The organism is Vibrio hippocampi (assembly GCF_921292975.1).
GTDB classification, from domain to species: domain Bacteria; phylum Pseudomonadota; class Gammaproteobacteria; order Enterobacterales; family Vibrionaceae; genus Vibrio; species Vibrio hippocampi.
This window is the reverse complement of sequence record NZ_CAKLCM010000002.1, coordinates 1,903,160-1,960,830: the sequence shown is the minus strand read 5'-3', so window position 1 is coordinate 1,960,830 and position 57,671 is coordinate 1,903,160. Positions and strand designations below refer to the sequence as shown.

50 protein-coding genes and 1 tRNA gene (2 of these 51 running past the window's edge) are annotated in these 57,671 nt (G+C 45.4%); 38 read left to right on the top strand and 13 right to left on the bottom strand.

Going from position 1 to position 57,671, the window contains the following annotated elements:
* Both L9Q39_RS11185 and L9Q39_RS11180 read right to left on the bottom strand, forming a co-directional pair.
* On the bottom strand, window positions 1–327 hold the 5' end (the start) of the coding sequence (locus tag L9Q39_RS11185) for a GntP family permease (RefSeq protein WP_237485136.1). 939 nt of this gene lie to the left of the window's left edge; only the first 327 of its 1,266 coding nucleotides appear in the window; it begins with the start codon at window positions 325–327; its stop codon lies off the left edge, out of view.
* A 136-nt stretch (window positions 328–463) separates the two neighbouring features.
* The gene (locus L9Q39_RS11180; RefSeq protein WP_237485135.1) at window positions 464–1,618 is read right to left on the bottom strand and encodes a sugar diacid recognition domain-containing protein; all 1,155 of its coding nucleotides are present in this window, start codon (window positions 1,616–1,618) and stop codon (window positions 464–466) included.
* A 96-nt stretch (window positions 1,619–1,714) separates the two neighbouring features.
* Between L9Q39_RS11180 and L9Q39_RS11175 the strand changes: the two genes are divergently transcribed.
* From L9Q39_RS11175 to L9Q39_RS11150, 6 genes are all read left to right on the top strand, one after another.
* Window positions 1,715–2,086: a YacL family protein gene (locus L9Q39_RS11175; RefSeq protein WP_237485134.1), complete on the top strand. Its 372-nt coding sequence runs from the start codon at window positions 1,715–1,717 to the stop codon at window positions 2,084–2,086.
* Window positions 2,087–2,291: 205 nt separating this feature from the next.
* Window positions 2,292–2,630 carry a P-II family nitrogen regulator gene (glnK, locus tag L9Q39_RS11170; RefSeq protein ID WP_237485133.1) on the top strand — a complete coding sequence of 113 codons (339 nt, stop codon included), beginning with the start codon at window positions 2,292–2,294 and terminating at the stop codon, window positions 2,628–2,630.
* 19 nt (window positions 2,631–2,649) lie between these two features.
* Window positions 2,650–3,885, top strand: coding sequence for an ammonium transporter (locus L9Q39_RS11165; RefSeq protein WP_237485132.1), 1,236 nt, complete (start codon window positions 2,650–2,652; stop codon window positions 3,883–3,885).
* A gap of 139 nt (window positions 3,886–4,024) precedes the next feature.
* Entirely contained in the window at window positions 4,025–5,035 is a 1,011-nt protein-coding gene (locus L9Q39_RS11160; protein WP_237485131.1) for a Fe(3+) ABC transporter substrate-binding protein, read from the top strand.
* Window positions 5,036–5,119: 84 nt separating this feature from the next.
* Window positions 5,120–6,745, top strand: a complete 1,626-nt coding sequence (locus tag L9Q39_RS11155) for an ABC transporter permease (RefSeq protein ID WP_237485130.1) — start codon at window positions 5,120–5,122, stop codon at window positions 6,743–6,745.
* Complete coding sequence (locus L9Q39_RS11150; RefSeq protein WP_237485129.1) at window positions 6,745–7,782, top strand: ABC transporter ATP-binding protein; 1,038 nt, start codon at window positions 6,745–6,747, stop codon at window positions 7,780–7,782. The genes L9Q39_RS11155 and L9Q39_RS11150 overlap by 1 nt, the downstream gene beginning before the upstream one ends.
* A gap of 99 nt (window positions 7,783–7,881) precedes the next feature.
* Here L9Q39_RS11150 and L9Q39_RS11145 read toward each other — a convergent pair.
* From L9Q39_RS11145 to rpsU, 5 genes are all read right to left on the bottom strand, one after another.
* Window positions 7,882–7,957, bottom strand: a tRNA-Ile gene (locus L9Q39_RS11145).
* A gap of 141 nt (window positions 7,958–8,098) precedes the next feature.
* Window positions 8,099–9,955, bottom strand: a complete 1,857-nt coding sequence (gene rpoD, locus L9Q39_RS11140) for an RNA polymerase sigma factor RpoD (RefSeq protein WP_237485128.1) — start codon at window positions 9,953–9,955, stop codon at window positions 8,099–8,101.
* A 100-nt stretch (window positions 9,956–10,055) separates the two neighbouring features.
* The gene (gene dnaG / locus L9Q39_RS11135; RefSeq protein WP_237485127.1) at window positions 10,056–11,822 is read right to left on the bottom strand and encodes a DNA primase; all 1,767 of its coding nucleotides are present in this window, start codon (window positions 11,820–11,822) and stop codon (window positions 10,056–10,058) included.
* Between the two features lie 83 nt (window positions 11,823–11,905).
* Entirely contained in the window at window positions 11,906–12,349 is a 444-nt protein-coding gene (locus tag L9Q39_RS11130) for a GatB/YqeY domain-containing protein (protein ID WP_237485126.1), read from the bottom strand.
* Window positions 12,350–12,374: 25 nt separating this feature from the next.
* Window positions 12,375–12,590, bottom strand: coding sequence for a 30S ribosomal protein S21 (rpsU, locus tag L9Q39_RS11125; protein ID WP_001145625.1), 216 nt, complete (start codon window positions 12,588–12,590; stop codon window positions 12,375–12,377).
* Between the two features lie 229 nt (window positions 12,591–12,819).
* On the opposite strand from rpsU, the gene tsaD reads away from it, so the two are divergent.
* On the top strand, window positions 12,820–13,842 hold the full coding sequence (gene tsaD / locus L9Q39_RS11120; protein ID WP_237485125.1) for a tRNA (adenosine(37)-N6)-threonylcarbamoyltransferase complex transferase subunit TsaD: 1,023 nt from the start codon (window positions 12,820–12,822) through the stop codon (window positions 13,840–13,842).
* A 74-nt stretch (window positions 13,843–13,916) separates the two neighbouring features.
* Window positions 13,917–14,720, top strand: a complete 804-nt coding sequence (locus L9Q39_RS11115) for an alpha/beta fold hydrolase (RefSeq protein WP_237485564.1) — start codon at window positions 13,917–13,919, stop codon at window positions 14,718–14,720.
* Between the two features lie 10 nt (window positions 14,721–14,730).
* On the opposite strand, the gene plsY is transcribed toward L9Q39_RS11115, so the two are convergent.
* Window positions 14,731–15,324, bottom strand: coding sequence for a glycerol-3-phosphate 1-O-acyltransferase PlsY (plsY, locus tag L9Q39_RS11110; RefSeq protein ID WP_237485124.1), 594 nt, complete (start codon window positions 15,322–15,324; stop codon window positions 14,731–14,733).
* Window positions 15,325–15,501: 177 nt separating this feature from the next.
* Between plsY and folB the strand changes: the two genes are divergently transcribed.
* Genes folB through L9Q39_RS11095 form a run of 3 tightly spaced genes read left to right on the top strand, consistent with a single transcriptional unit; the run spans window position 15,502 to window position 17,164 of the window.
* A complete protein-coding gene (folB, locus tag L9Q39_RS11105; protein ID WP_237485123.1) occupies window positions 15,502–15,861 on the top strand; it encodes a dihydroneopterin aldolase in 360 nt (119 codons plus the stop codon).
* Window positions 15,858–16,358, top strand: a complete 501-nt coding sequence (gene folK / locus L9Q39_RS11100; RefSeq protein ID WP_237485122.1) for a 2-amino-4-hydroxy-6-hydroxymethyldihydropteridine diphosphokinase — start codon at window positions 15,858–15,860, stop codon at window positions 16,356–16,358. Before folB ends, folK begins: the two co-directional genes overlap by 4 nt.
* A 2-nt stretch (window positions 16,359–16,360) precedes the next feature.
* The gene (locus tag L9Q39_RS11095) at window positions 16,361–17,164 is read left to right on the top strand and encodes an undecaprenyl-diphosphate phosphatase (RefSeq protein ID WP_237485121.1); all 804 of its coding nucleotides are present in this window, start codon (window positions 16,361–16,363) and stop codon (window positions 17,162–17,164) included.
* 66 nt (window positions 17,165–17,230) lie between these two features.
* Here the strand turns inward: L9Q39_RS11095 and L9Q39_RS11090 are convergent, their stop codons facing one another.
* A complete protein-coding gene (locus L9Q39_RS11090) occupies window positions 17,231–18,451 on the bottom strand; it encodes a multifunctional CCA addition/repair protein (protein ID WP_237485563.1) in 1,221 nt (406 codons plus the stop codon).
* 86 nt (window positions 18,452–18,537) lie between these two features.
* Between L9Q39_RS11090 and L9Q39_RS11085 the strand changes: the two genes are divergently transcribed.
* Complete coding sequence (locus L9Q39_RS11085; RefSeq protein ID WP_237485120.1) at window positions 18,538–20,283, top strand: ExeA family protein; 1,746 nt, start codon at window positions 18,538–18,540, stop codon at window positions 20,281–20,283.
* Entirely contained in the window at window positions 20,280–20,924 is a 645-nt protein-coding gene (locus L9Q39_RS11080; RefSeq protein WP_237485119.1) for a general secretion pathway protein GspB, read from the top strand. The genes L9Q39_RS11085 and L9Q39_RS11080 overlap by 4 nt, the downstream gene beginning before the upstream one ends.
* Window positions 20,925–21,077: 153 nt before the next feature.
* Here the strand turns inward: L9Q39_RS11080 and L9Q39_RS11075 are convergent, their stop codons facing one another.
* The 4 genes from L9Q39_RS11075 to L9Q39_RS11060 all read right to left on the bottom strand — a co-directional run bounded on the left by L9Q39_RS11075 (window position 21,078) and on the right by L9Q39_RS11060 (window position 27,575).
* Window positions 21,078–22,826, bottom strand: a complete 1,749-nt coding sequence (locus tag L9Q39_RS11075) for a PglL family O-oligosaccharyltransferase (protein WP_237485118.1) — start codon at window positions 22,824–22,826, stop codon at window positions 21,078–21,080.
* Between the two features lie 85 nt (window positions 22,827–22,911).
* Window positions 22,912–25,734, bottom strand: coding sequence for an excinuclease ABC subunit UvrA (uvrA, locus tag L9Q39_RS11070; protein WP_237485117.1), 2,823 nt, complete (start codon window positions 25,732–25,734; stop codon window positions 22,912–22,914).
* Window positions 25,735–25,895: 161 nt separating this feature from the next.
* The gene (gene galU / locus L9Q39_RS11065; protein WP_237485116.1) at window positions 25,896–26,768 is read right to left on the bottom strand and encodes a UTP--glucose-1-phosphate uridylyltransferase GalU; all 873 of its coding nucleotides are present in this window, start codon (window positions 26,766–26,768) and stop codon (window positions 25,896–25,898) included.
* A 162-nt stretch (window positions 26,769–26,930) separates the two neighbouring features.
* On the bottom strand, window positions 26,931–27,575 hold the full coding sequence (locus L9Q39_RS11060; protein WP_237485115.1) for a LuxR C-terminal-related transcriptional regulator: 645 nt from the start codon (window positions 27,573–27,575) through the stop codon (window positions 26,931–26,933).
* Window positions 27,576–27,836: 261 nt separating this feature from the next.
* On the opposite strand from L9Q39_RS11060, the gene L9Q39_RS11055 reads away from it, so the two are divergent.
* The 25 genes from L9Q39_RS11055 to L9Q39_RS10935 all read left to right on the top strand — a co-directional run.
* Complete coding sequence (locus L9Q39_RS11055) at window positions 27,837–28,403, top strand: single-stranded DNA-binding protein (protein ID WP_237485114.1); 567 nt, start codon at window positions 27,837–27,839, stop codon at window positions 28,401–28,403.
* 568 nt (window positions 28,404–28,971) lie between these two features.
* Window positions 28,972–30,963: an RNase E specificity factor CsrD gene (gene csrD, locus L9Q39_RS11050; protein ID WP_237485113.1), complete on the top strand. Its 1,992-nt coding sequence runs from the start codon at window positions 28,972–28,974 to the stop codon at window positions 30,961–30,963.
* Window positions 30,964–30,975: 12 nt separating this feature from the next.
* Window positions 30,976–32,502 carry an MSHA biogenesis protein MshI gene (locus tag L9Q39_RS11045; RefSeq protein ID WP_237485112.1) on the top strand — a complete coding sequence of 509 codons (1,527 nt, stop codon included), beginning with the start codon at window positions 30,976–30,978 and terminating at the stop codon, window positions 32,500–32,502.
* On the top strand, window positions 32,502–33,152 hold the full coding sequence (locus L9Q39_RS11040) for a type 4a pilus biogenesis protein PilO (RefSeq protein WP_237485111.1): 651 nt from the start codon (window positions 32,502–32,504) through the stop codon (window positions 33,150–33,152). Before L9Q39_RS11045 ends, L9Q39_RS11040 begins: the two co-directional genes overlap by 1 nt.
* Complete coding sequence (locus L9Q39_RS11035; protein ID WP_237485110.1) at window positions 33,145–33,471, top strand: MSHA biogenesis protein MshK; 327 nt, start codon at window positions 33,145–33,147, stop codon at window positions 33,469–33,471. Before L9Q39_RS11040 ends, L9Q39_RS11035 begins: the two co-directional genes overlap by 8 nt.
* A gap of 12 nt (window positions 33,472–33,483) precedes the next feature.
* Complete coding sequence (gene mshL / locus L9Q39_RS11030; RefSeq protein ID WP_237485562.1) at window positions 33,484–35,115, top strand: pilus (MSHA type) biogenesis protein MshL; 1,632 nt, start codon at window positions 33,484–33,486, stop codon at window positions 35,113–35,115.
* A gap of 113 nt (window positions 35,116–35,228) precedes the next feature.
* Window positions 35,229–36,074, top strand: coding sequence for an ExeA family protein (locus tag L9Q39_RS11025; RefSeq protein ID WP_237485109.1), 846 nt, complete (start codon window positions 35,229–35,231; stop codon window positions 36,072–36,074).
* Entirely contained in the window at window positions 36,071–37,291 is a 1,221-nt protein-coding gene (locus L9Q39_RS11020; RefSeq protein WP_237485108.1) for a tetratricopeptide repeat protein, read from the top strand. Before L9Q39_RS11025 ends, L9Q39_RS11020 begins: the two co-directional genes overlap by 4 nt.
* Window positions 37,281–39,008: a GspE/PulE family protein gene (locus L9Q39_RS11015; protein ID WP_237485107.1), complete on the top strand. Its 1,728-nt coding sequence runs from the start codon at window positions 37,281–37,283 to the stop codon at window positions 39,006–39,008. The genes L9Q39_RS11020 and L9Q39_RS11015 overlap by 11 nt, the downstream gene beginning before the upstream one ends.
* Window positions 39,009–39,021: 13 nt before the next feature.
* Window positions 39,022–40,245 carry a type II secretion system F family protein gene (locus tag L9Q39_RS11010; RefSeq protein ID WP_237485106.1) on the top strand — a complete coding sequence of 408 codons (1,224 nt, stop codon included), beginning with the start codon at window positions 39,022–39,024 and terminating at the stop codon, window positions 40,243–40,245.
* A 6-nt stretch (window positions 40,246–40,251) separates the two neighbouring features.
* Window positions 40,252–40,713, top strand: coding sequence for a hypothetical protein (locus tag L9Q39_RS11005; protein ID WP_237485105.1), 462 nt, complete (start codon window positions 40,252–40,254; stop codon window positions 40,711–40,713).
* A gap of 107 nt (window positions 40,714–40,820) precedes the next feature.
* Window positions 40,821–41,360 carry a prepilin-type N-terminal cleavage/methylation domain-containing protein gene (locus tag L9Q39_RS11000; protein WP_237485104.1) on the top strand — a complete coding sequence of 180 codons (540 nt, stop codon included), beginning with the start codon at window positions 40,821–40,823 and terminating at the stop codon, window positions 41,358–41,360.
* A 30-nt stretch (window positions 41,361–41,390) separates the two neighbouring features.
* On the top strand, window positions 41,391–41,882 hold the full coding sequence (locus L9Q39_RS10995) for a type II secretion system protein (protein WP_237485103.1): 492 nt from the start codon (window positions 41,391–41,393) through the stop codon (window positions 41,880–41,882).
* Window positions 41,883–42,033: 151 nt separating this feature from the next.
* A complete protein-coding gene (locus L9Q39_RS10990; protein ID WP_237485102.1) occupies window positions 42,034–42,522 on the top strand; it encodes a type II secretion system protein in 489 nt (162 codons plus the stop codon).
* On the top strand, window positions 42,523–43,101 hold the full coding sequence (locus L9Q39_RS10985) for a prepilin-type N-terminal cleavage/methylation domain-containing protein (RefSeq protein ID WP_237485101.1): 579 nt from the start codon (window positions 42,523–42,525) through the stop codon (window positions 43,099–43,101). It begins immediately after the preceding gene.
* Window positions 43,101–43,859 carry a type II secretion system protein gene (locus L9Q39_RS10980; protein WP_237485100.1) on the top strand — a complete coding sequence of 253 codons (759 nt, stop codon included), beginning with the start codon at window positions 43,101–43,103 and terminating at the stop codon, window positions 43,857–43,859. The genes L9Q39_RS10985 and L9Q39_RS10980 overlap by 1 nt, the downstream gene beginning before the upstream one ends.
* Window positions 43,849–44,313 carry an MSHA biogenesis protein MshP gene (locus tag L9Q39_RS10975; protein WP_237485099.1) on the top strand — a complete coding sequence of 155 codons (465 nt, stop codon included), beginning with the start codon at window positions 43,849–43,851 and terminating at the stop codon, window positions 44,311–44,313. Before L9Q39_RS10980 ends, L9Q39_RS10975 begins: the two co-directional genes overlap by 11 nt.
* A 1-nt stretch (window position 44,314) precedes the next feature.
* Window positions 44,315–48,535, top strand: a complete 4,221-nt coding sequence (locus L9Q39_RS10970) for a DUF6701 domain-containing protein (RefSeq protein ID WP_237485098.1) — start codon at window positions 44,315–44,317, stop codon at window positions 48,533–48,535.
* 150 nt (window positions 48,536–48,685) lie between these two features.
* Window positions 48,686–49,729, top strand: coding sequence for a rod shape-determining protein (locus L9Q39_RS10965; RefSeq protein ID WP_237485097.1), 1,044 nt, complete (start codon window positions 48,686–48,688; stop codon window positions 49,727–49,729).
* Between the two features lie 61 nt (window positions 49,730–49,790).
* The gene (gene mreC, locus L9Q39_RS10960) at window positions 49,791–50,654 is read left to right on the top strand and encodes a rod shape-determining protein MreC (RefSeq protein WP_237485096.1); all 864 of its coding nucleotides are present in this window, start codon (window positions 49,791–49,793) and stop codon (window positions 50,652–50,654) included.
* 16 nt (window positions 50,655–50,670) lie between these two features.
* Window positions 50,671–51,159, top strand: a complete 489-nt coding sequence (gene mreD / locus L9Q39_RS10955; RefSeq protein ID WP_237485095.1) for a rod shape-determining protein MreD — start codon at window positions 50,671–50,673, stop codon at window positions 51,157–51,159.
* Between the two features lie 31 nt (window positions 51,160–51,190).
* Window positions 51,191–51,778, top strand: a complete 588-nt coding sequence (locus L9Q39_RS10950) for a Maf family protein (protein WP_237485561.1) — start codon at window positions 51,191–51,193, stop codon at window positions 51,776–51,778.
* A gap of 16 nt (window positions 51,779–51,794) precedes the next feature.
* Window positions 51,795–53,264, top strand: coding sequence for a ribonuclease G (gene rng / locus L9Q39_RS10945; protein WP_237485094.1), 1,470 nt, complete (start codon window positions 51,795–51,797; stop codon window positions 53,262–53,264).
* A gap of 10 nt (window positions 53,265–53,274) precedes the next feature.
* On the top strand, window positions 53,275–57,168 hold the full coding sequence (locus L9Q39_RS10940; protein WP_237485093.1) for a YhdP family protein: 3,894 nt from the start codon (window positions 53,275–53,277) through the stop codon (window positions 57,166–57,168).
* Window positions 57,169–57,172: 4 nt separating this feature from the next.
* A protein-coding gene (locus L9Q39_RS10935) for a carbon-nitrogen hydrolase family protein (RefSeq protein WP_237485092.1) crosses the window boundary here: on the top strand, window positions 57,173–57,671 show its 5' portion. 326 nt of this gene lie beyond the right edge of the window; 499 of the gene's 825 nt are visible here — the first part of the coding sequence; its start codon is at window positions 57,173–57,175; its stop codon lies beyond the right edge, outside the window.

The following is a 57,671-nucleotide window of genomic DNA, read 5'->3' as shown; positions in this document are numbered from 1 at the left end:
CAAAATCATGGTGGCGATAGCCAGTGCCAGCAAAGCGCGAGCTTCGCCGACTTTTTTGATGATGGTTTCTGCTATTGATGTAGCAGCACCCGATTCAATCAGCACACCAGCGAGTACACCAGCAGCAAGGATACGCAACACCGCAGTGACGATACCTTGTGCACCGCCAATCATCAATGACACCGTATCAGTGAGGGAAACACCACCAACGACACCACCGACTAGTGCGCCAATGATCATACCGTATGCAGGTGGTACTTTTTTTAGAATAAGACCGATTGCCACGATGAGAGCGGCTAGGGCACCTAAAGTAGAGACTTCTATCATGTTTATTTTCCGTTAGATTATATTTTTGGCGGGTAGCCAAGCTGAGCATAAACTAACGGTAGAGGGGGGATTATGCTTTATGCAAAATGACAAATTTTTTATTGGAAAATTGATTGATTTTGTGCAAATGCATAACTCAATGTAAGGAAGAGTTACTTTTTAAGGCTAAGTAGAGCTGAATTTTATCATCTAAATTATTGATACTTAATGATGTTATCTGTTCTATCTTTTCAAGACGATACCTAAGGGTATTTCGGTGAATATGCAGTTTTTGACAAGTATGAGCAAGATCGCAATTTTGCTCAAAATAGCACCTTAGGGTCTTTATCAACACGCCTTTGTCATCGACTTGATAGAGTTTTTTAATAGGGGCAGTGAGTTCAGTTAACCGCCAGTGGTCGGCTTTGATCGTTTGAATCAATACCGATAGCTTATGTTCAGAGTAAAACAGCACAGGATGATTGGCGTCTTGATTGTATTCTAGCGTCGCATTGGCTGTTTCAAATGAGCGTGCCAGACCGCTCACTCCTGGGTAATATTCGCCCACTGCGATCTGAACTGAAAATTCACATTCAGTTTTGACTCTTTTCAGAAGCTTTTGAATTCGCTTTCGCTCTTCGTTTCGGTTCCAACTTCCTTGATGAAAAGTGATGGGTTTAAGTACCACGACTTGATTGACCGACATAGACAGCAAGCCAACAATATTATCCCTCTCAGGGTATTCGAGAAGATGGATAAGCTTTTGCAAATGTTCTTGTTGTACATCTTGACCGGATTTCGGTATCACTCTAATGACGGCTGCGATTCGGGGTTGAGACAAGTCAAGGTTGAGTCTCGCAGCTACCGACATCAGTTGGGCCTCTGTTAAACGAGTGCCATGAATGAGTTGCAGTAATAGTTCCTCTCTATGACGTTTATCCCATTGAACCTGTGCCATTAAAGCCGCTTGTTCGACAATCAGCTCTGCCGTCATTTTCACTAACTCACCATAACGTTGAACTTCATCAGGTGGACCGGAAATACCGACAACACCGATTACTTGGTCGGAAAATATAATCGGTAAGTTGATGCCTTGTTTAACCCCCGCGAGTGTTAAGGCAACAGATTCGGTGATTTCGACTGTGCGATTGTTATTGATGGCGAGCAGCGCGCCTTCATGAGGTGTATGGAGACGTGTTGGATCGCTTGAGCCGATAATGACGCCCCGCTCATCCATGACATTGATAGAGTGCTGGATAATTTTCTGAGCGCGTTCGACAATTTGTTTCGCGATGAGGTCGTTCAGTTGCATAGAGATATAAACCGCGACTTGTAGTGGGATAACGATAAGGTACTAAAGTGATTGTAAGGTATAATTGCACAATACGATGCCACTAGGAAAATAATTATGGAGTTTGAGTTCATCAAGAATCACTTTACCGGTGAATACTTAGTCAGGTGTGAGATGGGGCATGAAGTTATCGCTCGTTTATTACAAGAAGAGATCGGTAAAGATGAGCGCACCATGATGGCAATTATTTCTCTACTTGAACAAGCTAAAGTACATTCAAGTCGCGAAATGACTTGGCAAGGTAAGGAAATTTCTTTTTCTATATTGGAGTCAGAGGTGGTGGTTTACGAAAACACCTTAGGTTTTGATATGTTAAATGACAACAGTGAAGATTTTTCAGTTTATGAGAGTGAAAGCAAAGGTGAATGTGGACTTGAGGACTTTTACTCTGTTGCACAACAATGGCGCCGCTTTGTTTCCAATCGTTAATCCTCCCTGGTTCTCTTTTGCACTTAATTAGTGCCATCTAATCAACTTGCATTGTTTTTGTGAGTGTGATGCTCCATTTTGGTGCGATGTGTTAGCAATTATGTAACATATATAATCAAATTCCTTTTGTATCAATGGTTTAAAAAGTTGGCACGCACCTTGGATAGTCTATAAGGGAAACAGTTATATAGGCGAAGGGGATGCCATGAAACTTATTAATGCAATCATTAAACCATTCAAACTTGATGATGTGAGAGAAGCTCTTGCTGATGTCGGTATTGAGGGAATGACAGTTTCTGAGGTCAAAGGATTTGGCCGTCAGAAAGGACACACTGAATTATATCGTGGTGCTGAATACCAAGTAGACTTTCTTCCGAAAGTAAAACTTGAAATCGCAACACATGCAGACAACGTAGACCGAGTGATTGAGGCGATTTCAAACGCGGCTCAAACAGGAAAAATCGGTGACGGCAAAATTTTTGTGTATGACCTAAGCCAAGCGGTACGTATCCGTACTGGTGAAATGGACGCAGAAGCACTTTAAGGGACTGGAGATTTAAATTATGGAACTCGATTTAGCACTGACAGTAAGCGAACTTCGCTATGCGCTAGACACTTTTTACTTTCTAATTTCGGGCGCACTGGTTATGTGGATGGCTGCAGGTTTTGCAATGCTGGAAGCGGGCTTAGTTCGAACTAAAAACACAACTGAAATCTTAACGAAAAACTTCTGCCTATACGCGATTGCGTGCACCATGTACTTAGTCGTGGGCTACAACATCATGTATGTTGATAATGCAGAAGCAGGTTGGTTACCTTCATTCGGCGCGCTAATCGGCACGCAAGCAGAAGGCGCAGACCACTCTCTAGAGTCAGACTTCTTCTTCCAAGTCGTATTCGTGGCAACAGCAATGTCTGTAGTATCAGGTGCCGTCGCTGAGCGTATGAAGCTTTGGTCTTTCCTAATCTTCTCTGTGGTACTAACAGCGTTTATCTACCCAATGGAAGGTTACTGGACTTGGGGCGGCGGTTTCCTATCTGAAGCTGGCTTTAGTGACTTCGCTGGTTCTGGTATCGTTCACATGGCAGGCGCAGCAGCCGCTCTTGCAGGTGTACTAATTCTAGGTGCTCGTAAAGGCAAATATGGTAAGAACGGTGAAATCTACCCGATTCCTGGTTCAAACATGCCTCTAGCAACATTAGGTACATTCATCCTTTGGTTGGGTTGGTTCGGTTTCAACGGCGGTTCTCAGCTAATGGTATCGGATTTTGAAAACGCAACAGCAGTAGGTCAAATCTTCCTAAACACGAACGCAGCAGCAGCAGCTGGTGCCATCGCAGCAATGCTAGTGTGTAAGACAACTTGGGGCAAAGCTGACCTAACTATGATTCTTAACGGTGCGCTTGCAGGTCTTGTTGCTATCACTGCAGACCCACTATCACCATCGCCACTGTACTCAGTTGCAATCGGTGCAGTAGCAGGCGTTCTAGTGGTATTCAGCATCATCGGTCTAGATAAGCTTAAGATTGATGATCCAGTTGGTGCAATCTCTGTACACGGTGTGTGTGGCTTCTTCGGTGTGATGGTTGTTCCACTAAGCAACGGCGACGCATCATTCGGTGCACAGCTTCTAGGTGCAGCAGTTATCTTCGGTTGGGTATTTGCAGCGAGCCTTGTAGTGTGGGCTATCCTGAAAGCAACTATCGGCATCCGTGTATCGGAAGAAGAAGAGCTAGAAGGTATGGACGTACATGATTGTGGTGTTGGTGCTTACCCTGAGTTTGTCAGTGTCAAATAACATAATCAGTTACAATTAGTTATAAAAACCTGTCCTTAGTGGCAGGTTTTTTTATATATGTGACTTGCGCTATAACAAATTGTGAATATAATAATCCAAACGATAAACATTATCATTACAATTAAAAGGTAAGTCACCTATGAAACAATCGCTCATTCTTTCTGCTCTAGCTGCCGTTGTTGCAGCACCGTCATTCGCTGCTGAAGAGGTTAATGTTTACTCTTACCGCCAACCTTTTCTTGTCGAACCTATGTTCAACCAGTTTACTGAAGAGACAGGTATCAAGGTTAATGTTAAGTTTGCTAAAAAAGGCTTAGCAGAAAAATTGCAGCAAGAGGGTGAGTACAGTCCTGCCGATGTGGTATTGACGACAGATATTAGTCGCCTTGCAGAGCTATCAGACAAACAAGTTGTGCAAGCTGTCGAGAGTGATGTTATCAACGCCAATGTCCCTGCTCAATATCGTGATAAAGAGAATGAGTGGTTTGCCCTGACTCTACGTACGCGAAATGTGTATTCATCAAGAGATCGTGTTGGCAAATTGGGTGAATCTTTCACTTATGAAGATCTCGCGGACACTAAGTTCAAGGGTAAGATTTGTACCCGTAGTGGTAAGCACCCTTATAATGTTTCACTGGTCTCTTCGATGATTGCACATCACGGTGAAGCAGAGGCAAAACAGTGGCTTGAAGGGGTGAAAGCCAACCTTGCACGTAAACCGCAAGGCAATGATCGTGGACAAGTGAAAGCGATCAGCGAAGGTCTTTGTGATCTCTCTTTGGGCAATAGCTACTACTTAGGTAAGATGGTTAACGATGAAGAGCAGAAGGCTTGGGCTGATGCGGTTTACATTAACTTCCCTAACCAAGAAACAACCGGCACTCATGTCAACATCAGTGGTATGGCGATGGCAAAATATTCGCCAAACAAAGCGAACGCACTAAAGTTGATGGAGTTCTTGACGGGTGACAAGGCGCAAGAGTTGTACGCAGAAGTGAACTTTGAATACCCAGTGAAAGAGGGTGTTAAGCGTTCTGACTTGGTTGCTTCGTGGGGAGACTTCAAAGCGGATACCATTTCGCTTGATGAAATTGCTACCTATCACACAACGGCAATTAAACTGCTTGATGAAGTGAAGTTTGACCTATAAGTTTAATAAAGAGAGCGAACGCTCTCTTTATTTTGATACTTTCATTGAGTATCAATAAGGTATGTTCTGAACTAAAGTTAATTAATGAAAGAATCTCACGTTGTTTGGAAGACCAGCAGTGGCGCCCTTGCGCTACTGCTGGTTTTGCCTATTTTAGCCATCTTCTATACCGCGCTAGGTGAGACTAGCGATATCTTCTCACATCTGTTGGCAACGGTAATGCCGACCTACATTCTAAATACCGTACTTTTGGTGCTTGGCGTTCTGTTACTTTCTATTGTTCTCGGTGTGCCAGCGGCTTGGTTTATGGCGATGTGTCGTTTACCAGGGGAGAAAGTTTTGCAATGGGCTTTGGTGCTACCTCTTGCGATGCCCGGCTATATTATTGGCTACATTTTTACCGACTGGTTCGATTTTGCTGGACCAGTCCAAGTATGGTTGCGTGAGACGTTTGCGCTACAGGCTGGCGAGTATTGGTTTCCGGATATTCGTACGGTAGGTGGCGCGATTATTGTCCTGTCTCTGGTTTTATATCCTTATGTTTACCTACTTTGTCGTGCCGCTTTTATGGAGCAGAATGTCTCGCTGCTACAGTCAGCCCGATTACTAAAATGCTCGCCGTTTGAGAGCTTTATTCGTATCTCTTTACCTCTAGCAAGACCCGCTATTGCCGTAGGGGCGTCTTTGGTGGCGATGGAAACCATTGGTGACTTTGGAACGGTAAGCTATTTTGCCGTGAGCACGCTCACGACGGCGGTTTACGATACTTGGCTTGGGTATTCAAGTTTGAGTGCAGCGGCAAAAATCTCAGCGATTATGCTGGTCGCAATCGTGTTGTTGTTAGGGGCTGAGCGCTATAGTCGCCGCAAGCAAAAACTGTTTCAGAGTCAGTTTAATAGCCATGAAGATTTTCGATATCAGCTATCTGGCGTTAAAAAGTGGTTCGCTCTAATATGGTGTTGGGGCTTAGTCTTGGTGGCATTTATATTACCCTTGGGGCAATTGCTCATTTATGCCTATACCTATTTTGCTCAAAGCTGGACTGAAGCTTTTAAAACCTACGCCCTAAACAGCCTACAAGTATCAATCACAGCGGCTCTACTGGGCGTGCTGGTGGCTCTGATTGTCAATTTTTATCGCCGCTTGAATCACAGTGTTTCGAGTACGTTGTTCATGAGAGTATCTTCACTGGGCTATGCCGTGCCGGGCACCGTGTTGGCGATTGGTATCATGGTGCCTGTTCTTTTTATGGATCATGCGGTCAATGATTTTGCCAAGTGGATGGAGTGGCAACGCCCAGGACTGATTTTTTCTGGCTCCATGTTTGCGCTTATCTTTGCAATGGTGGTGCGTTTTTCTGCGGTTGCTATCGGGAGTGTCGAAACCAGTCTAAGTAAAGTTTCACCTTCCTTAGACATGGCATCAAGAACGCTGGGTTGCAAAAAGAATCAGATGTTTATCCGAGTTCACTTACCTCTTATTAAGCGTGGAGTCTTGATTGCGGCGCTATTGGTATTTATTGAATCAATGAAAGAGCTCAATGCAGCACTGCTGCTTAGACCGTTCAACTTTGAGACTCTGGCGACCTATGTCTACAACTTCGCCTCTGATGAGCATCTAGAGTTAGCAGCGATGCCCGCTGTTTTATTAGTGCTTGTTGGGTTACTTCCTTTAATTATTATTAACCGTTCTTTGGAGCAAGTTCATTAATGACCCGTGCTTTAACCATTGAAAACCTGAGTTGTCAGTATGATTCACAAACCATACTAGAAGCGTTGTCCTTGCAGGTTAATCAGGGCGAAATTGTTTGTCTTCTCGGTGCGAGTGGTTGTGGCAAGACAACCTTACTCAAGGCAATCGCAGGCTTATTGCCCCTGTCTGAAGGTACGCTGAAACTTGGGGATAGAGTGATTGATAATGGCGATGTTTGGACGCCTCCAGAGCAGCGCAATATCGGCATGATCTTCCAAGACTATGCGCTATTCCCGCACCTCACCGTGGCGAAAAATGTCGCCTTTGGTCTGAAGCAATACTCAGCGCATGAAGTTGAGGCTATTGTAAAAGAGATGCTTGCCTTGGTTCACCTCAGTGACTTTGCAGACCGATATCCTCATCAACTCTCCGGGGGACAACAGCAGCGAGTGGCGATAGCCAGAAGCTTAGCCTATAAGCCAGATCTGCTACTGCTTGATGAGCCGTTCTCTAATATCGACACTCAGGTTCGCCATGAATTGATCCAAGAGATCCGCAAAATATTTAAAGCCCAAGGCGTGACCGCTATTTTTGTCACCCATAGCCGTGAAGAAGCGTTTGCGTTTGCGGATAAAATGGCAGTGATGAACAAAGGCGTGATCGAACAATACGGCACCGCTTCGGAGCTTTACTTCTCACCATCGAGTCAGTTTGTGGCTGACTTTCTCGGGGGAGGCAGTTACTTAGAGGCGACTCATAAAAGCTCAGGGACATTTGAGACCAAAATCGGTGATATTACCCTATCGGATGCAATGAAGTTAGAGAGCAATATCGCTTGCCAATTATTGTTAAGACCGCAGCATATCAAATTGTACCAAGCGGAAGAATCTGACTACCAAGTGGTAGAGCAGCAGTTTATGGGCGACCATTGCCGCTATCTTGTTGATGCTGCCGGTATGCGATTATTAGCAACGTCAAATCAAGCATTGGCAGTAGGGGATAACGTGAATCTTGATATTGATAGCCAACATTTGGTGGTGTTTGAGAATCAATAGTTATCGAGGGGTGTTCGAGAGGTTTGTTTATAAGCGTTGGATATTCTGCTGAATAAAAAGAAAAAGCCTGATGAAGACATTCATCAGGCTTTTAAAATTTGGTGGCCCCTCGCAGACTTGAACTGCGGACCAATCGATTATGAGTCGACTGCTCTAACCACTGAGCTAAGGGGCCGTGTAGGTGGATGATTATAGGGGATGCATAAGTGAGTGTCTAGAGACAATCAAGGGTTATTACGCTTGGTTTTTAATCACTTAAACCTGCTTCCACAAAAAAGGTGAGCGTTTGCTCACCTTTTAATCACAATTGACTGTGTTACTCGTCTAGGAAGCTGCGCAGAGTTTCTGAGCGGCTTGGGTGACGAAGTTTACGTAGTGCTTTTGCTTCAATCTGACGGATACGTTCACGAGTGACGTCGAACTGCTTACCTACTTCTTCTAGAGTGTGGTCAGTGTTCATATCGATACCGAAACGCATACGCAGTACTTTCGCTTCACGAGGCGTTAGGCCGGCTAGCACGTCTTTCGTCGCGACTTTTAGGCTGCCCATTGTTGCTGAATCTACAGGGAGTTCCAGCGTGGTATCCTCGATGAAATCACCTAGATGCGAATCTTCGTCGTCACCGATTGGTGTCTCCATAGAGATTGGCTCTTTAGCGATTTTCAGTACTTTACGGATCTTATCTTCAGGCATTTGCATACGCTCTGCCAACTCTTCAGGAAGTGGCTCACGACCCATTTCTTGAAGCATTTGACGAGAGATACGGTTCAGCTTGTTGATCGTTTCGATCATGTGTACTGGAATACGAATCGTACGTGCTTGGTCCGCAATCGAGCGAGTGATTGCCTGACGGATCCACCAAGTTGCATAAGTTGAGAACTTGTAACCACGACGGTATTCAAATTTATCTACCGCTTTCATCAGACCGATGTTACCTTCTTGGATCAGATCCAAGAACTGTAGACCACGGTTGGTGTATTTCTTAGCGATAGAGATAACCAGACGTAAGTTTGCCTCAACCATCTCTTTCTTCGCGCGGCGAGCTTTTGCTTCACCGATAGACATACGACGGCTAATTTCTTTAACGTTTTGTACCGATAGTGACGTTTCATCTTCGATATCTTTCAGTTTAAGAATAGAGCGACGGATATCATCTTCGTAGCGCTTGATCTTTTCAACGTATGGTTTGTCTGACGCCAGCACTTCATCAAGCCAAGCTTCGCTTGATTCATTGCCAGTGAATAGGGCAATAAATGACTTCTTAGGCATTCTTCCGTATTCAACGGTGTTACGCATGATAAGGCGTTCTTGAGTGCGAACACGATCCATAGAGGTACGCAGTTCACCCACTAAGTAGTCGAACTGTTTTGGTGTTAGACGGAACTCACGGAAAACCTCTTGAACCAGCTTATGAGATTTTGCTACTTGTGGGCTGTCATAACCGAATTCATTGACGGCGAGTTGCAGATCTTGATAGGTATTACGAAGCGCACCGAACTTTTCAAGAGCAAGCTCAGGGTCGATACCTACATCTTCTTCTTCGTCGTCCTCATCATCAGATTCGTCTTCGTCTTTATCTTCCGCATCCGCATCTTTTAAATCAGCTTCAGAAAGTTCAGAACCGATATGCGTCGCCGTTGGCGCCGCTGTCTCTTCTTCATTTGGATCAACAAAACCAGAGATGATATCAGTCAGGCGCAGTTCTTCTGCCTGAACTTTATCAAATTGCTCTAGGATGTACGGGATAGTACCCGGGTATTCGGCAACCGAACTTTGTACTTCGTTGATGCCTTCTTCGATACGCTTAGCGATATCAATCTCGCCTTCACGAGTCAGAAGTTCAACGGTACCCATTTCACGCATATACATACGGACAGGGTCAGTCGTGCGACCGATTTCACTTTCTACACTTGAAAGCGCTGCTGCCGCGGCTTCTGCGGCATCTTCATCAGTAATATTGTTATCATCATTCAGAGCAAGGTCATCAGCATCAGGGGCAGTTTCAACCACCTTAATACCCATGTCATTGATCATCTGAATAATATCTTCGACCTGTTCTGAATCTACAATTTCTTCAGGTAGGTGGTCATTAACTTCTGCGTAGGTCAGATAGCCTTGCTCTTTGCCTTTAATTACAAGGAGTTTTAGCTGTGACTGCGGACTTTGCTCCATAGACGATATCCAACTTAAGATCTAGTGAAGGAATTTTAGTATGCGAATTGCAAACCACTCATAATAACAAATTTATTCATTGCTGACTAATTAAATCGGGTTACGCTTTTAGATCTAGCATTAGCGCTAGCAGCTCCCGTTTCTCTTCGACTGATAAGCCGACACTTCTTTCTTTTGCCTGCAGGTTTTCAATTTGCTTTTCGATACACTGGTACAAAATCTTGTCCAATGAATCGGCGAATACATCTTCTTGGTTGTCATCGTCAAGTGGAATCTGCCAACTTGCGAGACGAGACAGAAGGGCCTCATTTTTATTGCCACGCCAATGCTCTAACAATTGGCCTGTAGTTAAATGGGGATGCGATTGAGATTTATCAACCACTTCCACAAATAAACTTAGTCCTGGCAGTGATAGATCTCTCACGGTTGAGAGATCGGGTACTAATTGAGCATAGCTTGGATTTTGTAAAAGTAGAGCCAAGACTTCACGCATGGGCGTGCGTTTTATCTCTTTGTGTGGCGCAATCCGGGTTTCTGGTTGCCCTTGCTTACTAATCAACTGCTGCAGTTGACGTTCGTCCATAAGCCCTAACTTTCTTCCTAGCAGTTCACGTAAGTATAGTCTTAGTGTTCCACCGGGTACTTTCTCAATCAGAGGCACCGCCAGCGTGCTCAGTTTTGCCATTCCTTCTTTACTGCTGGTATCGACCTGCTGCATTAAAGAAGAAAACATAAAGTCAGACAATGACATCGCTTGTTTTACTTGCACTTCAAACGCTTGCTTACCGTTATCTCTAATATAGGAGTCCGGATCTTCTCCATCAGGTAAGAACATAAATTTAAGCTGTCGACCATCACTTAAGTAGGGCAGCGCGTTTTCCATCGCTCGCCATGCTGCTTCACGACCAGCGCGGTCGCCATCGTAGCAGCAAACAACAGTGCTGGTTTGTCTAAAGAGTACTTGTAGATGATCGCCAGTCGTTGAAGTCCCTAGCGAGGCGACGGAATAATCCACGCCGTATTGCGCCAGAGCGACCACATCCATATAACCCTCAACAACGAGAACATGAGGAGGTTCTCGATAGGCTTGTAACACTTCATAGAGACCATAAAGCTCTTTGCCTTTATGGAAAATGGGCGTCTCGGGAGAGTTAAGGTACTTCGGGGTACCGTCACCTAATACTCGCCCGCCAAAACCGATGACACGACCACGTCTATCACGAATGGGGAACATGATACGACCACGAAAACGATCATAGCGATTGCCTTTGTCGTTTTCGATCAGTACACCTGCAGTCACTAGCATGTCTTGGACTTGCTTTTGTTGACCGAAGTTTTTGCGTACATTATCCCATTCGTCAGAAACGTAACCAATACCAAACTTCTGGGCAATTTCGCCGGATAAACCGCGACCTTTAAGGTAGTCGATGGCGACCTTACTAGAAGATTGTTTTAGTTGATCTTGATAATATTTTCCAATCGCGCCCATAAGATCGTAGAGGGATCGTTTTTGTTCGCTGTTGGCGGTAGGACCTTGCTTAAATGATCGTTGACCACCGGATCGTTGTTCTCTCGGTACATCAAGTCCAATTGAAGAAGCGAGCTCTTCAATAGCTTCAACGAAGTCTAATCGCTCATACTCCATGACAAAGTCGATGGAATTACCGTGTACACCACAACCAAAACAGTGATAGAACTGCTTCTCTTGACTGACACTAAATGAGGGGGTCTTTTCGTTATGGAAAGGGCAGCAAGCGCCGTAGTTCTTGCCTTGTTTTTTAAGTTTTACGCGTGCGTCAATAACGTCGACAATATCGAGTCGAGCGAGCAGGTCATCAATAAAGCTACGAGGGATGATTCCGGACATAAAACCTATTTACAAGAAGAAGATACAAACAAGCCGTGCACTCCATAGGATAGCACGGCTTGCTGCAATTTATTGTCGGGAAATTAAGCCAGTTTAGCGCGAACTAAACCACTTACTTTACCCATATCTGCACGACCTTGAATCTGAGGTTTGAGCACACCCATTACCTTACCCATGTCTTGCATGCCCGCTGCTTCTGATTCTGCGATAGCACTTTCTACAAGCGCTGACACTTCTTCATCAGTCAGTGGTTGAGGCATAAAATCCTCAAGTACGATAATTTCTGCTTTCTCAACATCGGCAAGGTCTTGACGACCTGCTGATTCATATTGCGTTACAGAGTCGCGACGTTGTTTAACTAATTTCGTCAATACGGCAAGGATTTGGTCGTCGTCCAGAGTGATCCGTTCGTCAACTTCACGTTGCTTAATTGCGGCAAGAGCTAAACGAATAGTGCCAAGGCGCAATTTGTCCTTGGCTTTCATCGCTAATTTTTGCTCTTCTTTGAGTGTATCAATGAGAGCCATAACGTAATCCTATTGGACTCAGTTATTAGTACAGGCGAACGCGACGAGCGTTTTCGCGAGCTAGCTTCTTAGCGTGACGCTTTTGAGCTGCTGCTTTAGCGCGTTTGCGAACTGTAGTTGGTTTTTCATAGTGCTCACGACGACGCACTTCAGAAAGGATACCTGCTTTTTCGCAAGAGCGCTTGAAACGACGTAGTGCAACGTCGAACGGTTCGTTTTCACGTACTTTAACTACTGGCATATGCCTTTCACCTCAGGGGTTAACTATTCATTAATGCTGGCGTCTGTTGCTCTGTCCAAGAAATTCTTAGTTTGAGCGGTAAACCAGCTAGATCAAAAATGGTGCGGAATTTTAATCCGATCCTAGGGGCTTTGTAAAGTACTTTGTCGTATATCTCTTGTGCAAAATTTGTTTGCTGACCGATGACAAGGTAATATGACGCCAATTTCCGCTAGCATTGAGAACATTTATGCGAATTTTAGGTATTGAAACTTCTTGTGATGAGACAGGGATTGCCATCTACGATGATGAGAAAGGGCTACTTTCGCATCAACTCTACAGCCAAGTCAAGCTGCATGCTGACTATGGGGGAGTCGTCCCTGAATTAGCATCGAGAGATCATGTAAAGAAAACGATCCCTTTGATCAAACAAGCTCTAAAGCAAGCAGATCTTACCCCTAAGGATATTGATGGTGTGGCTTATACCGCTGGTCCAGGTCTTGTTGGCGCGTTGCTCGTTGGAACAACGATTGGTCGCAGCCTTGCTTACGCATGGGATGTACCCGCGGTGCCGGTTCACCATATGGAAGGTCATCTGTTAGCGCCTATGCTGGAAGATAACCCGCCGCCATTCCCGTTTGTTGCCCTTTTGGTCTCTGGTGGTCATAGCATGATCGTTGAAGTGAAAGGGATCGGTGAGTATCAGATCCTTGGCGAGTCTATTGACGATGCTGCGGGCGAAGCGTTTGATAAAACGGCTAAGTTGATGGGATTAGATTATCCGGGTGGACCGTTGTTGTCTAAATTAGCGGATAAAGGGACGCCAGGACGATTCAAATTTCCTCGCCCAATGACCGATAGACCTGGTCTTGATATGAGTTTTTCAGGATTAAAAACCTTTGCTGCCAATACCATTGCCGCTAACGATGATAGCGAACAAACTCGTGCCGACATTGCTTATGCGTTCCAAGAAGCGGTGTGTGACACCCTAGCCATCAAATGTAAACGTGCCTTACAGCAAACAGGCATGAAGCGAATCGTGATTGCGGGCGGTGTGAGTGCAAATAAATTTTTGCGTCAGCAATTAGAGCAGTTGGCCGATAAAGTGGGTGGCGAAGTTTACTACCCGCGAACGGAGTTCTGTACCGACAATGGAGCCATGATTGCTTACGCTGGCATGCAGCGTTTGAAAAATGGTGAATCGGCTTCAATGGCTGTGGAAGCCACACCTCGCTGGCCGATCGATCAGTTAAAGCCTATCGCAGGCGAATGATATTTCGCGATCAAATGATATTTCACGATCAAATGGTATTTCATGGTCAATAGATGGAGCGAAGTCGCAATATGATGAAGCAGTTTGTGGTTGATGGTCAGACAATGGCATATCAAGACATTGGGCAAGGTGAGGTGCTCCTTCTTGGTCACCACTATTTGTGGGATGGTCAGATGTGGCAGAAGCAAGTTGCCGAATTAAGCCGTCATTATCGCTGTATAATACCTGACTTCTGGAGTCATGGTCAGTCTCAGGCAGCCCCCCAAGCGATGTGTAATCTGAGTGATTATGCTCAGCACATTGTGGCTCTAATGGATGAGTTGAGCATTGAGTCGTTCTCTATCATTGGCGCCGGTGCGGCAGGGATGTGGGGTTGTGAAGTGGTGACTTTGGTTCCTCAAAGGGTGAAGAAATTGGCACTCGTCAATACCTTCGTTGGTTTAGAACCAGAGGTCGCACACCGCAAATACACGGCAATGCTGAACAGCGCGATTGAAGAGAGACAACTTAGCCCTCAAATGATCGATACTTTGGCAACACTGTATTTTGCGCAGTCAGCGCTAGAGAGTCATCCAGAGTTAATCACCAGCTTTAAGCAATACTTATCTCAGATAGAAGGGCAGGGTGCTGTAGAACTCGCGAAGATCGGCAAGATGATCATTGGTCGCCGCGATCTTTGTGAAATCGTAGAAGCATTCGCCTTACCGACGATGATCTCAGTGGGCAGTGAAGATAAGATCAGACCTGGGCTTGAATCTTACCTAATGAATGATCTGATCTCTGGCAGTGCGTTACAGCTTATTCCAAATGCTGGACACATGAGTATGTTAGAAACCCCTGAGCTATTAACACAGCAGTTGGTCGAGTTTTTAGATTAAGTTTGTAGAATTAGGCTTTTTTACTACCGAGCTTCGGCTCGGTACCATTAAACAGTCGGCGAATATTCTGATTGTGCCTGAAGATGATTAAGCAGCTAAGCATCGCTACTGGTAAGGTAAACACCGGTTTAAACATCCAAGTGTAAAACGGTGCAGCCATAACAGTGATTAACGCTGCCAGCGATGAATAGCGCGTTGTCAGTGCCACGACTAGCCAAGTACTCATGACCATACCTGTCAAATCCCACCCAATAGGCGCTATTGCACCGAGCGCGGTTGCGACGCCTTTCCCACCTTTAAAATGAAAAAATAGCGGATACATGTGCCCTAAACAGGCGGATATGGCGATAATGCCGAGAATTACCGGTTCAATATCAAGAAAGTAGGCGCTCCAAACCGGAATCGTTCCTTTGAGCATGTCACAAAGCAGAACGGCTGCCGCAGCCCCTTTGTTGCCGACTCTTAGTACATTGGTTGCGCCGGGGTTTTGTGAGCCAACGGTTCTGGGATCAGGAAGCTTCAATAGTCGGCAGATCAGCACTGCACTCGACACTGAGCCGAGCAAGTAGGCAATGATGATGATGGCCAGAGCTATTGGGGTCATTGCATTCCTTTACGCAAGAAATAAATTATTGAGACTGATATCATATACCTAAGTGACCTCTATGCCCAACGACTTGAACAGAAATATGGGGTGACGAATACAATTGGCAAATAGTACGGTGTTTATTGTTCAAGAGGTATCCGACCTCTTACAAATAGCTTGAATAAAGGAGAACTCATGGCTTTGGATAAGGTGTTTATTGAACAACTGGAAGTAATCACAACAATAGGTGTTTATGACTGGGAGCAAGAGATCAAACAGAAGCTGATTCTGGATATTGAAATGGCGCATGATAATGCTCCAGCGGGTTGCAGTGATGATGTTGTTGATGCACTTGATTATTCTAAAGTGAGTGACGCGGTACTGAACCACATTGAAAATGGTCGTTTTTTATTGGTCGAACGCGTTGCCGAAGAAGTGGCTGCATTGATTCAAAATCAATTCTCAGTGCCATGGGTAAAAATCCGTCTTGCTAAACCAGGTGCGGTGGCACAAGCAAAAGCAGTCGGTGTTGTGATTGAACGAGGTCAGCAATGACTATCGCCTATATTGGCATAGGTTCCAATGTAGAACGTGACAAGCACATCACTGCGGCTTGTATCGAGTTAGCAAAAGTCAGTGACGATCTCCAATGCTCGCCCGTTTACGCTTGCGCGCCCTTTGGCTTTCAAGGTGATGATTTTTATAATCTGGTGGTCAAAATTGACACCCAGATGTCACTACAAAAGCTAAATAGTGTTTTAAAGGAGATTGAGGTTAAGTGGGGCAGATCTATTGAGGCTGAAAAGTTTCAAGACCGAACTTTGGACCTAGATATCTTATTATTTGGAAACATGATCTCACAAATTAAACCCATTGTTCCCAGACCTGATATCTTCAAATATTCTTTTGTCATACAACCTCTGTATGATCTTGCTCCCAATCTTGTCATTCCTCAAGATGGTCGGACGGTAGAGCAGATTCTTAATGCCGTTTCAGAGCCTGTTGCGTTAACAAAAATAAATTTTAATTTTCATTCGGTGAGTATTGATTAACCATGAGTTATTTTGAAGCCTTTATTTTAGCCTTGATTCAAGGCATTACAGAGTTTTTACCTATTTCTAGCTCGGCTCATTTGATTTTACCTTCTGCAGTATTGGGATGGGAAGATCAAGGCTTGGCATTTGATGTTGCGGTGCATGTGGGCACCTTAGCGGCTGTTGTCATCTATTTCCGCAAAGAAGTGGTCACACTGTTTTCTGCGTTGCTTGCCTCGATTTTTAAGGGTGAGCGCAGTAAAGAGTCTAAGTTGGCATGGATGATTGTTTTAGCCACGATCCCAGCCTGTGTGTTTGGACTACTGATGAAAGATTTCATCGAGGAATTTCTGCGTAGTGCCTATGTGATCGCCACCACGACGATCGTCTTTGGTTTATTGCTTTGGTGGGTGGATAAGAACGCTAAACTTGTAGATGATGAGTATCAAGCAGGTTGGAAGAAGTCACTGACGATTGGTATTGCTCAAGCATTAGCGATGATTCCGGGTACCTCGCGCAGTGGTGCGACGATTACCGCAGCGCTTTACCTCGGTTTTACTCGTGAGGCGGCGGCACGTTTTTCCTTCTTGATGTCTATCCCTATCATTACGCTGGCGGGGGGTTATTTGTCGATGAAGTTGGCAACGGGAACCGAGACCGTTCACCTTGGTTTCTTATTTACCGGCATTATCGTCTCCTTCTTTAGTGCTTACCTGTGTATTCACTTCTTCTTGAAGATGATTTCGCGTATGGGCATGATGCCATTTGTGATTTATCGTTTGCTGCTTGGCTTCGGTCTTTTGGCGTTTCTTGCGATGAGCTAATTCAAAAAGCGCGCTTTGTCAGTCATCTTTAACGGTGACAAAGCGCGCTTTTGTCTTTTCTCTTTCCTATCTATTCAGAGCGTTACCCACCGCTGACGCGCGACGCTTATCCAGCTCTTGTTTAATCTCTTGTCCCTTAAAACCATCCGCTAAAACTTGCTGAACATCGACACTGCAAGCGGCTTTATACGCCAATTCAACCATCGTTTTTTGATGGTACTCTTGCTGCTCGAGACCTAAGCGACCTCTATGGTCAGCTTCACAGCAGAGTAGTACTTGTTCTAGTCTTTCCGGTTTGCGCCAAACATCAAGGTTGGAGAATAGTTTGATAAAGGTTGTTGCCTTAAGCTCTCCGGCACGATGAATATTGGTGTGTTGTGCGCACACCGCGAGTGCCAAGTCTCGATGATCGTTCGGGATTCGGATACGTTCACATAGGGCTTTGATCAGCTTCAGTCCGGTTTGACAGTGCAATTTATGGCTTGGCCATTCTTCCTCCGGGGTGACACCTTTGCCAAGGTCATGGACTTGTGCGGCGAAGCGAATGGTTGTCAGCGGTGATAATTTTGCTGCCTGAGCTGACACCATGAGAGTATGAATACCAGTATCGACTTCTGGGTGCCACTTCTCTGGTTGAGGCACACCGAATAGGGCATCTATTTCAGGCAACACAACAGCCAGTGCGCCACAATCTCTCAGCACCTGCAAAAATACCTCTGGGTTAGCTGTGCTTAATGATTTATGCCATTCTTGCCACACTCGTTCTGCGGTTAAAAAATCCAGTTCTCCCGCTTCCACCATTTGACGCATTAGATGCAGTGTTTCTTCTGCGACCTTAAAGTTAAGGTGAGCGAGTTTGGCAGCAAAACGGGCAACACGCAGGATGCGTAGTGGATCTTCGCTGAATGCGGGTGAGACATGCCTTAGCACTCTTTGTTCAAGATCTCTCTGCCCATGATAAGGGTCGATAATCTCCCCTTGCTCGTTTTGTGCCATGGCGTTAATGGTGAGATCTCTTCGAAGCAGATCTTGTTCTAGCGTGACGTCCGGAGAGCTAAAGCACTCAAAGCCGGTGTAGCCTTTTCCTGATTTTCTTTCTGTTCTCGCCAAGGCATGTTCTTGCTTTGTTTTAGGGTGTAGAAAAACAGGGAAGTCTTTTCCAACCGCTTGAAAACCAAGGCTAAGCATTTCATTTGGGGATGAGCCTACAACAACGTAGTCGTTGTCGTACACCTCAAGGTTCAGTAAATGATCACGCACTGCACCACCAACCAGATAGACTTGCAAAATATCTCCCCTTTTTTCCACTTTGTCATTGGCATTATCAAAGGGCAATGGTACGTTGCTTTCAGTTATTATGTAAGGTCGGATTCATGTATAAGGATTTTTTCGGTTTTCGCGAAGAACCATTTTCAATTGTTCCAAGTTCACGCTACCTATTTTTGAGCCAAAGGCACAGGGAAGCGATGCAGCATCTGCAGGCTGGTTTAGGGCAGGGCGGTGGCTTTGCTATGCTAACCGGTGAAGTAGGGACAGGGAAAACCACCGTCGCCAAGGCGATGTTAGCGTCATTAACTGACAAAACTGCCTCGGCACTGATATTGAATCCCACTTTCTCTAGCAAAGATCTGTTAGAGGCAATATGTGATGAGTTCGCGATAGAGTACCCAGAAAATGCATCGCTGAAACGGTTAAGCCAAGGCATTTATCGTTATTTACAACACAATGACCAACAAGGTATCAATACCTTGGTTGTGATTGATGAAGCTCAGCATCTATCCGCCGATGTTCTCGAGCAATTGAGGTTACTGACCAATCTAGAAACCGATGAACGCAAGTTGCTAAAAGTACTGCTAATTGGACAGCCTGAGCTACAAGACAAACTGCGCACGACCCAGTTGAGGCAACTCGCGCAGCGTATTACTGGGCGATACCATTTATTGCCGCTCACTGAAGGTGAAACCCGTCAATATATTGAATTTCGCCTATCCAAAGCGGGAGGAGAGCTTAAGCTGTTTACCTCCTCGGGCATATCAGTTATCAGTCATGCCAGTCAGGGCGTTCCTCGCTTAATCAACCTGATGGCGGATAAATGTCTTTACTATGCCTACCATTCTGGTGAAAAACAGGTGTCAAAAACACTGGCGCATCAAGCCTGCAATGACATTATCGCCTATCAAGCTCCTGGGGTTGGGAATCACATTGAAGTCGCTAGTATCGCGGTAAAAAAAGGTTACTCTCCTTACCTGATAGCGGGTGTTGCTGGGGTATTAGTTGCGGGTTTAGTTTATTGGCAGGGTGACAACCTACTTAATCACTTTAAGACGCAATCCGATAGTCAGGTAAAAGTGAATCAAGAGTCTCAGCAAGTTATTGAGCCTAATGAGGTTCGTCTATCCAATAAAGCTATTGAATCTAATAAAACAGAGGCGACCGCAAACCTTCCTTTGAGTATTGAACAAGATAGCTTTTCTGAACAGGATCGCTTTCCTGAACCAGAAGTCGCAACTCAAGCTCAGCTTGAGTTGAAACAGTATTTATCAGCAGTGACAGATAAAATTGCGGCGATACAAGAGCTGTATGCGGTATGGGGGTATCAGGCTGGTGTCCTCGATGGCTTATGTGAATCTAAAAGCAATCAGTTATTCCAGTGTCAAAAAGAACTGGGTACGTTTGAACAACTTGTCGCGGGGGATGTTCCAGTGGTGCTCTCTTTGCTGATCGACAACCAAATGTCTTATGTGACCTTATATCAAGTCAACGACGATAAAGCTCAGGTACTAAATGGCGAGCAGCGGATTGTATTGCCTGTGTCTCAGTTGCAACAGTATTGGAGTGGCGAGTATTACCGTATATGGCAGCGTGAACTGACCGAAACCCTGCGTATGAACCAAACAGGTGAGCAAGTTAGAAAGCTTGATGAGAAGCTATCGATTGTCTTGGGTGAGCCTGTATCGGACCGTTATGTATTTGATGAAACACTGAAGAACAAAGTTGAGCTATTTCAGCGTTGGCAAAAAATGACCGTGGATGGCATTGCTGGAAGAAACACGTTAAAACGACTGGATCTTATGACCCAACATCAAGCACCATCATTGAAAGGGGAGTCAGTCCAATGAATCAACGCACGGCGACAACCTTCACTCTCGGCCTCATCAGTTTAATGGTCAATAGTCATGTGTTAGCGGATGTCACTTCACAAGATAAGCAAGTGTATGAGCTTCTAGCTTATCCCAACTTTACCTCGTTGAAAGTGTTACCAAAACAAAGTGCCAATAGCTCGACCAAGCCTGTTGAACTGGCAACTGAGTCGATAACTTCCGATGCACCGTTAGTGGTCAATACACAATCAAGCGTACCTCAGGTTTCTAAACCAGAGGTAAGCCAACCAACCACTCGCAACGACAATTTAAATCTAGAGCAGTTGGACCTCAGCGGTCTTGATCCGGAGATCGCTCGTAAGGTAGCTTCTGCGTTTAATAATATTGATGCTGAGCAATCTTTATCGGAGTCTTCGGACTATATCGATCTTGAGGTTAATCAATCACGTTATCGTGGCCGCTTGCCTGCGATGAACTTGGAAACCCATATGTATGCTTCGGATTCACAAAGGCGTTGGATCAAGATCAATGGTGAAGAGTTACGCGAGGGAGATCGTTTTAACGGCATGATTTTAATGAAAATAGAACCACAGCAGATCGTTATTCGTTTTGACAATGATTTAATCCGTATTCCTGCACTTTATGAATGGCAGGGTTGATCGGCTCGAATGCTAAGCCTTATTTTAAAACACCTCATACGAAGAACTTGACTCAGCGATGAGGTAAATTATTAAGAGGCAAATAGTTAAGAAGCAAATTGCTAAGAGGTAAATAGGGCGACTCTGTTGAGTCGCCCTATTTTTATTTTGTTATTACTCTGGTTTGAGCACACTGCCAGCTTGAGAACCCTTGACCGAGAATACGTGGTTTGGAAACAGGTAATAGGCTTCACTTTCAACTTGTCGCATCTGACTGTAGGCATTTTGGCTTTGGTAAGCGTTGAGTAGCCCTTGGTACAGTTCAGGCTTTGGTTGGCGTGCAATCGCTTTGCTAGCCCAATTGATGTAATCGATAATTCGCTGTGAGTTTTGCTCTGACAATCCAAGATCTAACTTGGCATGATTGACGGCATACATATAGTTGCCGTTTAGATTCAGTAGAGGATTATTACTATCGATTAGGGCAGTGGCGTCGATTTCTTGCTGCTTGTACTGGTCGATACGATATTGGCCGTATAGATGAGTACTCACAGCGACAACGAGCATTGTGGGTACAATAAAGGCAAAAGCACGGACACTGTGGGTGGTCACTCTTGATATATTGATGCGAGATGATCGAGGAGTACGCTGATCAATCCAATAGAGCAACACGATAAAAGTGATCCAATGAATCATGGAGTGATAAAAAGGTTGCTCCAACATGGCGTGAAGGAAAATAGGCAATATTAACGCCAGTATGGCTAAACGAGTCTGTTTTTTAGCGTAGTAGATGCGGGTCAATACCAGACCCGCCGCCAACAAGAGTCCAAGTATAGGAATGATCCCACCTTCGATCCCCCAAAGTAGCACTTCATTGTGCGGGTGGCTTACTCCTTCAAGCGCGGCTGGGTATTGAGGGTTCAGGTGATGTTGTCTCGCACTGTAGACAACGTACTCAGACTCAAATTGCCCTAAGCCATACCCAGTTAGGGGTTTTTCAATAAACATATCCAAAGCTTGAGGGTAGAGGGTGGTACGAAAATCGTTCACCTGTGTCTTGGTTGTGATGAGATTTTGGCTGCCAGCGTTACTTAGACCTATTAATAACCCAATAGCCAAGCCGCATAGCGTTGAAAATACCCAACCACGAAATCGTTTCCGAGTGGAGTGGCGATAAAGGTAGGGAATCAGCATGACACCGCCCATTGCCGCAGACAGCCATCCGGTGCGCGAGGCGATAATGACAATCAGTGGAATAATAATGACAGGTGTGAGGTATAAGGTGATCGCACTGGCTGCTTTACGATTGTATTTATGTGAGAGACGCGCCAATAGATAGCCAGAGATAATAAACCCAGTCGCTAGCATGCTCGACATAGTATTAGGGTGTTGAAATGCACCCTCAGGTCGAACGGCAGTATTGGCGTCAATCGGCGTTATGATGAGGTATTGCCCATAACCAATCACGGCTTCGATTAAAGCGGCGATCAACACTAACCAAAGTAAACGTTGTTTTTGTTTATTAGAAAAGAGAAATTGTTGCAATAGTACAAAGAGCAGCAAACCAAGCAGCAAACCGATCATTCGTGGTGTGAGCGAATAAAAATTGGCATCGCCATAAAAGCTGGGTATGAGCAGTAATACGCATGAGGCAGACAAGCCAAGGGTAAGTTTGTTATAGCGAAAGTATCGATTACGGGCGATTTGATACAACCCAATGCCAAGCACTACGCCAAACACTAACCATACTGCGTTATTAAATAACAAGCTCAGTCCGGTGCCTGTAGCAAGAAAGTGTGGAGAAAACAGATGGACTGCTACTAGATACAAGGCAACCATCGCCACCAAAAACTTACGATTTAGCGGTGGACGAGCTAGGGGACTGCGCTCCAATTGGGTGCCATTAGTGAAGGTAATCGCCATGGTGTGTGGGTGAACTCCAAAAAAACAATGAGCAGACGTATTGTCTGCTCAGTATATTGCCTTAAATTTCTCACATATCCTAGGGTTATAGCATAGGTTTGAGGAAGCGCGCAGTATGTGAACCTTTGACATTAGCGACGTCTTCCGGGGTTCCTTCGGCAATGATTTCCCCGCCGCCTTGACCGCCTTCTGGACCAAGATCAATAACCCAGTCCGCCGTTTTAATGACATCGAGATTGTGCTCGATCACAACCACGGTATTGCCATGATCTCGTAAGCGGTGCAAAACGGTCAGTAGCAATTCGATATCATGGAAGTGCAGACCCGTTGTCGGCTCATCAAGAATATATAAGGTTTTCCCAGTATCGCGCTTGGAGAGTTCTTTAGCGAGTTTCACTCGTTGTGCTTCACCACCGGATAAGGTGGTTGCCGCTTGACCGAGGCGAATATAAGACAGTCCCACATCCATCAGTGTTTGCAGTTTTCTTGCAATGACTGGCACAGGATCAAAAAATTCTCGTGCATCTTCGACCGTCATCTGGAGAACTTCATCAATGGTTTTACCCTTGTAACGAACTTCTAAGGTTTCACGGTTATAGCGCTTGCCTTTACAGATATCACAAGGAACATAGACATCAGGTAGGAAGTGCATTTCTACTTTGATGACCCCGTCTCCTTGGCAAGCCTCACAGCGACCGCCTCGTACGTTAAAACTGAAACGTCCTGGCTTATAACCACGAGAGCGAGATTCTTGGGTGCCAGAGAACAATTCACGAATAGGGGTAAAAATGCCGGTATAGGTCGCAGGGTTTGATCTCGGCGTGCGTCCGATAGGACTTTGGTCGATATCAATTACCTTATCGAAGTGCTGTAACCCATCGATTTTTTTATATGGAGAGGGCTCTGCGGTTGTCGCGCCATTTAGTTGGGTGTGAGCAATCTTAAAGAAGGTATCGTTAATTAAGGTTGATTTACCAGACCCAGATACTCCAGTGATACAACTAAAGAGGCCAACTGGAATCGTTAGATCCACAGCCTTTAGGTTGTTACCGGTGGCGCCAGTTAACTTGACCAGCTTTTTGTTATCAACGGGGGTGCGTTTTTCTGGTATCGCAATTTTACGCTTACCCGAAAGGTATTGACCAGTCAGTGAGGCATCACTGGCAATGATATCTTGCACCGTACCCTCGGCAATTACCTCGCCACCATGGACACCAGCACCAGGACCAATATCGATCACATGGTCTGCCATACGAATGGCATCTTCATCATGTTCCACCACCAGAACGGTATTACCAAGATCTCTTAGGTGAGTGAGCGTACTCAGCAGACGCTCATTGTCTCTTTGGTGCAGACCGATCGATGGTTCATCTAACACATACATGACACCAACTAACCCAGCGCCAATTTGACTCGCCAAACGGATACGCTGAGCTTCGCCACCGGACAGCGTTTCGGCACTGCGAGAGAGGTTGAGGTAGTTAAGACCGACATTCACTAAGAAGTGCAGACGGTCATTGATCTCTTTCATTACCTTATCGGCGATTTGCGCCTTTTGTCCTTCGAGCTTAAGGGAGTGGAAGAAACTCATCGCATCGCTGATGCTCATTTCCACAATAGAGGGGAGCGGCGTGTCGGCGATAAATACGTTTCTGGCTTCTTCTTTTAGGCGAGTGCCGCCACACGAACTGCAAGATTTGGTCGAAATATATTTGGTTAATTCTTCACGAACTGAATTGGACTCTGTATCACGATAACGTCGCTCAAGATTATTGAGGATCCCCTCAAACGGGTGACGTTTAACGCGCAGATCGCCACGATCATTGACGTAGTTAAATTCAATCTCGGTACGTCCCGAACCTTTGAGAATAACCTCTTGGATTTTTTTGCTCAAAGAATTGAAGGGTTGGTAAATATCAAATTTATAATGCTCAGCTAACGAGTTGAGCATTTGGAAGTAGTAGAAGTTTTTCTGATCCCAACCACGAATAGCGCCATCAGCCAGACTTAAATTTGCGTCGACAATCACTCTGTCAGGGTCAAAATATTGCTGTACACCCAAACCGTCACAAGTATGGCAAGCCCCTGCTGGGTTATTAAATGAAAACAGACGGGGTTCCAACTCTTGAATGCTATAACCGCAATAAGGACAAGCAAAGTTGGCAGAGAAAATAATATCTTCTTGTTCGTTGTCGTCCATCCAAGCGACGTTAACAATTCCGCCAGACAACTCTAAGGCTGTCTCAAACGATTCAGCCAAGCGTTGTTGTAGATTGTCTCTTACCTTGAAGCGATCAACCACTACCTCAATAGTGTGCTTTTTGTGTAGCTCAAGCGGCGGTGGATCGGACAAATCACAGGTTTCTCCATCAATACGAGCGCGGATAAAGCCCTGTGCAGCGAGGTTTTCTAAAGTTTTTACATGCTCACCCTTACGCTCTTTAACAATAGGCGCAAGCAGCATCATTTTTGAGCCTTCTGGAAGCTCCAAGACTTTATCAACCATCTGGCTAACCGTCTGTGCAGTCAGCGCAACCTTATGTTCGGGACAGCGAGGCTCACCCACACGAGCATACAGCAGACGCAAATAGTCATAGACTTCAGTGATAGTACCGACCGTAGATCGCGGGTTATGAGATGTGGATTTTTGCTCGATAGAGATGGCAGGAGAGAGACCTTCGATATGGTCAACATCGGGCTTTTCCATCAAGGACAAAAACTGACGAGCATAGGCTGATAGGGATTCAACATAACGGCGTTGCCCTTCCGCATACAAGGTGTCAAAAGCGAGCGATGATTTTCCTGATCCAGATAAGCCTGTGATAACAATTAATTTATCACGAGGAATAGTAAGGTTTACGTTTTTTAGGTTATGGGTTCGGGCTCCCCTAACTTCAATCTGATCCATAACAGGCACTCTTGTAATACTAAGTCTGACAAGTATTACATAGTGTGAGATATGTGCAAAGAAATACTGGATAAAAAAACAGTGACCCTAGGTCACTGTTTTTTTTTAGTCACTGGCTTTTGAACAATCAGAAACCAGTTTGAGTCTTGGCTTGGATGAGCTTATGATGCCTTTTTTGTGGCAAACTTTCCAAGTTCAGACTTTTTCTCGTCTTTAAGGTAGAGGTTTTCAAAGCAGTAGTTAGTCGCTTCGATATAGCCCTCAACACTACCGCAGTCAAAACGTTGGCCTTTGAATTTGTACGCCAGAACACAGCCTGATTTTGCTTGTTTTAGCAGTGCATCAGTGATCTGAATCTCACCACCTTTACCTGGTTCGGTCTGTTCAATCAACTCAAAGATATCTGGAGTCAGGATATAGCGACCGATGATAGCAAGGTTACTTGGCGCAGTGCCTTTTTCCGGTTTTTCCACCATGTCGTCGACGCGGAAGATATCGTCTTTAATCGCTTCACCAGAGATCACACCGTACTTGTGCGTCTCATCTTCAGGGACTTCTTGAACGGCAACAATGGAGCAGCGGAACTGCTTATACAGTGATACCATCTGCGCCAGAACGCCTTCTTGCTCATTTACACACAAGTCATCCGCCAAAACAACGGCAAAAGGATTGTCACCCACCAACTCACGGCCCGTTAGAATGGCGTGACCTAGACCTTTCATCTCTCTTTGACGAATGTAAGTGAACTGAGCACTATCAATGACGTTACGGATATCCACCAGTAACTCTTCTTTGTTCGTACCGTTGATCTGATGTTCTAGCTCATAGTTTTTATCGAAGTGATCCATAATCGAGTGTTTACCACGACCCGTTACGATACACATGCCATCCATACCGGCTTGAATCGCTTCTTCGACGCCATACTCAATGAGTGGTTTATTGACCACAGGCATCATCTCTTTTGGCATAGATTTAGTGGCTGGCAGGAAGCGTGTTCCATAACCTGCCGCTGGAAATAGGCATTTTTTAATCATGCTGTAACCCTTTTATTAATTTTTTATTCCATTGTACTGCCTAACCGTTATCACCTAGCTAACTTGCTAAATAGCCTAGATTTTAATCAGGCTATCTAACCCATGTTACAAATACAATGCAGTACAAGATTAGTTGCGCACAGTCTAAACTATAAGACACGACTATAACAGGTTCTGGTTCGCCCAAGCGATTGCTTGCACACGACTTTTGACGGAAAGCTTCTTAAAAATTTGATAAAGGTGCGATTTCACGGTCGATTCACTGATGCACAGTTGCTCAGCGATTTGTAAGTTAGTAGCCCCCGATTTTAAGATCGATAGTATCTCTATCTGTCGACCACTTAGGCTTATTAGGGTTTGAGGGAGGATGGATTTCGCCATATGTCGGTAGTGATAAAGAAGTTGGCGGCAGACTTCATTAGGTAAGCGAAGCTCTCCATTGATGACATCATCGAGTCCTTGCGCTGTCTCTTCTTGACTCTGACTACGGTAGAATAATCCCTTGGAATGACCGAACCGGAGCAGCAATTCCGTCGTCAACTGATGGGGCACGTTAATGATAATGGTCTCGAAATCATTGTTTATTAATGGCAACTCCTCGACTTGCTGAAATAACTCTAATGCCTCCTCATAGTCAAACAGTAGGATTCGATTTTGAAAGCGATTTAGCGCCTCCAATAGATCTTGAGGTTCTATCGAGGTGATAGGAGAGGCACAGAGTTGCGATAATCTACTGATCAAAGGGTGGCTAGAGTGTTTGTTTATCGTGATGTGCTGAATGATTCTTTGGTAATTTACTTTTCTCATCGGGTTTCCTTTCGGTGATTTTCAGAGTGATAGTGAGAAAAATAAGATTGATTGGCTAGTCAGAGTTTTAATAATTGGAATGGGATTAAATGCTATTAAGTAATTGATAAGTCGATATTTAACATAGACTGTGGAGTTATCGGTCAATAAGGATTATTAGATGAAAAAAACGAGCTCACTCACAGAACAGCTATTGAGCTTGTGCAAGTTCGTGGTATCCTACGTGGCTAAATTTAAGCGAGTGTAGTTACGGAGCAAAACATGGCAAGCCGTGGAGTAAACAAAGTCATTCTAGTGGGTAACTTAGGTAACGACCCAGAAATTCGTTACATGCCAAACGGTAGTGCCGTGGCGAACATTACCATTGCGACTTCTGAATCTTGGCGTGATAAAGCGACAGGTGAACAGCGTGAGAAAACAGAGTGGCACCGTGTTGCACTGTTTGGTAAGTTGGCTGAAGTTGCTGGCGAGTATCTAAGAAAAGGCTCACAAGTTTACGTTGAAGGTCAATTGCAGACTCGTAAGTGGCAAGATCAGAGTGGTCAAGACCGTTATACGACAGAAGTTGTGGTTCAAGGCTTTAATGGCGTGATGCAAATGCTAGGTGGTCGTCAAGGCGGTGGTGCACCGATGCAGCAAGGCGGTATGAACCAAGGTGGCATGAACCAAGGCGGTATGCAGCAACAGCAACAACAAGGTTGGGGTCAACCTCAACAGCCAGTGCAACAGCCAACTCAGCAGCAAGCAGCTGCACAGCAACCTACACAACAGCCTAAGCCTCAATACAATGAGCCACCAATGGATTTCGATGACGATATTCCGTTCTAAATTGAGTTCATTTACAACGAGTTAATTTAGCCGTTGACGAATTTGATAAACCCAGCTTTCAGAGCTGGGTTTTTTATTGTCTTGTGGCAGAGCATGTCTTGGTGCCAGCGCGTGTTTTTATGACAGTGCGAAACGCGAACAACGCAGTGAGATTGAATGCGATTTGTGATCACCTCTTGATACACAATTCCTCTATTCGTCGCATAAAGTGATGAAACATTACTGTTCGTATGAGATTTTTGCTATTGTGTTGAATTATAAGTATTTTTATTGAAATATTTATAAAATTAGCCGTAGCGTGTTACGGAACTGTGCTATTTTTTCTTTAGTGGGATGGAAAAACAGTGCTTTACCCTAAATTTCAGGGTGTTAACAGGTTTTCTGTTTTTATGTGAGCGCTTATGGTTTCTGACGTAACATTAATTGTTAAGTTTGTCATAAAGCTCTATCATAGGACCAATAACTATAATGATTGTTATAAATTAAAGCTACCATCAGTTTTCCTCTTCCATAACCCTATATATCGTCAATTTAAGTCGTTATTGCTTAAAAAGGATTTGAGCATTTTATGAGACAAACACCTACGCTAAAACTCAGTACTCGTTTAGTGGCATTTGTCACCGTGATAGTGATGAGTGCTGTGTTTATTTTGTTTGTCGGCGGTACCTTGTCGATCAAAAAAATGGGTAATGAATATCTCAATCAGCACTTATCGAGCATTACTCATATTATTGATAAAGAGTTAGAAGATCCGGATGCCGCTTACCTGATGCAGCGCTGGATGCCAAAAATGCTGCAAGCGAGCAATATCCTTGAAATGGAACTCTCTTCGCCCGCGGGTGTGATTTATCGATATAAGAACACCGCACCACTGATTGATTCTCATCTTGCATACAGTAATACCTATCGATTGGAGCGCAATGAGGGCTATCAAGTCGAGTTTCTGGTCCGCCCCCCGTATTTAGATTTGCGATATTCGTTTGGTGCTTTGGGGTCTGTCACCCTTGCCGTTGCGTTGATTGTTTTCTGCTTAGTGCGTGGTGTGAAGTGGTTGAAGCTGCAACTGATTGGCTCCGAACTGTTAGAAGAACGTGGGCGGATGATCCTCGGTGGTCGAGTAGAGCAATATGCCAAAGGTGATGTCAGGGAGTGGCCATATACGGCTAGTGAGGCGCTGGATATTCTCATTGAGGAGTTACAAGATGCTCGTCAGGAGCGCAGCCGCTTTGACACCTTTATCCGTTCACAAACCTTTCTTGATCCATTGACCGGCAGTGCCAACCGCGTTTTGTTTGATAGTAAACTGGAATCCGCATTGCAAGAAAGTGGTGCTAATGGCGCTGTGTTGCTGTTTAGAATCGAAGATTGGGACCAAGTACAAGAACAGGTCAGTAAAACCGTTTCTGATGAGTTTTTGGTTGAAGTCAGTGAGATTCTTTCCAACGTGACCCAGCGCTATCCCGATGTGATCTTCTCTCGTTACTACGAATCCGATTTCGCAATATTCATTCCTCATCAAGGCATTAAAGAGGTCGACCACATTGCGACCCAAGCGATTCGCATGTTAGAAAAAGTGATCACGCCTAGGCAGCTTGATGAAAATAACTGGTTCCATATCGGCGTCAGCATGTACAGTGAAGGCGAGCCTCACGGGCGTATTATGTCGGAAGCGGAAACCGCATTAAAAAGTGCTCAGTTACAGAAAGCAAATGGTTGGAATCGCTTTAGCAAGCAAGCTTCGCAAATGGGTGATAGAGGCAGTGTTCGTTGGCGAACCTTATTTGATCATGCCTTACAGCCAGATAATATTCTTATCTTTTCCCAGCCTTGTTATTGGCATGAAAAGGGCAAAGACCTGAAAACCTTGCACCGAGAGGTGTTTGCTCGGATTGAAGATCCCGAGCGTGGTATTATTAAGGCATCTCGTTTCCATTCGGCATTGATTCAGGTCGGATATCAGGCTCATTGTGATAAAGCGGTATTGAGCAAGGTATTTAAAGAGATAAAGCACTCTTCTGACATTCTACCTGTGTCGATCAATCTCTATGTCGAACCTTTTGCCAACAAAAATTACTTCAAGTGGTTTCGAGATGAGTTGATGCAACTCCCAACATCTGTCAGAACTCTTCTCTCATTTGAGTTTCCAGAAGCAAGATTGGTACAACATCTGGACTATATCCGTCCTGTGGTTAGAATGCTATCTGGTTTGGGCTGCGTTGTGATTGTTGGACAAGCGGGGCGCTCAATTGTAAGTACCCACTACATCAAAGATCTTAATATTGATTATTTGAAGTTGCATCGTAGCTTGATTAGAAAAATTGATCAGCGCGATGAGAACCAATTGTTTGTTCGTAGTATCGTGGGTGCCTGTGGCGACTCTCCTACTGAGGTGATAGCCGTTGGTGTTGAAACCAAGAAAGAGTGGTATACCTTACTGGACCTTGGCGTCAATGGTGGACAAGGTCGTTATTTTGCTCCTGAGAAACAACTGATGCCAAAACCCAAAGTCAAACCAACCATGATAAAGCCCGGTAGAAGAAACCGTTGGCGTAAGTCTTAATGCGGTAATGTTATGATGTTTAAAACTTTATTAGCACGATTTAACCCCAAAATTAGCGCCAAGACACCGTATGTTGTCGTTATTCAATCGGATAGCGTTTATCTATCGGAGTTGGGGCAAAGTGAAGTCGTACGTGTTGATGTTACTGCGAGAAATTGGGCGCTGAGCGTCGAACAAATTCTCAAGCAAATCAAAGAGAGTAGTCGTGCCATTCAGATAGTGTTGGGCAGTCAAATGTATCAAAACTATCAAATAGACACCCCCAAGCTGCCAAAACCTGAGTGGCCACAAGCGCTGCCTTACCTATTAAGAGAGGTCATCAGTGAGCGCGTCACGGATATTGTGGCGGATGCGATCGAATTACCGTCACAAAATAAAACCTCGGCCTATGTAGTAAAAAAAGTGGATGTGCTTTCCATAGCCAGTTTAATTGAAAAAGCGGGTCACACGTTACACTCCATCATCCCTGAAGAGATGATTTGGGGTCAGGCACTGCCCGATGAAAACAATGTCGTCTTGCTACAGAGAGGGCGGTTTGAAAACTATCGTGTCAGTGCTTTTATGGAGCAGCGCCCTATCTTCCAGCGTATGATTCGTGGCGTCTCAGGTCCGGTGATAAAAAGTGATAACTTAGGTCTTGAAGTTGATAGTTTAGCGCTCGAATTACAACGCTCTCTGGATTACCTCTCGTCTCAGTTTAAAACGGGTGGCGTTCATATTCTGCGTTGCTGTTGTGACGAAGAACCTGAGCCAGAATTGGCCAAAGCCTTGTCCGATCGCTTAAGTGTACAAGTGATACCGCTGATTGAAGAAAGAACTGGCGGAAACGGTGAGTTATTAGCACGCTTGGCATCAGGTCTATCTCAATCATTAGATGTTAATCTTTACCCTGCCTATCTTAAACCGCAAAAAGAGCGATTTCCTTTAGAGAGTATGCTTGCTCTTTGGGGTATTTCTGCGGCGATATTGCTGGCTGCCTATGGTTATACCCATTATCAAGTGACTCAATTAACGCCCCAATTAACGCTTAACTCGACCCGTTCAGAACAGTTGCGTAATGAACTGATTGAAAGTCAATCAGCACTGGAAAAGCATAAGCCGTCACCGGTGATAGTGGCAGCAGTGGCGCGTTTAAAGCGTGAAATTGCGGCGACAAAAGAGGCGTTACATGCCGTGGACGAATACGATACTGGTCAACAGGTGGGTTACTCAAGTTTAATGAAGGCGCTTGCCAAGCTGGGGCGCAGTGATATCTCTTTGCAGAGTATCTCGTTAAACCAGCAACATATGGATGTGTCTGGTTTAGCCCGTAGTGCCAGTGTGATACCAAACTGGGTCAGTCAATTTAAATCAGAACCCAGTTTGGTTGGTCGTACTTTTGAAAGCCTAAAAATAGGCAGAAATGACCAGGACATTGTGACCTTTGAACTGCAAACCAAGCCGGCAATGGATGGTGCTCGTTCGGCTCTCGATCTCAATACCATTCCGAATCAAGCAGAACCCATTGCCGATTCGTCTGATCGTGTGGAGGAAGAGTAATGAAACAGCAATGGCAAACGTATAGGACCAAATTCTCCGCCACTTCGGTACGCGAAAAATGGCTGATTAGCTTATGTGGTTTAGTGGTGATTATCGCGAGCCTTTTTATCGGTCTATTAGAACCCGAAATACTAAATAAGCAGGCGTTAGATAAACGTCTACAAACGACAAAAAATGCAAACCTAGAGCTAGAAGGGCAACTTTTACTGCTGCGTAGTCAACTGGTTAAAGATCCCAATCAAGCGGTAGAGAAAGAGTACGCGGATTTGATTGAGCAGAGCCAAGCACTCTCTAGCCAGTTATCTGGTATTGTTGATAACCTTATTTCGCCGTCACAGATGGCTGGGTTATTGGAGCAGGTGCTGTCGCAAACTGAGGGACTTAAGTTGGTGGCGTTGGAGTCGCTTCCACCCGAGCCTATCACTGGGACATCCATTGCGAGTGAGTACTCAGGTTATTTTGTTCATCCGGTAAAGATTGAGTTAGTGGGTGGTTACTTTGCGATTGCAGACTATCTAGCGAAGCTAGAAAACATGCCAGTAAAGTATTATTGGCGCAGTTTTGACTACAGTGTGGAAGCGTACCCGCAGGCACGATTAACGTTAGAAATATATACATTAGGGACGCGTAAGGAATTTATTGGTGGCTAGATACAGTTTATTTCTGATGTTACTCATATCGGGGCAAGGCTTGGCGTCGCAAGACCCTACGGCTCCGTTGGGATGGCAACAGCCGGAAAAGCAAGTGAGCAAACCCAAGAAGGCAGTGACTCACCCAGTTCCTAAACTACAAAGTATTGTATGTGAGCAGTCACAAACCTGCTCAGCAGTGCTCAGCGGTAAAGTTGTCACCAAAGGCTCGACCGTTCAAGGATATAAAGTGACAGAAATTAATGACGAATTTGTTTTTCTGCAGCGTGCTAACAAGCAGTGGAAGCTAGGTTTGTTCTCTATGGATGTGAAATATTAAGGCTAATTTATGATGCGTAAGGTAGTAATCAGTGTATGTATCGCCGCATTGGCAGGATGCGCTATGGGGCATAGAGACCCTGTAGAAATTAAACAGAGCCTCAATGAAGCGGTCAATAATGCAAATAACAAAAGCTTAGATGCACTGCCCGCAATGGTAGAAGCGGATTTAATGCCTGAGTTGGGTAGCAGTCACTTGCTGACCAATCAGAATGTAAAGCGCTTTAGAGTGCAAGCGAGCAACGTTAACGCGAAAGCTTTCTTTACCAGTTTGGTGAAAGGCACCGAGTACAGCGTGTCACTGCATCCTGATGTTTCCGGCAATATTACCGCCAACCTTTCTGATGTCACCTTAGATGAGGTGTTAGATAACGTCAGTGATATGTATGGTTATGAGATAGAGAAGAAAGGGCGAATCATTCAAGTGTTTCCAGCGGGTCTGAGAACCGTCTCGATCCCAGTGGATTATCTGCACTTCAAGCGCTCAGGTCGCTCGTTGACATCCATCACTACTGGCACGATCACGACTAACGACTCAAATAGTAATAGTGACTCGAACTCGTCTTCATCAAGCTCTAGTTCAAGCAGCAACAGTAGTAACAGTAGCAGCAACAATAGCGAGAGCGGTGGTACTACGATTGAAACCACCAGTGAGAGTGATTTCTGGCCAGCACTCGAGTTGGCGGTGACCGGGTTAATCGGCAGCGGTGATGGACGCAGTGTCGTCACGACGCCACAAGCGGGCTTGTTAACCCTGCGCGCTTACCCTGATGAAATTCGCCAAGTGAAAGAATTTATTAGCCAATCTCAGGAGCGTCTCCACCGCCAAGTCATACTTGAAACTAAGATCCTTGAAGTCACGCTGAGCGATGGTTACCAGCAGGGCATCAGTTGGAGTGATTTAGGAGGCGCGTTGACGATTGACCGCCTTGCTCCTAGCTCAACGCCAGTGCTGGGTGATATTGGCTCACTGTTGGGTGGTCAAACTAACCTGACCATAAGTAGTGGCGATTTCACCGCTGTTTTGAGTTTCATGGAGACACAAGGCGATGTGAATGTGCTCTCTAGCCCACGCGTCACAGCTGCCAATAATCAAAAGTCGGTGATCAAAGTGGGCACTGATGAATATTTCGTAACGGATGTATCCAGTACGGTTGGATCGGGTGATGATGCCAGTGTTGCATCGGATATCGAGCTGACACCGTTCTTCTCGGGTATCTCATTGGATGTCACGCCACAGATAGATGACAAGGGTAATGTACTGCTGCATGTACACCCCGCTGTGATTGAAGTGACGGAAGAAACTAAAGAGATCCAATTATCGGAAGGTAGCATTATTGTTCCGTTAGCCACCAGTTCGATTCGTGAGTCTGATTCAGTTATTCGTGCGGCTGATGGTGACGTGGTCGTGATTGGCGGTCTGATGAAGTCAGCCAGTACCGATTTAGTGTCGAAAGTCCCATTCTTTGGAGACATACCAGCATTGGGGCACCTGTTTAGAAACACGCAAAAAGTGACACAAAAAACCGAATTGGTGATCTTATTGCGTCCAACAGTTGTTGGCGTAAACACTTGGCAGAAAGAGGTTGAGCGCTCAAGAGATATCCTGAATGAGTGGTTCCCAGAAAACGAAGCTCAGCAGTAACAAGCTTAATAGAAAGACACTTAACAGAGTAAGTAACTCAACACTAAAGTGACTTAACAATAAGTGACTTAACAATAAACAGCTAACAAGGCGCGTCGTCGAGCAGGTAGTTTGTGTATCTTGACCATTTTGGATTAACACAGTTTCCATTTTCACTCACCCCAAATACAGCGATGTTTTTGGGGTTAGCGCCACACTACGAAGCCATTCAAACCGTGGTGGCTGGTGTGGAGTTAGGTGAAGCCGTGCTTAAGGTGACGGGAGAAGTAGGCACGGGCAAAACCATGGTATGCCGTATGCTGATCAATCAGTTAAGCGAAAACTATACCTTGGTCTATTTACCTAATCCGGTGCTGACTGGACAAGAGTTGCGTTTGGCCATTGCTCGAGAGTTAGAGATCGACCTGTCAGACAAAGAGACGTTGCTGGAACATATGCAGCATAAAATGATCCAAGCAAAGCGCGAAGGTCGTCCCGTAGTCGCCTTGATTGATGAAGCTCAAGCCCTGTCTGATGAGGCGTTAGAGACGCTTAGGCTGTTGGGTAATCTTGAAACAGAAAGCAGCAAGCTGATTCATATCGTACTGTTTGGACAACCTGAGTTGGACCAGAGACTTGAGCAACATAATATGCGTCAGCTTAGGCAGCGCATTACCTTTAGTGCCAAGCTCCGAACGATGACTTGCGACGAGACTCAAGCCTATATACAACAAAGGATGGAATGGGCGGGAGCACAGAGCCATATGTTTAAAGCTCAGCATAAAATAGCCATCTGGAAAGCGACCAAAGGGATCCCACGATTAGTGCATCAGATTGCTCACAAATCGTTATTACTCGCGTTTAGCGCCAAGAGTCCAGTGGTCACTAACCAGCAGCTTTATCTTGCGATTCAAGACACTTTTGACGCAAAGAAACCAACATTCAAATACCCAGTGCTTTGGGGGTGGAAACAACAATGAGTGCGATTAATAAAGCGCTAAGCGAATTAAACCAACAGCAAGACCCATCGAAGCTTGCCATCAAAAAAGCGGAGATCCCAACATCGAATCGTACACCGGCATTTGTTTGGGTTGGTGTGGGTTTTGCGATGAGCGTAGCGATGGGAGGTTGGGCGATTTCCCAAGCCGATTCACCGACGATGGCTAACCTTGAACCTAACATCGAGCAATCAACGGTTGCGCCAGTCGTCTCGGTCGCGCCAACAAATCACACTGATGCCGCCATCAAAACCGCGTCTCCAACTGTGAGCACTCAGTCATCTCCTGTTACCGTGTACGCTTTACCAAAGGCGGAGCCGAAAGCAGAACCAAAGCCTGAACCCGCGACTCAAGTGACACCGTCGGTTTCCGTTGCAGTAGCAGCAATTTCACAAGCAGAAGTACAAGTGGGTAAAATAGCAGCAAAACAATCCCAGTCGTCTCAATCGGCGGCTCGCTTAACCCCCCCTCAGTCAGTCAACAATGCAGCGACAGAACCGCGTCAGAACAAGGTAAACCCAGTCGCAGACAAACCGGTACTGATTGCTCAAGTGACCCACAATGACGATAGCATTGGACAAATGATTATTGAGCAGGTAGAACTCAGCCCAGAACAGTTAGCAGAGAAAGCCGTTGCTCGCGCTAAAAAATCCCTTGATAGTAATGACATTGATAGTGCGCTTGCCCACTATGAAGATGCCCTGAGATACACTGCCAGCAACGAACAAGTGCGTCAGCAGTTAGCGGCGCTTTACTACGGTAAAGGACAAATCAATAAAGCCTACCAACTGCTAGAAGATGGTATTAATAGAAACACAGAAGGTGAAGGGCTGCGCATTGCACTGACCAAGCTGTTAATTAAAGAGCAGCAACAAGAAGCAGCCTTAACACCGTTGGTGTATTTACCGAACAACCCAAGTCAAGAGTATCTCTCTTTACGCGCTGGTTTAGCACAACGCAATAAACAGACCGATCTTGCCTATGAAAGTTATCAGCTGTTGACAGTGAAAGACAGGCTGAATGCTCGTTGGTGGATGGGTTTAGCCATTCAACAAGAGCGAAAAATGGAGTTTGCTCAGGCCAAAGAATCTTATCAAAAAGCCCTCAACATGATTGGTATCTCTAGTCAGTCTAAAGCATTTATTCGCGATCGTTTGAAGGTACTCGCGAGCTTGGAGGAGAGCGGCAATGCAAATTAAGCTACGAAAACGACTGGGTGATTTGCTGGTTGAAGAAGCCATTATCAATGAGTCACAGCTGCAACAAGCATTAGCGACACAACGTAATACCGGACGTAAACTCGGAGCAACGCTGATTGATCTCGGTATGTTGAGCGAACAGCAGATGCTGAGTTTCTTGTCTCAGCAATTGAGCTTGCCCCTTATCGACTTAAGCCGTGCCCAAATAGAGACTGAATCTGTGCAATTATTGCCAGAGGTACACGCAAGGCGTTTGCGAGCGTTGGTTATTGGTCGAAAGGATGAAAATACCTTAAGGGTCGCCATGAGTGATCCGGCGGATCTATTCGCTCAAGAGTCTCTGCTGAACCAATTAGGTCAATACTCGATAGAGTTTGTGATTGCACCAGAGCAGCAACTGATTGACGGCTTTGATCGCTACTATCGACGCACCAAAGAGATCGCCTCATTTGCCGAGCAGTTGCAAGCGGAACACCAATCCACCGACTCGTTTGAATTTAGCGCTGATGTGGGTGAGAGTGAAGAAGTTACCGTCGTTAAACTGATCAACTCTATGTTCGAAGATGCGATTCAGGTCGGTGCCTCGGATATTCATATTGAGCCTGATGCCGATGTGTTGCGCCTAAGACAGCGTATTGATGGTGTGTTACACGAGACCTTACTGAATGAGGTCAACATCGCGTCAGCATTGGTACTGCGTCTCAAGTTAATGGCGAACTTGGATATTTCAGAAAAGCGTTTACCTCAAGATGGTCGTTTTAATATTCGAGCAAAAGGTCAATCGGTCGATATTCGTATGTCGACCATGCCAGTAGAGTATGGTGAATCTGTCGTGATGCGTCTGTTGAATCAGTCAAAAGGTGTGCGTCGTTTAGAAGATTCTGGTTTACCGAGTGATCTTCTGGTTAAACTTCGCCGCCAACTGCGTCGACCGCACGGTATGATTTTGGTGACCGGTCCAACGGGTTCAGGTAAAACTACTACGCTATACGGTGCGCTTACCGAGTTAAACAGCCCAGCGAAAAAGATCATTACTGCGGAAGATCCGGTGGAATACCGTCTGCCGCGTATTAACCAAGTTCAGGTTAACTCTAAGATCAATCTAGATTTCTCGTCCATTTTAAGAACGTTCTTGCGCCAAGACCCGGATATTATCCTAGTCGGTGAGATGCGTGACCAAGAGACGGTTGAGATCGGTCTGCGAGCCGCACTGACGGGTCACTTAGTGCTTTCGACATTACACACCAATGATTCGGTAGACAGCGCACTGCGAATGATGGACATGGGCGCGCCGGGTTATCTGGTTGCCAGTGCGGTGCGAGCCGTGGTTGCTCAGCGTTTGGTTAGGCGTATTTGTCCTGATTGTTCCCATGACCATCACCTCGATGATCATACTAAACAGTGGTTGTTATCACGTTTCCCCAATCAGGTCACTCATGGTTTTCAAAAAGGACAAGGCTGTCAAAACTGTAATCTGACAGGATTTCGAGGTCGAATTGGCGTGTTTGAGATGTTGGAACTCGACAGTGCCATGATGGATGCTTTGCGTGCTAATGATGCCGTGCTATTTGCCCAAACCGCACGCGCGAGCACGGAGTATAAACCTCTGGTTGTCTCTGCCATGGAGTTAGCCATGTCCGGAACCGTTAGCTTAGATGAAGTCATGGCATTGGGTGAAGGCGATGCTTCTATCGATATTGAGCCAATCTATATCTAGGTAAGAGAATAGTATGCCAAATTACGTTTATACCGGCCGTGATATCAATGGCAGCGAAGTCTCAGGAACCCTTGAGTCTCCGAATGAAGAGACCGCAGCGGGTATTTTGATCTCGCGTGGTGTCATTCCTATCGAGATCCGCCAAGGTAGCTCAGGTAAATCACTGATTGATAACCTTAATGAATTACTCAAACCCTCAGTGCCCCTTGAGGTCTTAGTGATCTTTTGCCGTCAGCTTTTCAGTCTGACCAAAGCGGGGGTACCGCTGCTGCGCTCCATGAAAGGTTTGACACAAAACTGCACCAACAAAGAGCTCAAAAGCGCTCTTGAGGAAGTCGTGAATGAACTGACTAATGGTCGCAACCTGTCATCATGTATGCAGATGCATTCGCACGTGTTTAGTCCGCTGTTTGTTTCTATGATCGCCGTGGGTGAGAATACCGGTCGCTTAGATCAGGCACTAGAACAGTTGGCCAGTTACTACGAACAAGAGGTGGAAACTCGCAAGCGTATCAAAGCGGCGATGCGCTATCCTATGTTTGTACTGACCTTTATCCTCGGCGCAATGTTTGTACTTAACCTGAAGGTTATTCCTCAGTTTTCCGATATGTTTGCTCGATTTGGTGTCGATCTTCCTTTGCCGACACGTGTCCTGATTGCAACCTCGAATTTCTTTGTCAACTACTGGTTGCTGCTTATTGCCCTCATTATCGGAGGGCTGTTTGCTTTCCGTGCTTGGCTAGCGACTGAAGTGGGGCGAGAAAAGTGGGATAAATTGAAACTTAAGATGCCCATCGTCGGTGGCATATTGAACCGTGCCCAGTTATCACGTTTTTCACGAACCTTTTCTTTGATGCTTAAGGCGGGCGTTCCGCTTAACCAATCTCTTGGACTCTCGGCGGAAGCGATCGATAACAAGTTTTTAGAGAATCGCATTATTGAAATGAAGGGGGCGATTGAGGCTGGCAGTAGCGTCTCTTCAACGGCAGTAAATGCCAATATCTTTACGCCTCTGGTGATCCAGATGATATCGGTTGGTGAAGAGACGGGTCGAATTGATGAGTTGTTGCTAGAGGTGTCAGATTTTTACGATAGAGAGGTCGATTATGACCTCAAAACCTTAACGGCACGCATCGAACCGATATTACTCCTCATCGTTGCCGCGATGGTGTTAGTGCTTGCTTTAGGTATCTTCTTGCCTATGTGGGGCATGCTAGACGCAATGAAGGGAGCGTAAACTGACGTGCAAATTAAGAGCGTCCTGTTTCAAAATAACACGCTGCGTTGGTTGATATGGTTAGGTGTGGTGTTGGCGTTAATCGCAACATTTTTAGGCTGCTTTAACCGCAACCAAGAAAAGATTATGCGTACTAAAGCTGTCGTCATTGCTAAGACGATGCAGCAACGAATTAACCAACTGCATCATCTTTGGTTACTCAATAATCAGCCTAAAGTACTAGAAGTGGACGGACAGAGCGTTGAATTCGATCACCGAGGGTGGATCGTTTTATCAAACAGTGGTCCAAAGAACTGTAACGATTTGTTATCCTTATTGTATAAAGATATTAACAATGGGAAATATAAACTAGTGACTAAATATCAAAATATCAGCTTAAATTCGTATGTTTGCATTTATGAAATGGATCAAATAGCCGACATTAAAATAAATAAAATCAATAATTTAAATATAAATGTTGTCATGTGATAAAAAAATCATAGACGACAGAGTTTGAATGTTTTGTAATCATTATTCTTCCAGTTTATACTCTGAGCAGAAAGTCACACTTTTATTAATAAGAGAGAAAGAAGCCAATGAAGAACAGCAAAGGTTTTACATTAGTTGAGTTAGTTGTAGTGATTGTAGTACTTGGTTTACTTGCTGTTGCGGCATTACCTCGTTTTATTAACGTCACCGATCAAGCCAAAGAGGCGAGCATCGAGGGTGTGGCAGGTGGTTTTGCGACCGCAGTTCTTTCGGCGCGTGCTCAATGGGAAGCGGAAGGTCGTCCAACGAACGATGACGGTGACTATGTCGTTGATTATGATGGTACAGAATTTAGACTGACTAAAAGCACCACTGACAATGGGTTCGTGCGTGAAGGTTACCCAACAGGTTTGCAAGGTATTTCTGGTGGTCAAGGTGAATCTGTCACCGATGCAGGTTGTGTCGATTTGATGGAAGAACTTCTTCAAAACCCACCGTCTGTAACAAATGGTACCGTCAATGACGAGAAATATTTTGCAGAAGCAGAGACATCAACAACCTGTACTTATACACAGCAAGAAGGTAAAGAACACTCTTTCACTTATGATGTGACTACAGGTAGCGTCACCGTTTCTCTGGATAACTAATTAGTTGTATTTTAGAAGGTAGTAAAAAATATGAAAAAACAAGCAGGTTTCACTCTTATCGAGATGGTCGTGGTCATTGTTATCCTAGGTATCCTAGCGGTAACAGCAGCACCGCGTTTCCTAAATCTTCAAGGCGATGCGCGTGAATCTTCACTAGAAGGCTTAAAAGGTGCAATGGCAGGCTCTACAGGTATTGTCTACGGTAAGGCTGCGATTGATGGCGTAGAAACTGATGCATCAGACAAAACAGTTTCGGACGGAACCACAGATGGAAAGATTACGATTGCATATGGTTACCCAACAGCGTCGGATGCAGGAATTATTGCAGCAGTAGATATGGATACAACTAATGAGTGGGATGTATCAGAACCAACAACAGTAGATAATACTCCAGCGATTCGTGTAACGTTGAAAGGAACGACCATTGCTGATGAAGATGCGAAGCGTTGCTACGTAGAGTACGTTGAATCAACAGGCGTAGGCGTAACGCCAACGATCACAGTTCAAGCTGACGGTTGTTAATCAATATTTAAATAAAAAGGTCAGCCTAGGCTGACCTTTTTTAATTGTGTCGCAATCTCGTTGAATTTATTTATCTTTTTTATCATTGTTGATGAGAATAGCAGCAAGTTTAGTATAATTAAAATTATCGTTTCCCTTAGTAGGTGGCATTATGCAGTTTGCCCGCAAACAGAGACATGGATTTACGGTTATTGAGCTGATCGTGGTGATTGTGCTGATCGCTACTGTGTCTGTTATTGCTACCAGCCGCTATTTTGGACGTTCGTCTTACTCCGCCTATACCTATCAAGAAGCGATTACCTCGGTGATTCGCCAGATCCAAGTGAATAGAATGCAGTCTAACCTGTCTGCGAATAATCCCAACTCTAACTATGTTCTCGTGGTCAATTCAGACTGTATCGGCTCTGTGCAAGGCTGTGCTTTAGGGAGTGACGGTGACTACCAACGCAGTGATGTGATTAGAAGCGATAACGCGACGTTTTCCTTGTTAGGCAACCCAAGCTCAAATCAGATTGAATTTGATCTCAAAGGCAACCCAAGTTGGTCCGGCAGTGGTGATATTAAGATTACCATCGAAGCGGAGGGAAGTACTTCGGCGCTATGCATTAATTCCCAAGGTTATATTCAGAAGGATTGCTAGATGAAATGGGGCAAAGGATTTACCTTAATTGAATTGACCGTCGCTATCGTGCTGTTAGCCATCGCAATGCTAACCATCACCACGATGTTAGTCCCTAATATCAGAAATTCCGCTGAACCCCAATACCAAGTGCGTGCCGCTGCGCTTGCAGACAGTATCTTCAATCAAATTTTAACCCGTTCTTTTGATGAAAACAGTGACCATAATGGCGGCTATTATCGATGTGGAGAAAACGGAGCCGATGGCACATTAACCTCTTGTACGACCTTAAGCCAGTTTGGTCCAGACAATAACGAGGCGATCACGGGCTACAATGACGTGGATGACTTTGGTGCCGCCAATGGGATGAGTGCTGTTTATGTGATTGAACCCAGTGTGAATTCCAGTGAGCGGGATCTTGATGAACTGATTAGCGATAACGGGAGTTACCGCAATTTCACGGTGAATATCACGGTGGATTACTTTGTCGACAATGATCAAGGCATTGATCAAACCAACATTATTAAACGCATTCAACTCGAGATTTCCGCTTCACGCTATGGTCCTTATCTCTTTACTGCCTATAAGGGGAACTACTAATGAAACAACGTGGTTTTACCTTGGTAGAAATGATACTAACTGTGGTGATCCTCGGCATCTTGATGGTTGGCAGTGCCGGCTTTTTGCGCTCAGGAACCGAAGGTTTTGTGCAGAGTGTTGAGCGGCAAAAATTGCATACCCAAGCTCAGTTTATTCTAGAGAAGATTTCTCGTGAGATACGCCACGCTATCCCCAATAGCTTTACCATTAGTGATGCTGGGCACTGTATTGAATTTTATCCAATAAAGTATTCCGGCTTTTATCACCTTGAAGATGACACCTTGCCCTACTCGTTATCGTTTTTTTCAGGTCAATCGTCGGTGAAGACTCTAGGTCGTTATGGCGCGAATGATTTTATGGTGATCAACCCGACCTCTGCGGGTGATATCGCCACCAATCAGATCGATATTGCCAACGTCGCTATTGATAGTAACGACTCTATCTCACAAGTGATGTTAACCACGCCATTGACCTCAGAGTCGGTCTCAGCTCGCCACTATATTGCTGACTTTCCCGTTAAGTATTGCTATCTCGCTCCAAGTTCGGCTCAGGCTGATTTCGGTACAATAGTGCGCCGTTCTCCCGCTAGCGACAGTGTCAACCAAGTCACTGTCGCCGATAGCGTGGAGGAACTCGTATTTCAGTATCATTCAGCGACCTTAGTCAGCGGCAGTGTGATTCATTTGGCTCTGTCTCTTGGATATAACACGGAAGTGGCGATCTATGAACAAGATATACAGGTGCTCAATGTCCCATAAACTTTTTCGTCAGCAGAATTGCTTTGGTCAGAAAAATTGCTTTGGTCAACAAAACCACTTTCGCCAACGGGGTAATGCGCTGATTATTTCTATTTTTATTTTGGTTGTTATCGGGATGATGGCGTCGGGCCTGACACGTATTCGTTGGAGCAACCATGATAGCCATGTTCGTACACTCAATGGAACACAAGCTTGGCTCTACGCGCAATCTGCCTCAGAAGAAATGCTTACCAAGCTTTACCCGTTAGGCAGTCAGTCCATCGATAGTGACCAATGCGTTGCGAGTTTTACTTCAAGTTTCAGTGACTCACGTTGTCCGATTATCTCGTCGTCCTGCGAAACGCTTGCTGAGTTGGAGGGGGTTAAATACTACAAAGTGAGCAGTCGCGCACAGTGTGGACAGGGACTGTTTTTGGTCGAAAGGCAACATGAGTTGTGGTTAAAAGGTGAATAGGATGAAGTTATTGATTACCCGAGCTATTTTGCTTTTTGCTACCGCCATATCAATAGCAGTACAGGCCAAAGATTATGACTTGAACCAAAGTAATAATGGTCTATGTAGTGGTGGTAGATTGAATGGTAATACATATTACTGTTCAAGCAGTATTAGTTTAAATGCAGGCGATACCATTTCTTATAGCGGCTCTTTAGATGCGATTACGTTAGACGTCAGTGGCAATATTACCTTTGGCGGGGGGAACATCATAGGAGAAGGTAAATCGGTCTCACTGAAGTCGAGTTGGGGCAATATTTCTATTACCGGTGCTCCGAGCCAAGTGTTTGGTAGTATTACTGCCAGTGCGCATATCACGTTGGAAAATATCGAAACCTCCGCCCCGATTACTACAGGTTGGGGAACAATAAAAATCACCGGTAGCAGCAATCCCGGGGGAGTGAATACGGTCATTGGCGATATAACCAGCAACGGTAGCGTTGAGTTGGAAAACATATCACTAACAGGGAAGATTAATACAGGCAGTTATCTTAATGTTTCTGGAGAGAGCAACCGTATCTATGGTGATATTTCCGCAGCAAGCTATATCAGTATATTGGCAACCGAGAATCTAGTTACTGGTGCTGTATCCGCTGGAAGCTGGGTACAACTGAGTAATATCGATGTTCAGGGTAATGTTACCAGTCTCTATGACTACATCACCATTTCTGGAGCAAATAACGCAGTAGCTGGTTATGTTGAAGCCAACAATAATATTACATTAAACAGTATTCAGGTCGCGGGTGCTGTTACCAGTCATACAGGTACTATGACCATTACTGGCGAAAAGAATGATATTGGAGGTGCGATTACCGCTAATAATAACGTGAAACTGTCTAATGTGAAGGTCAGTGGTGATATTTTAAGCAAAAGTACAACCGTGACCATTGATGGCACTGGCAACAGTGTGATCGGCGATATCACCTCCAATAATGGCATTGATTTGAAAGAGATTAAGGTGTGTGGCTCGGTTAAATCTAGCTATAGCACAGTCTCCATCACAGGTACTGACAATGGCATATATTCAACCGGTGATGCTGTCGGTGCCTTTCATAGTATCTCAATTGATAATACTGAGATTTGTGGTCCAGTATCCACTACCTATGGCAATATTAATCAAACTAATTCACAGTTCTATTGTTCTCTAAATGGAGACTGTGATGATGCCGCCAAAGTTTGCCCCGCTAACAATGAGCAAAGTCCTTGTGATGACAGCTCAGTTCTGTCAGAACTGCCCGATATCTGTTCCTACTTCCCAGAGCCTTTAGCAACTAACCGTTATAACAATCAGGGTGAACTTCATAGTAACGCCAAGATAGAAGTGGAGAAAGGAAACGGAGCTGGTAACTGGCTGTTTTTGCCGAATGAGACTCCGTTATCTTTTAAAGACTTTAGCTTGAAAGATGTTGGAGGTTGTAAGCTTTATGATGGGACGGTAATTTCATGTGCCGCAACGGAGCGAATTCTGTTTGATGGCACCCCACCCGAGCCGGAAAGATTCACTGCCACTGGCGATGACATTGTGGTGCCCGATGCAAGCACTGTGACTATCAGTACGCCCGGAAACTACAAATCTCTGTCATTTGGTCGAAATGGTAGCCGATTAATTTTGGAGTCTGGAGAGTATTGGATCGGTGATATTACGATTCATGAAAATGATGCTCATATTATTGTTGATGGTCCAGTGGTGCTTCATTATAACGAGATCTCAATTGGTGCTGATCGTGTGAGTATTAATACCACTTCATTGGATACCAACCCAGTCACCCCTGACGATCTTACCTTGATTGGTCACGGCAACAAGAGCGGTTTAGACTTTGATGGCGGTAATAGCCATGATGTGACGATCAATGCTAACTGGTATGTCTCTCCAGAAGATCATGGTGGCTTTAAGCTAGACAAAGTGGATCGCTTTCAATACACCGGCGCCATGATTGCCGCGCAAGTAGAGTTTAAGGCTAGCAGCACCAGTTGGATTAAAGCCTATCAGCCGCAAGGATGTGGTGATATCCCTGAACCTGAAGGTTATGAGGTGTTTGTCGAGCCAGAAACGTCACTCGCATTAACCTGTGAAACGGTTCCTGTTCGGGTTGAAGTACATAAGGATGAAGATCTAGATCTGACCTATTTTGGTCATGTCACTCTAACGCTCAATAACGGCTCTTCAATGAATAGTATGGCTGACAGTGGTGTGGCAACCTTTAATCTCGACTCTACTCAGGTAACGGAACTCTCGGTTGGTGCTTATATTACGGTTGATGATACCCAATACTCCAGTGCGAGTGAAACCGTGAAGTTTGTGCCTCAGCGTTATCGAGTGTTGCCTGCTACGATCAATATGGTTGCGGGTGGAGAAGCAGATTTTTCGCTCACACCGCTTGAATGTCACGCTAATGGAACCCCCGTCGCTTCCCCTGAGTTTGTCGGCAATCAGGCTGTAGACCTCGGCTCGGTGAGTTACGCTAAACCAACCATTCCCGTTGCACGACAGACAGCGCAAGTGCTTGGCAGCAATCAGCAATACGTGACGACACCTGATTCAAACACAGTGGATTTACAACTCTCTTTTGATTCGACCGAAAGTGACCCTTCTGCATACAGTAAGGTCAAGTATGATGAAGCGGGCAAGATCACGTTTACTGTTTCTTCCACCGTTTGCTCGTCGGAAGAAGACGATGAGGCGTCCTTGGTAGACGAAGATTGCCGAACTTACGATGGTATTGTCACCGTACAAGCTCGCCCGTGGACTATGGCAATTTGTGATAGTAACAATGCGATGGCGAATGGCACCAGTAATACGAATCCAACCACACAAGCCGAGGGCGCTTACCGGGCGGCAGGACAAGAGTTTGACTTGTCGATTAAACCCATAAAATGGCGAGACGGGTTGGATGCTGGCGATCAGACTCATGATACTTTCTGCACCGATGACTCGTTAGTGACCAAAAACTACTTTGCCAAAGATGCTTGGTCCGATAGCGTGACGCTGAGTCATAAGGTGGTGACTCCGAGCGGAGGAAGTGATGGTCAACTCGGTGGCATCATTACACAGGGTAAAACCGATGGTGTTGTCAACAGTGATTATTTCCTTAACTTTGGACAGTTGACTATCAGCGAGGTGGGGAGTTTTACGATTACTGCTGACTCGACAGGTTCCAACTATGGCGACATTGAGAATGGCATTGTTGATGGCGCTCGAACCTTAGGACGCTTTTATCCGGCTTATTTCACCTTAGAGAGCCTTGAGTGGAATGAACCCGCTAATCAGGGCTATGTGAACTATATGGATCAGCCATTTAGTCAGGTCACCGCGACAGCGTACGCTTATTCGGCTTTAGGTAACAAGCTGAGTAATTACCACCTAAGTGGCTTTGAAGGCAATCGAGTGGAGTTCCCGTCACTGAGTGACTCGCAAGGATATGCCTCCCGCATTGAGAATTGGTACAGTGACGACACTTGGGAAGCCGAAGTGAGTGGTGATACAGAGGTCTCAGTTTGGTCCCCTGTGCTGCAAGGTATTGTGTTTGGTCGCAAACCGGATACTGAAGTCAGACGGACGGTTGCCGATGGTCCTTTCAATACCGATTCAGCGACGCTGATAACGAGTCTTGCTCTGGATATCGCGGCGGGTCCACTTGGCGATCCTGTCACCTATGTTTGGGGCAGTGATGAATATTCCAGCGTGCTGAGTCATCAACCTAAAGTACGTTATGGGCGCATGGCGCTCGCGGATGTGGCGGGTAACGTGAGCAACAGTATTAGCGTGCCGTTGAAAGTAGAGTATTTTGACGGCACAGGATTTGTCACCAATAGCGACGATAGTGCGTCAGAGTTTGATGTGGACAAGCTTTGTTTATTGTCAGGTGTCAGTAGCAACGCCCAGTTTACCCTTTCATCGGGTGAAGCTAAGGTGGCAGATGGTGAGAATAATGCCTTACGAGTATCACGTTCAGGCACCAATACGGACATCGAACAAGTGAGATTATTCTTAAGGCAAGGGGATTCGGCGGCCAGTAATCCGCCAGATATCAATTGTTCGGGTAATCACTTTACCCAACCTTGGCTACAGTTTAATTGGCGGGACGAAGGTGATGAAGATCCCTCCACTTTGGTGACTTTTGGCGCTTACCGCGGTAACGACCGAATAATTTTCCGGGGTGAACCGGGGTTAACTGGGCAATAATGAGCCTTAATTTTAGTGTTAAGTAAGGAAACTGTAAGAAAATGAGGCTTTCATGCAATGTTTCTGCTTCAATGCCTTGCTGATATAGCGTTGCGTTGGTACATTTAGTGCAATTTTTGTCTTCTAATTTTTGCAGGACGAGCGAAGAAAATGTTTAAAAAACTGCGTGGCATGTTTTCAAACGACCTATCTATTGATTTAGGTACTGCCAACACACTAATTTATGTAAAAGGACAGGGTATCGTTCTTGACGAACCTTCTGTAGTAGCAATTCGTCAAGACCGTTCAGGCTCAGCTAAAAGCGTCGCGGCTGTCGGTCATGCTGCGAAGCAAATGCTGGGTCGTACTCCGGGCAACATTTCTGCTATTCGTCCAATGAAAGACGGCGTGATTGCTGACTTCTACGTGACTGAAAAAATGCTTCAGCACTTCATCAAACAAGTTCACGATAACAGCGTGCTTAAACCAAGCCCACGCGTGTTGGTTTGTGTGCCTTGTGGTTCGACTCAAGTGGAGCGCCGAGCGATCAAAGAGTCTGCGCAGGGTGCCGGTGCGCGCGAAGTGTATCTCATCGATGAGCCGATGGCGGCAGCGATTGGTGCTGGTCTTCGTGTCTCTGAGCCAACCGGCTCTATGGTGGTTGATATTGGTGGTGGTACTACTGAAGTTGCGGTGATCTCGCTAAATGGCGTGGTGTATTCCTCTTCGGTTCGTGTCGGCGGTGACCGTTTTGACGAAGCGATCATTAACTATGTTCGTCGTAACTACGGCAGCTTGATCGGTGAAGCAACGGCTGAAAAAATCAAGCATGAGATCGGTTCGGCTTATCCAGGTGATACCGTTGAAGAGATCGAAGTGCGTGGTCGTAACCTAGCGGAAGGTGTCCCTCGTAGCTTTAGTCTAAACTCAAACGAGATCTTAGAAGCGCTACAAGAGCCACTAACGGGTATTGTTTCAGCGGTAATGGTTGCACTTGAACAGTGTCCACCAGAACTGGCTTCTGATATCTCAGAAAACGGCATGGTACTCACTGGTGGTGGCGCACTACTGCGTGATCTTGACCGTCTACTTACGGAAGAAACAGGGATCCCTGTTGTTATCGCTGAAGAACCACTGACTTGTGTTGCTCGTGGTGGCGGTAAAGCATTAGAAATGATCGACATGCACGGCGGTGATCTTTTCACTGAAGAATAATGGTTTCACTCTGGTTTTGGTGTGGCACTAAAACTGGAGTCCACATCAGGATTATCACTACATGAAACCAATATTTGGTCGAGGCCCTTCACTACAACTTAGGTTGTTTCTTGCTGTGACACTATCAGCCGGCCTTATGCTGGCTGATAGTCGTTTAGGCACGTTTTCGCAATTTCGTTATCTGCTCAACAGTGCGGTAGCGCCGATTCAGTATGCTGCCAATCTTCCTCGTTCAATGTTTGATGGTGTTTATGAACGGATAAACTCACGTCAAGAACTGTTTGTGCAAAATACCAATCTTAAACGCGAAGTGTTGCGCCTTAAAAGTGACCTGATTCTATTTGATCAATATCGTGAAGAGAATCAACGCTTACGTGAGCTTCTTGGGTCCTCTTTTATCCGTGATGAGAAAAAGATGGTCACTGAGGTAATGGCCGTCGATACCTCTCCTTATCGCCATCAGGTAGTGATTGATAAAGGTAAGATTGACGGTGTCTATGAAGGACAACCGGTGATCAATGAGAAAGGGATTGTTGGTCAGATCACCTTTGTTGGCGCTCATAATAGTCGAGTGATGCTGTTAACCGATTCAAACAGCGCGATTCCGGTACAAGTGATTCGTAATGACATTCGCGTCATTGCCTCTGGTAATGGCACTATCGATGAAATCCAATTGGAGCACATTCCGACCAGCACCGATATCCAAACCGATGACCTGCTGGTGACATCGGGCCTAGGTGGTATTTACCCTGAGGGATATCCTGTTGCTTACGTCAACGTCGTTGAACGAGACAACCGCCGAGAGTTTGCCAATATTGAGGCGAGACCTGTGGTGGATTTTGATCGATTACGCTATCTGCTACTGATCTGGCCTAGTGATGATAAGCCAGACCAAGAAGTGGACAGTGTCTTGAATGCGGAATAAAGGGTGATAGCCAACAATGAGTAGTCGTGTTTTTAGAAGTCATCTGGTTATTGCCATTACTTTGGTCATTGCACTGGTATTGCAAACCATCCCATGGCCTGGTGTATTGGACTTTGTTCGCCCGTCTTGGTTATTTCTGGTGCTTGGCTATTGGGTATTAGCCCTGCCGCATCGCGTCAATGTCGGAGCGGCTTTGATCGTTGGCTTGATTTGGGACATCCTAATCGGCTCAACCTTAGGCATACGTGGCATGATGATGTCGATCATCATCTATATTGTCGCGTTAAACTTCTTAGTGTTAAGAAATATGGCACTTTGGCAGCAGGCAACCATCATTGCGCTGCTCTCTGTCGTGCTTGAAGTGTTGATATTTTTGGGCGAATACCTAATCAACGATGTCACTTTTAATCCGATGTCACTGTGGAGTGGGTTAGTTAACTGTATACTTTGGCCTTGGATGTTCTTGTTATTGCGTCGAGTGAGAAGGTTGTGGCATGTCAGGTGACATTGTTTCAGGTGATATTGTTTCAGATGACATGATGCGGGAAAAAACCGTGTCTTCAAATATTGTACTGGCGTCTTCATCTCCAAGGCGTCGTGAACTGCTGACTCAACTGGGATACTCATTTACTTCTCTTAGCCCTGATATTGAAGAGCGGCAAGAAGTTGGAGAATCCCCACAACAATATGTCACTCGACTTTCTCAGCAGAAAGCTCAAGAAGGTCACCGTATGGCGGGCAAGCCTTGTATTGTGATTGGCTCGGATACGGTGGTCGTGCAAGATAAACAAGCACTAGAAAAACCGGCAAATCTTGAACAGTCTAAAGCGATGCTGCAGTCACTGTCGGGACGTCAACATCAAGTATTGACGGCGGTGACTGTGACGTCAGGAATAAAGCAAGCCTCGGTAGTGGTGACTACGGAGGTGTGGTTCAAAACACTGAGTGACCAAGAAATAGAACAATATTGGCTTAGTGGTGAACCGAAAGATAAAGCTGGCAGCTATGGTATCCAAGGATTGGGTGGACGCTTCGTCACTCGAATTGAAGGCAGTTATTATGCTGTCGTTGGGCTACCTCTCTATGAAACTGACCAGCTGTTGCAACAGTTTATAAATAATTAATCATTGAGGTTAGCTCATGAGTGCAGAGCTGTTAATTAACGTAACTCCGACCGAAACTCGGGTTGCTATGATCGAAGGCGGAATTCTTCAAGAAGTTCATATCGAACGTGAAGCAAAGCGCGGGATTGTTGGCAACATCTACAAGGGTAAGGTCAGCCGCGTATTGCCAGGAATGCAAGCGGCATTTGTCGATATCGGCTTAGATAAAGCCGCCTTTCTCCATGCTTCTGATATTGTCCCTCATACCGAATGTGTCTCTGAAAATGAGAAACAGCAGTTTCAAGTCCGAGATATTTCGGAACTGGTGCGTCAAGGACAAGACATCGTGGTGCAAGTGGTCAAAGATCCACTTGGCACTAAAGGCGCGAGATTAACCACCGATATTACCCTGCCATCTCGCTACTTGGTATTTATGCCCGGAGCCAGTCACGTTGGGGTATCGCAGCGTATTGAAAGCGAAGGTGAGCGCAACCGTCTTAAACGCGTGGTCAGTAAGTATTGCGATGAAGATGGTGGTTTTATTATCCGTACGGCGGCTGAAGGTGCAAAAGAGCAAGAACTTGAGCAAGATGCCGCCTTTCTAAAACGCCTATGGCTAAAGATTAATGAGCGTCGAGCTAAATACAAAACCCGTTCGACCCTATACGGTGAACTAGGATTAGCTCATCGTATTTTACGTGATTTTGTCGGTACAGAAATTACCCGAATCCAGATCGATTCAAGATTGATTTTTGAGAGCCTTAAAGAGTTTACTAGCGAATTTGTGCCTGAGTTGGAGTGTTTGCTGGAACTCTACGAGGGTGACAAGCCGATTTTCGATATGTTTGATACAGAGAATGAGATCCAGCGTTCTCTCGAGCGTAAGGTTAATTTGAAATCCGGTGGTTATCTGATTATTGACCAAACCGAAGCCATGACCACGGTCGATATTAATACCGGCGCTTTCGTCGGTCGTAGAAATCTTGAAGAGACAATCTTCAATACCAATGTCGAGGCGACCCAAGCGATTGCCAGACAACTGCGACTGCGTAACCTTGGCGGCATCATCATTATCGACTTTATTGATATGGGTTTGGATGAGCACAGACAGCGAGTACTCTCCTCGTTAGACGCTGCGTTATCAAAAGATAGAGTAAAAACTAATATCAATGGTTTTACTCAACTAGGCTTAGTTGAGATGACTCGCAAGCGCACCCGAGAAAGTATTGAACATGTACTATGTAGCGGCTGTCCTACTTGTGAAGGTCGCGGTTCGGTGAAAACGGTTGAAACCGTTTGCTATGAAATTCTACGTGAGATCACGCGTGTGAATCGCGCTTACGACGTAGATAATTTTGTGGTGTATGCTTCACCTGCCGTTGCAGAGGCGTTAGAGGGGGAGGAATCTCATGCCCTTGCTGAACTGGAATTGTTTATTGGTAAGCAAGTTCGCATACAAGCGGAGCCTCTCTATATCCAAGAGCAATTTGATGTCGTTATGATGTAATGAGTATTTTGTGAGTTCTGGCGTAAACCAAGTTATTCGATTTTTTCTATGGATAGTTCTGACTGTGCTGCTGTTGCTGGCAGGCACAGTCACAGCATTGCGAGTCGGTTTACCTCAGCTAAATCGTATTCAGCCCCATATTGAGAGCTGGATCTCTCAGGGGACAGGCATTGAAGTCTCCATTGAGGATGTCAAAGGTTTTTGGCGCAATACTCATCCTTCTGTTTCTCTGCAAGGGGTCAAAGTCACTTTACCTGATAATGTGGATATTCAGTTTCAGGTTGATAACCTTGAGCTGGAATTCGATCTGGTTGAAACCATTCGCCAAGGACAGCCTGTTCTCGCTGATATGGTGATGAACAACATGCTGCTTGATGTGCATCAGATTGATTTAACGGGTAACCCACAAGCTCAATCAGAGACAGGTTCTCAGTCTCAGCATCGAGCCAAAAATTTCATAAAAAAGCTGGATAATCTGTTGTTATCACAGCTAGATCGCTTTTCGATTGCTCAGTCTAAAATTATCTACAAGCCCATCTCAGGCGAATCAGCAAGAACGCTCGATATTCAAAGTCTGCAGTGGCGAAATGAGGGGCGTCGCCACTTAGCGGAAGGTTCCATCTCAATCGCTGATGTCAACCTCAATGAGTTAGAGGTACAAGCTGATTTTATTGATAAAGGCTCTCTGACTGACGTGACCGGTGAATTTTATGTCGCAGTAGAACAGTTGTCAGTTGATACCTGGATCCCAGAAGAGTATAAGCACTCGACTGGCATTGAGGGGGGCGAGGTCACGTTAAAAAGCTGGATAACACTAGAAAATAGCTTACCGACAGAAGCCTACCTTGAACTCAATTCCTCTGTTATGGATTGGCATCATCAAGACCTGCAACATGAGCTTTTTGTTGAATCGGCGGTTCTGCATTTAAGTCCTTTGACGCAAGGCTGGCAGATTGACGCGCACGACATCCGAGCCCGAACCAATGATAGTGACTGGCCGATATTTGATGCAGCGCTTGAATGGCAAAACCTGGAACAGTGGCAACTCAACGTGTCACAACTCGATATCGGCACATTACGTCCGCTCGCGACGTTAGGCAGCGACGATGCATTCGCGGATTGGTTAAACACCTTAGCGTTATCCGGACGAGTGAACGATTTGCGTATGTCAGCCACGCAGGGGCTAGAATCATTGCGCTACTCGGCGCAACTTGACCAGATGTCAATGAAACAGTGGCAACTGTTGCCTGGTTTCTCAAGCGTGGCAGGTAAAGTGCGAGGAAGCTTAGATAGCGCGAGCGCAACCCTATCTGTAATTGACGATAAATTCCCTTACGGTGAGGTGTTTCAAGCCCCACTCAACATCAAACAAGGCTTAGTTGATATCCACTGGCAAAATTGGGGCGAGCAAGGCTGGTCTATTTGGTCAGATAAGGTCACCGCTGCCACCCCCGATTTACAAGTGCTGGGCGCTTTTAGATTGGACTTTCCGGTTAATGAGAGTCCATTTTTGTCTTTTTATGGTGAAGCGGATCTCTACAATGCTGGGGAAACTTGGCGATACTTGCCAACACTGGCGTTGGGTCGCGACTTAACTGACTACCTGTCGACGGCAATACAAGCGGGCAAGGTCAATACCGCCAAACTATTGTGGTATGGGCGCTTGGGAGACTTCCCTTATCGAGACAACAACGGCATGTTTCAGGCTTGGGTTGGGCTAAAACAGGCTAAGTTTAGTTTTGACACCAACTGGCCACCTTTGACCGAGTTGCAGCTCGATCTTTTGTTCCAGAATGAATCAATGTACCTCGACTCCAAAGCCGCGACCTTGATGAAGGTAAAAGGACGTCGTGTAACGGGACGTATTCCTAAACTCAGTGGCGATGGGCATTTAGAGATTGAAGCACTGGCGACCGGTAAGGGTGATGCGGTTCGTGACTATATGACCGCGACACCCCTCGTTGACTCTGTGGGTGCCGCGCTGACCGCGATTCAGGTATCCGGCAATGTGGATGCGGACTTTCAGCTGTATATTCCGTTCTCTGACGATCCTAATCCATCGCGAGCTTGGGGATATGCCACACTTAAGAATAACCATGTCGAGATAGAAACGCCGCCAATGGCGCTGGAAAAAGTCTCGGGGCGCATCGAGTTTGATAACGACATAGTACAAGCCAATGGGTTGTCAGCGAGTCTATTAAATCAACCGATCAATCTGGATTTTAAAGGGCAGAATGCCAACAAAGGCTATTCAGTCGCAATAGACACGATAGGGGATTGGGAAGTCTTGCCTCTTGAACCTTATATTGGTGAACGTTTTGTCGGCAAGTTGAAAGGGCGTTCACCTTGGCACCTCAATATTGATTTGCAGCTTAACGATGTCGGATTTACCTATCAGCTCGATCTGGAAGCCAACATTGCCACGATTGTCAGTGACTACCCAGCACCGCTTAACAAAAGCTACGGAGATGCTGGAAAAGCGAGATTGCAAGCCTCAGGAAATCAGCAGAGCATCTCAGCTCGCTTGCAGTTGCCGTCAATGAAGTATCAGACCGAAATTGATATCTCAAAATCGACCCCTGTGCTTAAAGCGACCAATTTGGTGTTGGGGGATGGCGGTTTTAAGATCAGTCCTATTGTTGGACACCACTTTCAAGTTCGTTCCAAAGAGTTCAATGCTGACCAGTGGGCGTCGGTATTCGATCGACCGAAAGGTGCAAGGGAAGCGGTGTTGGATACTATGAATACACCAACCTTGCCGATGCCACAACGAATCAACATCGAAGCAGATGAGTTGACTCTTGGTGGTGTGCATTGGAACGATGTTAACTTTAACGGTCGTTATCGTCGTGATGGTTGGCTGTTCGAACTTGATAGCCAAGAGGCGAAAGGCGAGGCGAGTTACAGCGATCAACACCAACTCCATGTGGCGCTAGAGCGTCTGCATATCTTTATTCCGGGTTGGGAAGATAAGCAAGAGTCGCAAGAGAGCCTATTGCAGCAGAGCCAGTCCAAAGAGTTAGTCGTCAGTGAGTTTGATCGCAAGCTGTTTGCCAATATGCCGGATACCCAATTAGATATCGAGAGTTTATGGTTCCAAGGTTATAAAGTGGGCTCTGTGGATATGGATGTAGTCCGTCAGGGCAAGCAACTTGTATGGAATAAATTTGATATTGTCAGTGGTAGCAACCAAATTAAAGCTAAGGGCAGTTGGTTACTCACCGACGATACCAGTAAAAGTGAAGTGGAGTTAAAAGTCAAAGGCGATAACAACAGCGACTTGATGGAACGATTTGGTATTTCTTCGGGAATACAGAAAGCCACTTTTGAAATAAACAGCAGCGCCAAATGGGATGGTGCGCCATGGTCAATGAAAGTCGATACCATAAATGGTGAAATTGATACTAAGCTAGGGAAAGGGATCATTTCTGATGTGAGTGGTGCGGCGAGGTTACTGGGTTTGTTTAGTATCGACTCCATCATACGAAAAATGCAGCTCGATTTTACCGATATCTTTGACAAGGGGATGGCATTTAAGTCGATCACGGGAACGGGCAAAATTCAAAATGGTGTGTTCGTCACTAACGATATTGAGATGGATGCGACCGCAGGTGACATGAAAATTATCGGATTGGCAGACTTAAACACTCGAACTGTTGATGCCCAAGTTAACTTTAGACCGGATCTTACCTCAGGAATACCGGTGCTGAGTGCCTTTGCGGTTGCACCGCAAACGGCGTTAGTGATTCTTGCCGTGACAACGGTGATTTCCCCCGTTGTTGAGGTGGTCACTCAAGTTAATTATGAGGTAAAAGGTCCTCTTGATTCCCCAACGGTGAAAGAAATATCTCGGACTAAAGGTGAGTACAAACTGCCCGCAAATATTGGAAAGGACAACAAATAAGAATATGGCATCAATCGAATTCGGCATTATCCAGATGACCTCCGGACCCGTTCCAGAGCATAACTTGGCTTTTATTGAACAGCAGGTCAAAGCGTTGGCTGAAAAGGGAGTGAAATGGATCTTAACTCCCGAGAATGCAGTGGTGTTTGGTAATAAATATGATTATCATCAATTTGCTGAGTATTTTGCCGATGGAGCAATGCAGTTCTCACTGGCTAATATCGCCAAGCAGTACCGAGTTAACTTGATATTGGGTAGCTTCCCAGTCCGTCGCTCTGATACGGAAGTGACCACCACCACGTTAGTGTTTGATGAGAACGGTCATTGTGATTATCAGTATGACAAACTGCATATGTTTGATGTGGACGTTGCGGATGATCATAAGCGCTATCGAGAATCCGAAACCTTTACTGCGGGCAATTCGATCTCTTTGATCCCGACAGACTTTGGTGCCATTGGTTTATCTATTTGCTACGACTTAAGATTCCCGCATCTTTACACCA

Excerpts from the sequence above, each read along its gene's own strand:
- L9Q39_RS10980 (WP_237485100.1), top strand. The coding sequence starts at position 43,101 with ATGAAACAACGTGGTTTTACCTTGGTAGAAATGATACTAACTGTGGTG.
- rpsU (WP_001145625.1), bottom strand. The coding sequence starts at position 12,590 with ATGCCAGTAGTTAAAGTACGTGAAAACGAACCGTTCGACGTTGCACTA.
- L9Q39_RS11000 (WP_237485104.1), top strand. The coding sequence starts at position 40,821 with ATGAAGAACAGCAAAGGTTTTACATTAGTTGAGTTAGTTGTAGTGATT.
- L9Q39_RS11060 (WP_237485115.1), bottom strand. The coding sequence starts at position 27,575 with ATGAGAAAAGTAAATTACCAAAGAATCATTCAGCACATCACGATAAAC.
- L9Q39_RS10975 (WP_237485099.1), top strand. The coding sequence starts at position 43,849 with ATGTCCCATAAACTTTTTCGTCAGCAGAATTGCTTTGGTCAGAAAAAT.
- L9Q39_RS11095 (WP_237485121.1), top strand. The coding sequence starts at position 16,361 with ATGAGTTATTTTGAAGCCTTTATTTTAGCCTTGATTCAAGGCATTACA.
- folK (WP_237485122.1), top strand. The coding sequence starts at position 15,858 with ATGACTATCGCCTATATTGGCATAGGTTCCAATGTAGAACGTGACAAG.
- L9Q39_RS11040 (WP_237485111.1), top strand. The coding sequence starts at position 32,502 with ATGAAACAGCAATGGCAAACGTATAGGACCAAATTCTCCGCCACTTCG.
- L9Q39_RS11055 (WP_237485114.1), top strand. The coding sequence starts at position 27,837 with ATGGCAAGCCGTGGAGTAAACAAAGTCATTCTAGTGGGTAACTTAGGT.
- galU (WP_237485116.1), bottom strand. The coding sequence starts at position 26,768 with ATGATTAAAAAATGCCTATTTCCAGCGGCAGGTTATGGAACACGCTTC.
- L9Q39_RS11085 (WP_237485120.1), top strand. The coding sequence starts at position 18,538 with ATGTATAAGGATTTTTTCGGTTTTCGCGAAGAACCATTTTCAATTGTT.
- L9Q39_RS11180 (WP_237485135.1), bottom strand. The coding sequence starts at position 1,618 with ATGCAACTGAACGACCTCATCGCGAAACAAATTGTCGAACGCGCTCAG.
- L9Q39_RS11165 (WP_237485132.1), top strand. The coding sequence starts at position 2,650 with ATGGAACTCGATTTAGCACTGACAGTAAGCGAACTTCGCTATGCGCTA.
- folB (WP_237485123.1), top strand. The coding sequence starts at position 15,502 with ATGGCTTTGGATAAGGTGTTTATTGAACAACTGGAAGTAATCACAACA.
- mreC (WP_237485096.1), top strand. The coding sequence starts at position 49,791 with ATGAAACCAATATTTGGTCGAGGCCCTTCACTACAACTTAGGTTGTTT.
- L9Q39_RS10970 (WP_237485098.1), top strand. The coding sequence starts at position 44,315 with ATGAAGTTATTGATTACCCGAGCTATTTTGCTTTTTGCTACCGCCATA.
- L9Q39_RS11160 (WP_237485131.1), top strand. The coding sequence starts at position 4,025 with ATGAAACAATCGCTCATTCTTTCTGCTCTAGCTGCCGTTGTTGCAGCA.
- L9Q39_RS11150 (WP_237485129.1), top strand. The coding sequence starts at position 6,745 with ATGACCCGTGCTTTAACCATTGAAAACCTGAGTTGTCAGTATGATTCA.
- rng (WP_237485094.1), top strand. The coding sequence starts at position 51,795 with ATGAGTGCAGAGCTGTTAATTAACGTAACTCCGACCGAAACTCGGGTT.
- rpoD (WP_237485128.1), bottom strand. The coding sequence starts at position 9,955 with ATGGAGCAAAGTCCGCAGTCACAGCTAAAACTCCTTGTAATTAAAGGC.
- L9Q39_RS11015 (WP_237485107.1), top strand. The coding sequence starts at position 37,281 with ATGCAAATTAAGCTACGAAAACGACTGGGTGATTTGCTGGTTGAAGAA.
- L9Q39_RS10965 (WP_237485097.1), top strand. The coding sequence starts at position 48,686 with ATGTTTAAAAAACTGCGTGGCATGTTTTCAAACGACCTATCTATTGAT.
- L9Q39_RS11115 (WP_237485564.1), top strand. The coding sequence starts at position 13,917 with ATGAAGCAGTTTGTGGTTGATGGTCAGACAATGGCATATCAAGACATT.
- L9Q39_RS11155 (WP_237485130.1), top strand. The coding sequence starts at position 5,120 with ATGAAAGAATCTCACGTTGTTTGGAAGACCAGCAGTGGCGCCCTTGCG.
- L9Q39_RS11175 (WP_237485134.1), top strand. The coding sequence starts at position 1,715 with ATGGAGTTTGAGTTCATCAAGAATCACTTTACCGGTGAATACTTAGTC.
- csrD (WP_237485113.1), top strand. The coding sequence starts at position 28,972 with ATGAGACAAACACCTACGCTAAAACTCAGTACTCGTTTAGTGGCATTT.
- mreD (WP_237485095.1), top strand. The coding sequence starts at position 50,671 with ATGAGTAGTCGTGTTTTTAGAAGTCATCTGGTTATTGCCATTACTTTG.
- L9Q39_RS10990 (WP_237485102.1), top strand. The coding sequence starts at position 42,034 with ATGCAGTTTGCCCGCAAACAGAGACATGGATTTACGGTTATTGAGCTG.
- L9Q39_RS10985 (WP_237485101.1), top strand. The coding sequence starts at position 42,523 with ATGAAATGGGGCAAAGGATTTACCTTAATTGAATTGACCGTCGCTATC.
- L9Q39_RS11045 (WP_237485112.1), top strand. The coding sequence starts at position 30,976 with ATGATGTTTAAAACTTTATTAGCACGATTTAACCCCAAAATTAGCGCC.
- plsY (WP_237485124.1), bottom strand. The coding sequence starts at position 15,324 with ATGACCCCAATAGCTCTGGCCATCATCATCATTGCCTACTTGCTCGGC.
- L9Q39_RS11130 (WP_237485126.1), bottom strand. The coding sequence starts at position 12,349 with ATGGCTCTCATTGATACACTCAAAGAAGAGCAAAAATTAGCGATGAAA.
- L9Q39_RS10995 (WP_237485103.1), top strand. The coding sequence starts at position 41,391 with ATGAAAAAACAAGCAGGTTTCACTCTTATCGAGATGGTCGTGGTCATT.
- L9Q39_RS11010 (WP_237485106.1), top strand. The coding sequence starts at position 39,022 with ATGCCAAATTACGTTTATACCGGCCGTGATATCAATGGCAGCGAAGTC.
- L9Q39_RS10950 (WP_237485561.1), top strand. The coding sequence starts at position 51,191 with ATGATGCGGGAAAAAACCGTGTCTTCAAATATTGTACTGGCGTCTTCA.
- L9Q39_RS11020 (WP_237485108.1), top strand. The coding sequence starts at position 36,071 with ATGAGTGCGATTAATAAAGCGCTAAGCGAATTAAACCAACAGCAAGAC.
- dnaG (WP_237485127.1), bottom strand. The coding sequence starts at position 11,822 with ATGTCCGGAATCATCCCTCGTAGCTTTATTGATGACCTGCTCGCTCGA.
- uvrA (WP_237485117.1), bottom strand. The coding sequence starts at position 25,734 with ATGGATCAGATTGAAGTTAGGGGAGCCCGAACCCATAACCTAAAAAAC.
- tsaD (WP_237485125.1), top strand. The coding sequence starts at position 12,820 with ATGCGAATTTTAGGTATTGAAACTTCTTGTGATGAGACAGGGATTGCC.
- L9Q39_RS11080 (WP_237485119.1), top strand. The coding sequence starts at position 20,280 with ATGAATCAACGCACGGCGACAACCTTCACTCTCGGCCTCATCAGTTTA.
- L9Q39_RS11075 (WP_237485118.1), bottom strand. The coding sequence starts at position 22,826 with ATGGCGATTACCTTCACTAATGGCACCCAATTGGAGCGCAGTCCCCTA.
- mshL (WP_237485562.1), top strand. The coding sequence starts at position 33,484 with ATGCGTAAGGTAGTAATCAGTGTATGTATCGCCGCATTGGCAGGATGC.
- glnK (WP_237485133.1), top strand. The coding sequence starts at position 2,292 with ATGAAACTTATTAATGCAATCATTAAACCATTCAAACTTGATGATGTG.